This is a genomic window from Amycolatopsis sacchari (assembly GCF_900114035.1).
GTDB classification, from domain to species: Bacteria; Actinomycetota; Actinomycetes; order Mycobacteriales; family Pseudonocardiaceae; genus Amycolatopsis_E; species Amycolatopsis_E sacchari.
Genome location: NZ_FORP01000039.1, coordinates 1 through 46,227 on the forward strand (window position 1 = coordinate 1; position 46,227 = coordinate 46,227).

Here is a 46,227-nt window from a genome sequence, read left to right on the forward strand (position 1 = left end):
CCCCGGCCCCCTCCCCCCACGCCCGCCCCCACCCCTCCCCACCGCCGCACCCCCACCGGTCCCCACCTCCCCCACCCCCACCCACCCCGGCACCCCCACCACGCCCCCTCGGCCTCCTCCGGAGGGCCCGTCGGGACCCTCGCTACCCCCGCCGTGGGGGAGGGGCGGCGGCGTCCCCCACGTTTCCCCCACCTGGCCCCACTGGCGCTCACCTGCGGAAACGCCGGGATTTTCGCTCGGACGGGGGGATCGCCCGCGTTGACTGTGGTGAAAAGTGGGGTACCGTGGTGCGCAGTGGGGCGGAAGGGAGGCCCCGTGGGAGGTGGGGCCGGTGTTCCTCGGTACCCACACCCCGAAACTGGACGACAAGGGGCGGCTCACGCTGCCCGCGAAGTTCCGCGACGCGCTGGCAGGTGGGCTCATGGTCACCAAGGGGCAGGACCACTGTCTCTACGTCTTCCCGCGCGCCGAGTTCGAGCAGATGGCCCGCAAGGTCGCCGAAGCGCCGTTCACCAACGAGGCGGTTCGCGCCTACCAGCGCTACCTGTTCGCCGGAACGGACGAGCAACGCCCTGACGGGCAGGGGCGCATCGCGATCGCGCCCGAGCTGCGGCGCTACGCCGGGCTCAGCAAGGACTGTGTGGTGATCGGTGCGATCACCAGGCTGGAGATCTGGGACGCGCAGGCGTGGCAGACCTACCTGGAGGAGCACGAGGACAGCTACGCGAAAGCGCAGGAAGAGGTTCTGCCGGGCGTGTTCTGACGACGTTGCGGTGAAGGCCGGCACCCACGCCGTCGGGGGGCGGGGGTTCCGGCGAGGACGACTCGACTTCGGATGCCGTGAGGCCTCTGTCCGCTCAGCGGCCCTGGTGCACCTTCCCCGGCACCAGGTCCTCAGCGGGCGGGCGGGGACCTGACGGCATCCGTTTTCTGTACAGCGATGAGGGGGTGGTCGTGGCCGAACACGTGCCGGTGCTGCTCGAGCGTGTGCTCGACCTGTTCGCCCCCGCGCTCGCCGACCGCCCCGCCGTCGTCGTCGACGCGACCGTCGGCCTCGGCGGCCACGCCGACGCCCTGTTGTCCGCCCACCCGCGGCTGCGCCTGATCGCGCTGGACCGGGATCCCAACGCGCTGGAGCGTTCGCGCGAACGCCTGGCCCGTCACGGCGAGCGCGTCGAGTTCGCACACGCCGTGTACGACCGGCTCCCCGAGGTGCTGGCCGAGCGCGGGCTGTCGCATGTGGACGGTGTGCTGTTCGACCTCGGCGTGTCCTCGATGCAGCTGGACCGGGCCGAGCGCGGCTTCGCCTACGCGCGCGACGCACCGCTGGACATGCGCATGGACCCGACGACCGGGCCGACCGCGGCGGACGTGCTGAACACGTACCCGCCGGGCGAGCTGGTGCGCATCCTGCGTGACTACGGCGAGGAACGGTTCGCCCAGCGCATCGTCAAAGCCGTTGTGGCGGAACGGGAACGCGAGCCCTTCACCCGCAGCGAGCGGCTGGTGAAGCTCCTCTACGACGCCGTCCCCGCGGCGAGCAGGCGCACCGGCGGCCATCCGGCGAAGCGCACGTTCCAGGCGCTCCGGATCGAGGTCAACGGCGAGCTGGAAGTGCTGCGCCGCGCGGTCCCCGCCGCCCTGAAAGCGCTTTCCGTCGGCGGCCGCATCGTCGTGGAGTCCTACCAGTCGCTGGAGGACCGCATCGTCAAGCAGGCGTTCGCGGAGCTGGCGCGCTCCCGCACACCACCGGGCCTGCCGGTGGAACTGCCCGGCCACGGGCCGGAACTGAAGCTGCTGACCCGAGGGGCCGAGAAGGCCGACGAAACCGAGACCGAGCACAACCCGCGCGCCGCCTCTGTGCGGCTTCGCGCGGCGGAACGCATCAGGGAGGGCACATGACAGCGCCCACGCGGACCCGGCGCAAGCCGGCCGAGACGCCGTCGCGGACCGGGACGAAGGAGGCCACGCGCGTCGAGCGCCGGTCCTCGCGCACCGGGCAGCGGACGAGCGCCGCGGAGCGCGCGTACGCGCGCCGGGCCCAGCGCGTCGACCTGTTGCGCCGCGGCGAGACCGAGCGGAAGCAGCCGGGCCGCGGGCCGCGGCTGGGCTGGCCGCGTTCCCGGGCGTCGTTCGTGCTGATCGTGATGCTGCTGCTGGCGGCGGGTGTGGCGACCACGCTGCTGCTGTCGACGCAGGCGATCGCGGACTCCTACCGGCTCGAGCAGATCCGCGAGGAGAACGCGAACCTCGTCGAGCAGTCGGAGCTGCTGCAGCAGGGCGTGACGAAGGCCGAGTCGGCGTCGTCGCTGGCGGCGCGCGCCAAGGCGCTCGGCATGGTGCCCGCGGGCAACCCCGCGCACCTCGTGCTGAACCCGGACGGCTCGATCACCGTCGTCGGCACCCCGCAGAAGGCCGTCGGCCAGGCCCCGCCCGCCACCACGACGCCCACCCCGCCCCCGGCGAACCCGGCGGGCACCGCCCCGATCGAGGGTGACGTGGCGCAGGGCGACCAGCAGCAGCCCGCCGTGCAGGGTGGTGGTCAGTGATGCCGGACCGGGGACGGTCCCGCCGGCGCACGTACACCGCGCGGGTCCGCCAGGTCGCGGGCAGGCCCGCGGCGGCCACCGGCAAGGGCCGGTACGTCGCGGTGCGCGTGGTGCTCGTCGGCGTGCTCGTGGTCGCGGGCCTGAAACTGGTGCAGGTGCAGGGGTTCCAGGCCGAGGCGCTGTCGGCGAAGGCGGAGAACCAGCGCACGACGACGATCACGATCCCCGCGCAGCGCGGCGCCATCGAGGACCGCAACGGCGTGAAGCTGGCGTTCAGCGTGGAAACCCGTGCGCTGTCGGTGAACCTGAAGATCATGCGGAAGAACTGGGCGGAGTACGCGCAGAAGAACCCGCAGCTGGGGCAGAACTTCGAGACCCGCGCGGCGGCGGCCGCGAAGTTCATGGCCGCGAAGCTGCCCGGCAAGGTGACCGAGGCCGAGCTGCTCGCCGACTTCCACAAGCAGCAGGACTTCACGTACCTGGTCAAGGACGTCGAGCCGTCGGTCGCGGAGGAGATCACCGGGAAGTTCCCGGAGATCGGCAGCGAGACGCAGGCCGCGCGCGAGTACCCGGGCGACACGCTGGCGGCCAACGTCGTCGGGGTGGCGAACTGGCGCACCGACGACCCGGACGTGTCCAAGCACAACCTGCACGGCATCGCGGGCCTGGAGATGACGCGGGACAGCGACCTCGCGGGGAAGCCGGGGCAGTACGTCGCGGACACCGCGCAGGGCAGCAACAGCGTGATCATCCCGGGCACCGAGCGCGACGTGCAGCCCGCGACCGCGGGCAACGACCTGGTGCTGACGCTGGACTCCGACGTGCAGTACGCGTTGCAGAGCCAGCTGGCGGACTACGTCGCCAAGTCGCACGCGAAGGGCGGCAGCGCGGTCATCATGGACGCCAAGACCGGCGAGATCTACGCGCTCGCCGACAACCGCACGTTCAACCCGAACGACCCGTCGACCTACTCGGACCCGGGGCTGAACCTCGAAGCGGTCAGCACGCCGTACGAACCCGGTTCGGTGAACAAGGTCATCACCGCGACGGCGGCGATCGACACCGGCGTGACCACCCCCGAGCAGGTGCACGACGTGCCCGGCTCGCTGGTGGTGGCCGACCACACCATCCACGACGCGTGGTCGCACGGCACGGTCAAGTTCACCACGACGGGGATCTTCGCGAAGTCGTCGAACGTCGGGACGCTGCTGCTGGCGCAGCAGGTCGGACCGGACCGGTACATGCAGTACCTGCAGAAGTTCGGCATCGGGCAGAGCACGGGGCTGGGCCTGCCCGGCGAGAGCCGCGGTTCGGTGCCGCCGCGCAACACGTGGACCGGCACGACGTTCGGCAACCTGCCCATCGGCCAGGGTCTGTCGATGACGGTGGTGCAGATGGCCGGGATGTACCAGGCGATCGCCAACAACGGGCTGCGCGTGCAGCCGCGGATCGTCAAGGAGGAGGTCCGGCCGGACGGGACGGTGGTGCCGGAACCGGCGCCGCAGTCGGTGCAGGTGGTGAGCCCGCAGACCGCGACGACGGTGCGGAACATGCTGCGGGCGGTCACGCAGAGCGGGAAGAGCGGCAACAGCGGCACGGCGCCGACGGCGGCGCTGGAGGGGTACCAGATCTCCGGCAAGACCGGCACGGCGCAACAGGTCAACCCGGCGACGGGCGCGTACAGCGACTCGCTCTACAACATCACGTTCGCCGGCATGCTGCCCGCGGACAACCCGCGCTTCGTGATCGGCATCCGGCTCGACGCGCCGGACACGACGCTGCCGGCTGGGCACTCGGCGGCGCCGCTGTTCCACGACCTGGCCTCGTACCTCACGCAGCGGTACCAGATCCCGCTTTCCCCCGAGCCGACGCCGTACATGCCCTTGCAGATCAACCAGTGAGGCTCGTGCCACCGCCCGCGGCGCCGCTCCCCGGCGACGCGGGCGTGCCGCGCTGCCCGGAAAACGACGCCGGGACGCGGCCGGCTCGATGGCGTCCGGAATCGCGAGCAACGGTTGCACGCGGGCACGCCGCTGGGACGACCCGTTGTAGGCGGTCGAACCAGCCGTCAGTTCGCACACCGCGCCCAGGATCTGTTCCGGCGTGAATCCTGTTCCTCGACGAAGTGGCAGGTCTTCGACCGCCCCGGCCGCCCCTGTTTCCCTCGCCAACACCGCCGCAAGCCCCACCGGCTCACGGAACCGCCGCGCGTCGTCGGTAACCTTTCCGCCTGTGTCGGTCAACAACGAGGGGCAGGTCCCGGACAGCCCGGTCAAGGCGGCGGTCGCGCCGCCGCGGCCCGCGCGGATCGAGCCGGTTCCGCTCACCACGCTGGCCGCCCGCGCCGACGCGCGGCTGATCGCGGATTCCGCGGCCTGGCCCGGCGAAACGGCGGTCACCGGAGCCACCCTGCGCGCCCAGCACGTCCTCCCCGGCGACCTGTTCGCCGCCCTGCCCGGCGCCAGGGCCCACGGAGCGGACTTCGCCGCACAGGCGCTCGCCTCGGGCGCCGCCGCCGTCCTGACGGACGAGGAGGGGGCACAACGGCCCGCGCTGCGCGACGCCGGTGTCCCCGTGCTGGTGCACCCCGACCCGCGTGGCGTGCTCGGCTCGGTCGCCGCCTGGATCTACGGCGAACCGTCGCTGGAACTGGCCGTGCTGGGCGTCACCGGCACCTCCGGCAAGACCACGACGGCGTACCTCGTCGAGTCGGGGCTGCGGGCGGCCGGCCGCACGACGGGGCTCATCGGCACCGTCGAGACCCGGATCGCGGGGGAGCGGCTCGCGAGCGCCTTCACCACGCCGGAGGCGCCGGACCTGCAGGCGCTGTTCGCGGTGATGGTCGAGCACGGCGTCACGCACGTGCCGATGGAGGTCTCCAGCCACGCGCTCGCGCTGGGCCGCGTCAACGGCACCCGGTTCGCGGTCGGCGCGTTCACCAACCTCTCGCAGGACCACCTCGACTTCCACAAGGACATGCAGGAGTACTTCGAGGCGAAGTCGCTGCTGTTCGACGGCCGGTCGGCCACCGAGGTCGTCGTCATCGACACCGCGTGGGGCCAGGCTCTGGTCAAATCGCACACGATCACCGTGTCCACCCAGTCCGGCGTGGACGCCGCGTGGACGGCGGCCGACATCGACACGACGCCGACCGGCGAGCAGTCGTTCACCCTGCAGGGCCCCGACGGCCGCACCGCCCGCGCGACGCTGCCCCTGCCTGGCACCTTCAACGTCGCCAACGCGCTGCTGGCGGCCGCGATCCTGGACACCACCGGCGTGGGGCTGGACGAGATCGTCAAGGGGCTCGCGAGCGTCGAGGTGCCGGGCCGCATGGAGCGGGTCTACCTCGGCCAGGGCTTCACCGCCGTCGTGGACTACGCCCACAAGCCGGCCGCGGTCGCCGAGGCGCTCGACGCGCTGCGTGCCCGCACCAAGGGCCGCATCATCACCGTGCTCGGCTGCGGTGGCGACCGCGACACCGCCAAGCGCCCGCTGATGGGGGAGGCCGCCGCGCGGCGCAGCGAGGTGCTCATCGTGACCGACGACAACCCGCGCTCGGAGGACCCGGCGCTGATCCGCGCCGCGATGCTCACCGGTGCCCGCGCCGCCCGCGCGGGCTGCCGGGTGCTGGAGATCGGCGACCGGCGCGCCGCCATCACCAAGGCGGTCGAGCTCGCCGAGCCGGGCGACGTCGTGCTGATCGCGGGGAAGGGGCACGAGACCGGCCAGGAGGCCGGTGGCGTGGTGCACCCCTTCTCCGACCGTGAGGAGCTGGCGGCCGCCATCCGGCACCGGCTCGAGGGACAACCAGGAGTATCCGCTTGATCTCGCTCACCCTGGCGGAGATCGCCAGCATCGTCGGAGGGACGGTGCACGACGGAGACGGCGCCACCGTCGTCACCGGCAGCGTCGAGTTCGACTCCCGCAAGCTCACGCCCGGCGGCCTGTTCGTCGCGCTGCCCGGCGAGAAGGTCGACGGGCACGACTTCGCCGCGAAGGCCATCGAGTCCGGCGCGGCGGGCGTGCTCGCCGCACGGCCGGTCGGGGTGCCCGCGGTCGTCGTGCCGCCGTTGCCGCCCGGGCAGGCCCACGAGCGGTCGGTCGCCCTCACCGGCGACATCGACGGCTCCGGCGCGGCCGTGCTGGCGGGGCTCGCCAAACTGGCCCGGTACGTCGTGCGGGAGCTGTCCGCGAAGGGCCTCACCGTCGTCGGCGTGACGGGCTCGTCGGGCAAGACGTCCACCAAGGACCTCATCGCCCAGTTGCTCGAACCGCTGGGCCCCACGGTCGCGCCGCCCGGCTCGTTCAACAACGAGCTGGGCCACCCGTGGACGGCGCTGCGGGCCGACGAGTCCACGCGGCACCTGGTGCTGGAGATGTCCGCGCGCGGCGTGGGCCACATCGCGGACCTGGCGCGGACGGCGCCGCCCCGCATCGGCGTCGTGCTCAACGTCGGTTCCGCGCACGTCAGCGAGTTCGGTTCGCGCGAGGCGATCGCGCAGGCGAAGGGCGAGCTGGTCGAGGCGCTGCCGGAGGACGGCGTCGCGGTGCTCAACCGCGACGACCCGCTCGTGTCGGCGATGGAGAGCCGCACCAAGGCGCGTGTCGTCGGTGTCGGCGAGCACCCCGACGCCGAGGTGCGGGCCGAGAACATCGCGCTCGACGAGCAGGCCCGGCCGTCGTTCCGCCTCGTCACCGCGCAGGGCTCGGCCGAGGTGAAGCTGCAGCTGCACGGGGAACACCACGTGGGCAACGCGTTGTCCGCCGCCGCGGTCGCGCTCGAGCTGGGTTCCACTGTGGACGAAATCGCCACCCGGCTGTCCACTGTGGAGCGCCGGTCGGCGCGCCGGATGGAGGTCACCACCCGGGCCGACGGGGTGACGATCCTCAACGACTCCTACAACGCCAACCCGGAGTCCATGCGCGCCGCGCTCAAGGCGCTCGCCTCGATGAGCCGCGGAAAGCGATCTTGGGCGGTCCTCGGTGAGATGGGCGAACTGGGTGCCGATAGCGTGTCCGCGCACGACGAGATCGGCCGCCTCGCGGTCCGGCTCAACATCGGCAAGCTGGTGGTCGTCGGAGAAGGTGCGGCCCCCATGCACCAGGGCGCCAGTCACGAGGGCTCCTGGGGAGAGGAGTCCGTGCTGGTGCCCGACACCGATGCCGCGATCGCGCTGCTGCGCGAGCAGCTCGAACCCGGTGACGTCGTGCTCGTCAAGGCTTCCAACTTCGCCCAGCTCTGGCGGGTGGCGAACGCGCTGCTCGAGGATGGTGTTGCGTGATCAGCATTCTGGTCGCCGCGGGGATCGGGCTCCTGGTCTCCATTCTGCTCACCCCGTACCTGATCCGGGTGTTCTCCCGGCAGGGGTTCGGTCAGGAGATCCGTGAGGAGGGCCCGCAGGGGCACAAGTCCAAGCGCGGCACGCCCACGATGGGCGGCGTCGCGATCATCCTCGCGATGCTGGCCGGGTACTTCCTGGCCCACCTGATCAACTGGCAGCGGCCCTCGGTGTCCGGCCTGCTGGTGCTGTTCCTGGCGGTGGGGCTGGGCGTCGTCGGGTTCCTCGACGACTTCATCAAGATCCGCAAGCAGCGCAACCTCGGCCTGAACAAGACCGCGAAGCTGGTGGGCCAGCTCGTCGTCGCGGTCGCCTTCGGCATCCTGGTGCTCAACTTCGCCGACAAGTACGGGCTCACCCCGGCCTCGCGGAACCTGTCGTACGTGCGCGACCTGGCGCTGATCACGTTCCCGTCGGTGCTGTTCGTGGTGTTCGTCTACATCGTGGTCTCCGGCTGGTCCAACGCCGTGAACTTCACCGACGGCCTGGACGGGCTCGCCGGCGGCGTGTCGGCGATGGTGCTGGCGACCTACGTCGTGATCGCGTTCTGGCAGGAGCGGCTGTCGTGCGTGAACACCCCGCAGGCGGCCTGTTACGACGTGCGCGACCCGCTGGACCTGGCGGTGGTCGCCGCGGCGGCGGCCGGGGCGTGCATCGGCTTCCTGTGGTGGAACGCGGCCCCGGCGAAGATCTTCATGGGCGACACCGGCTCGCTCGCGCTGGGCGGCCTGGTGGCGGGCCTGTCGATCACGACGCGCACCGAGCTGCTCGCGATCGTCATCGGTGGCCTGTTCATGGTCGAGATGATCTCGGTGGTGCTGCAGATCGCGGTGTTCCGCACCACGCGGCGGCGGCTGTTCCGGATGGCGCCGTTCCACCACCACTTCGAACTCGCCGGGTGGGCGGAAACCACGGTGATCATCCGGTTCTGGCTGCTCGCGGCGATCTGCTGCATGTTCGGCCTCGGGCTCTTCTACAGCGAACAGCTGAGCGCGGGAGGCTGAGCGTGTTCGCCGGACGTCACGTCCTCGTCGCGGGTGCCGGGGTGACCGGGCGCTCGGCGGTGCCCGTCTTGCTGGAGCTGGGGGCGCGCGTCACCGTCACCGACGGCGACGCCGCGCGGCTGGCCGAGTTCGAGGGCACCGGCGCGGGGACCGCGCTGAGCCTGGCGGAGCCGCCCGCCGACGTGGACCTCGTGGTCACCAGCCCCGGCTGGCGGCCCACGTCGCCGCTGCTCGTGGCCGCCGCGGAGGCGGGCATCGAGGTGATCGGTGACGTCGAACTCGCCTGGCGGCTGGGGCAGACGCGGGAAAAGCCGCCCGTGTGGCTCGCGGTCACGGGCACCAACGGCAAGACCACGACCGTCGGCATGCTGGAGTCCATCCTGCGTGCGTCCGGGCACAACGCGATCGCCTGCGGCAACGTCGGTTACGCCGTGCTCGACGCCGTCCAGGGCGGGTACGAGGTGCTCGCCGTGGAGCTGTCGAGCTTCCAGCTGCACTGGTCGAACACGCTCGCCCCGCGGGCCGCCGTCGTGCTCAACCTCGCCGAGGACCACCTGGACTGGCACGGCTCGATGGAGGCCTACGCGGCCGACAAGGGCAAGCTGCTGGAGCGCGCCGAGGTCGTCGTGCACAACGCCGACGACGCGTGGTCCACGCGCCTGGCCGCCGCGAACGAGTCCGCGCGGCACGTCGGCTTCCGCCTGGACACCCCCGCGCCGGGGGAGCTGGGCCTGGTCGAGGACCTGCTGATCGACCGCGCGTACGTGCTCGACCCAGCGACGAGCGCCGAGGAGCTGTGCACGGTCTCCGACGTGCGCCCCGCCGGACCGCACAACGTCGCCAACGCGCTCGCGGCCGCCGCGCTCGCCCGCGCGTACGGCGTGAGCACCGAGGCGGTCGCGAAGGGGCTGCGGGAGTTCCAGCCCGGTGCGCACCGCGCGGTCGAGGTCGGCGAGGTCGACGGCGTCCGCTACATCAACGACTCCAAGGCCACCAACCCGCACGCCGCGGCGGGTTCGCTGCTCGCGCACCCCGGCGTCGTCTGGATCGCGGGCGGGCTGCTCAAGGGCGCGCACGTCGACGACCTCGTCGCCGCCGTCGCCGACCGGCTGCGCGGGGCGGTGCTCCTGGGTACCGATTCCGGGGTGATCGCCGCCGCTCTCGCGCGACACGCGCCGAATGTCCCCGTCCGGACCGTCCCGCCGGGTCACGATGAACCCATGAGTGCGGCGGTAGAGGCGGCCCGAGTGCTGGCACGTCCCGGTGACGTCGTGCTGCTGGCACCGGCAGCGGCATCGATGGACCTGTTCCGGGACTACGCCCACCGTGGGAACGCCTTCGCTGAGGCGGTGCGTGAACTCCCGCGGCGGCGTGGATGACGGCGCTCGAAGACAGACCCCAGGCGGAGGAGCCGCGCCGGGAACGGCCGGAGCGCCGGATCGGCACGGTCTACACGGCGCTGACGGCGTGGCTGTCGCGCCCGCTGGCCGACTTCCACCTGGTGCTCGCGCTGACCGGGTTGCTGACGTCGATCGGCATCGTGATGGTGCTGTCGGCGTCCTCGGTCGCGTCGGTCGACCCGGCCACCGGCTCGGGCGTGTACTCGCTGTTCAAGAAGCACCTGGTGTTCGTGCTGTCCGGCTCGGTCGTGTTCTACGTGGGCCTGCGGCTGCCGCTCAAGCGCATCCGCGCGCTGTCGTCGATGGCGGTGCTGGTCTGCCTCGGCATGCTCGCGCTCGTGCTGACGCCGCTGGGCTCGGCGGGCGGCGGCGCGCAGCGCTGGTTCGTGATCGGCTCGTTCTCGGTGCAGCCGGTGGAGTTCACCAAGGTCGCGCTCGCCCTGTGGGGCGCGCACGTCCTGGTCACCAAGTACGGGCTGCTGCACCAGTGGCGGCACCTGCTCGTCCCGGTGGTGCCGGTGGCGCTGCTGATGTTCGCGCTCGTGATGGCGCAGCCGAACCTGTCCGGCACGATCACGCTCGGCGTGGTGCTGGCGTCGCTGCTGTGGTTCGCCGGGGCGCCGAAACGGTTGTTCGCGGTGCTGTTCGCCGGCGGGATCGCGGGCGTGGTGGTGCTGGCGCTGACGGCGAGCTACCGCGCCGCGCGCGTGCTGTCGTTCCTCTCGCCCGCCAACGACACCAGCGGCGCGGCCTACCAGGCCACGCAGGCCAAGTACGCGCTCGCCGACGGCGGGCTGTTCGGCAAGGGGCTGGGGCAGGGCCCGTCGAAGTGGGCGTACCTGCCCAACGTGCAGAACGACTTCATCTTCGCCGTGATCGGCGAGGAGCTCGGTTTCGTCGGCTGCGTCGTGGTGATCGGGCTGTTCGTCGGGCTGACCATCGTCGGGCTGCGCATCGCCACCCGCAACCTCGACCCGTGGATCCGCATCGTGGCGGGCACGCTGACCGTGTTCACCGTGTCGCAGGCCGGGATCAACATCGGGTACGTGGTCGGGCTGCTGCCGGTCACGGGTGTCACGCTGCCGCTGATCTCGGCCGGCGGCACCTCGATCTGGGTCACGATGTTCCTCATGGGCGTGCTCGCGAACGCGGCGAGGCACGAACCCGAGTCGGTCGCCGCACTGCGTTCGCAGGGACCGGGTAAATTCGGTCGCCTCCTGCGGTTGCCCGCGCCCGACGTCTACCGCCCACCCACCCGGCGGCGAGGCAGCGGACGCGCCACGGCCTCCCGGGGGGCCCGGCCGTCCGCGCGCCGGACCCGTTCTGCCCAGCCGGCGGAGCGGCGGCGCGCGGCGCGGGACTACGGTAGACGTTCGACGCGAAGAGGAACCACGTGAGCAAAGCCGTGAGCGGGCGGGCCCCCACCGTCGTCGTGGCGGGTGGCGGCACCGCCGGACACATCGAGCCCGCGATGGCGCTCGCCGACGCGGTGAAGCGCCTGCGGCCCGACGCCACCGTCGTCGCCCTCGGCACCCCGAAGGGCCTGGAGAACGAACTCATCCCCCGGCGGGGGTACCCGCTGGAGCTGATCCCGCCGGTGCCGCTGCCGCGCAAGCCGACCGCCGACCTGCTGCGCCTGCCGCTGAAGGTCCGCGACTCGGTGAAGCAGGCGCGCGCGGTGCTGGACCGGGTCGGCGCGGACGTCGTGGTCGGTTTCGGCGGCTACGTCTCGCTGCCCGCGTACTTCGCGGCGCGCGGGCGGGTGCCGATCGTCGTGCACGAGGCCAACCAGTCGCCGGGCCTGGCGAACCGGGTGGGCGCGCGGTTCGCCGCCCGCGTCGCCGTGGCCGTGCCGGGCACGCCGCTGCCGGGCGCCGAGGTGATCGGCATCCCGCTGCGCCGGTCCATCACGTCGCTGGACCGCGCCGCGCTGCGGGCCGAGGCCCGCAAGCACTTCGACCTCGACCCGGACGCGCCGACGCTGCTGGTGTTCGGCGGTTCGCAGGGCGCGCGGTCGATCAACAACGCGGTTTCCGGTGCGGCGAAGGACCTCGCCGACGCCGGGATCGGCGTGCTGCACGCGCACGGCCCGAAGAACACGCTCGCCGTGCAGGAGTTTCCCGGCCGCCCGTCGTACGTGCCGGTGCCGTACCTGGAGCGGATGGACCTGGCATACGCGGCGGCGGACATGGTGCTGTGCCGTTCGGGCGCGATGACGGTGGCCGAGGTGTCGGCCGTCGGCCTGCCCGCGGTGTTCGTGCCGCTGCCGATCGGCAACGGCGAGCAGGCGACCAACGCCAAGCCCGCGGTGGACGCCGGTGCCGCGCTGCTGGTACCGGACGCGGAGCTGACCCCGGCGAAGGTGGCCGAGCTGGTCGTCCCGCGGCTGACCGATCCGGCCGAGCTGGCGAAGATGGGCGCGGCGGCGGTCGGCATGGGCCACCGCGAGGCCGACGAGGTGCTGGCGCGGATCGTGCTGGAGGTGGCGGAATGAGCGTTCCCCCGCAGCTGGAGCGCGCGCACCTGATCGGCATCGGCGGCGCGGGCATGAGCGGGATCGCCCGGATCCTGCTGGCGCGCGGCGCGAAGGTGTCCGGTTCGGACGCCAAGGACTCGCGGGCGTTCCTCAGCCTGCGTGCGCAGGGCGCCCGGATCGAGATCGGGCAGCGCGCGGAGAACCTCGGTGAGCCGAGCGCGGTCGTGGTGTCCACGGCCATCAAGGAGACGAACCCGGAGCTGGCGGCGGCGCGCGAGCGCGGGATCCCGGTGCTGCACCGGGCGCAGGCGCTCGCGTTGCTGATGGAGGGGCACCGGGTCGCGTGCATCGCCGGTACCCACGGGAAGACGTCGACGACGTCGATGCTGACGGTCGCGTTGCAGCACTGCCGCCTCGACCCGTCGTTCGCGATCGGCGGTGACCTCAACGAGTCCGGCGCGAACGCGCACCACGGCGAGGGCGGGATCTTCGTCGCGGAGGCGGACGAGAGCGACGGTTCGTTCCTGACGTATTCGCCTTCGGTGGCCGTGGTGACCAATGTGGAGCCCGATCACCTCGACCACCACGGCACACCCGAGGCCTACACGGCGGTGTTCACGGAGTTCGTGAAGCGCATCCAGCCGGACGGGCTGCTGATCGTGTGCGGGGACGACGCGGCGGCGAGCGCGCTGGGCGAGCAGGCGGGCATGCGCGTGCAGCGGTACGGCCGCACGGTCACCGGCGAGGACGACGCGCGCGTGCTGGACTACCGGGCGACCGACACCGGCGGCATGGTCCGGATCTCCCTGCGGGGCGAGGAAATCCTCGTGCCGGTCGCGGTGCCGGGCGAGCACATGGCGCTCAACGCGGTGGCCGCGCTGCTGGCCGGGATCGAGCTGGGCGCGCCCGTCGACGGGCTGGCCGAGGGGCTCGGCGCGTTCGGCGGGGTGCGGCGGCGGTTCGAGTTCAAGGGCCGTGCCGGGGACGTGCGGGTGTACGACGACTACGCCCACCACCCGACGGAGGTCGCGGCGCAGCTGCGGGCGGTGCGGCACGCGGCGGGCAGCGGCCGGGTGGTCGTGGTGTTCCAGCCGCACCTGTACTCGCGCACGAAGACGTTCGCGGCGGAGTTCGCGCAGGCGCTGTCGCTGGCGGACGAGGTCGTGGTGCTGGACGTGTACGGCGCGCGCGAGGAGCCGCAGCCGGGCGTGTCGGGCGCGTTGATCGCGGACCGGATCACCGGTGCGGGCGTGCACTACGAGCCGGCGTTCGACCGCGTGGTGCCGCTGGCGGCGGACCTGGTGAAGCCGGGTGACCTGCTGGTGACGATGGGCGCCGGGGACGTGACGCAGCTCGGTCCGGAGATCCTGGCGGAGCTGGACCGGCGGGCATGACGACGCGGGTGCAGCGGCGGAGGCCGTCGGCGCGGCGGACGACCGGCAGGCCGGTGCGCAGCCACCGGGGCCGCCGTCCGCTGACCGCGCGCAACCGCACCGGCACGGGCGTCAGCAGGCGCCGGGCGCTGCGGCGGCGGTGGGTCGCGCTGCTGACGGTGCTCACCGTGATCACCGTGGTGTACCTGGTGCTCTTCACGTCGTTGCTGGGCGTCCGCTCGGTGGAGGTGGAGGGCGCCAAGACGGTGCCCGCGGACCAGGTCCTCGCGGCGGCGGACGTGCCCGACCGCAAACCGATGATGTTCGTCGACACCGATGCCATCGCCGCCCGGGTGCTGAAGCTCCCGGGCGTGGCGACGGTGGACGTGTCGCGGTCCTGGCCCTCGACGGTCGAAATCGCGGTGACCGAGCGGACGCCGGTGGGCTGGTTCAGCCGGGACGGTGGCGTGCACCTGGTGGACAGCACCGGCCTGGATTACAAGACCGTGCAGAACAAGCCGGAGAAGCTGCCCGAGCTGAGCCTGCTCAACGTCGCCCCGGACGACGCGGTAACGCGCTCGGTCGTGGCGGTGCTGGCGAGCCTCCCGCAGCCGCTGAAGGACCAGGTGACGGTCGTGCGGGCGCAGACCCCGGGCGGCGTGGAGTTCACCCTGGCCAACGGCAAGGTGGTGCGCTGGGGCAGCGCGGACGACCCGGACCGGAAGATGAAGGTCCTGACGGTGCTGCTGACCAGGGAAGGCCACACCTACGACGTGGCGAGCCCGGACCTGCCGACCGTCTCTTGAGGACGCTCCCTTCCCGCCGCTCAGCAGGCGCGCCGGCGCCGGTGGACCCCGGTACCCAGGCACGAGGCGGGACCAGGGAAAAAGAAAGAATGCCTCGACTGCGGTCAGGCGACGGCATGCTCACCCAACTCCGGGGCGGGCTCCTTGACGCCACCCGGTGTGGGGAGAAAAGTGTTGGCGGTCCGGTGATTTTGCACCGCCTTGCGCGACACGCGGCGTGGCTGCTGGATTCCGGCCTGCCTGATCCCTACCGTCCTGCACCAAGCCAGAAGTTGACATAACTCTAAGTCTCAACTTGAGGTTTACGGTTGTGCCACTCCGGCGAGCGGTACGAGTACTCACGATCAGGAAGGCGGACCCGATGACGCCCCCGCACAACTACCTCGCGGTGATCAAGGTCGTCGGCATCGGCGGTGGCGGTGTCAACGCCGTGAACCGCATGATCGAGGTCGGCCTCAAGGGTGTCGAGTTCATCGCGGTGAACACCGACGCGCAGGCACTGCTGATGTCCGACGCCGATGTCAAGCTCGACATCGGCCGCGAGCTGACCCGTGGCCTCGGCGCGGGCGCCAACCCCGAGGTGGGGCACAAGGCGGCCGAGGACCACCGCGAGGAGATCGAGGAGGTGCTCAAGGGCGCCGACATGGTCTTCGTGACCGCGGGCGAGGGCGGTGGCACCGGCACCGGTGGCGCACCGGTCGTCGCCTCGATCGCGCGGAAGCTCGGGGCGCTCACGATCGGCGTGGTCACGCGCCCGTTCACCTTCGAGGGCAAGCGGCGCGGCAAGCAGGCCGAGGACGGCATCCAGGCGCTGCGCAACGAGTGCGACACCCTGATCGTCATCCCCAACGACCGGCTGCTGCAGCTCGGCGACATCGGCGTCAGCCTGATGGACGCGTTCCGCTCGGCCGACGAGGTGCTGCTCTCCGGTGTCCAGGGCATCACCGACCTCATCACCACGCCCGGTCTGATCAACCTGGACTTCGCCGACGTCAAGTCGGTCATGTCGGGCGCGGGCAGCGCGCTGATGGGCATCGGTTCCGCGCGCGGCGAGGGCCGGGCGGTGCAGGCCGCCGAGAAGGCGATCAACTCGCCGCTGCTGGAGGCCTCGATGGAGGGGGCGCACGGCGCGCTGCTGTCCATCGCGGGCGGCTCCGACCTCGGCCTGTTCGAGATCAACGAGGCCGCCTCGCTGGTCCAGGAGGCCGCGCACCCCGACGCCAACATCATCTTCGGGACGATCATCGACGACTCGCTCGGCGACGAGGTGCGGGTGACCGTCATCGCCGCCGGGTTCGACGCCGGCGCCCCGACGCACAAGAAGCTCGAACCGCCCGCCGTGGGCTCGCGCCCGTCGACCACGACGGCGTCGGCCGAGGCGGGGCAGGTGCGCACGCCGCCCACCCCGTCGAGCCCGCCGCCGCCCGCCTCGGGTGCCTTCCCGCCGCCGCGCACCTCGACGCCCTCGTCGTACCCGCCTCCGCCGCAGTCGCCGTCGCTCCCGCAGCCCGGCACCGGATCCCGCGGCGCGTACCCGGCGCCGCGCAACGGGCAGGGCAGCCTGCCGGGCCGCGCCGTGCCGGTCACCGACGACCCCACCGACGACGAGGTCGACGTTCCGCCGTTCATGCGCCGCTGACCTCCGCGCCCGTTTCTGGGAAGGTGGAGACGTGCGCATTCGACGGGTGGTGACGACCCGGGCAGGCGGGTCGTCGGCAGGCAACTACGAATCCTTCAACCTCGGCGACCACGTCGGCGACGACTCCGCCGCCGTGGCGGCCAACCGCAAGCGGCTGGCCGACGAGCTGGGGCTGGACAGGATCGCCTGGATGGAACAGGTGCACGGGCGCACCGTCACGGTTGTCGACGGCACCGAGGACGGCCCGGCCGAGGCGACCGACGGGCTCGTGACCGCCACCCCCGGCGTCGCCGTGGCGGTGCTCGTCGCCGACTGCGTGCCGGTGCTGCTGGGTGACGCCGAGGCCGGCGTCGTGGCGGCCGTGCACGCGGGCCGCGTGGGCGCGCGCGTGGGGGTGGTCCCGGCGACGCTCAAGGTGATGACGGAACTGGGCGCGCGCCCGGAGCGGATCGAGGTCCTGCTCGGCCCTGCCATCTGCGGCGAGGACTACGAGGTGCCCGCCGACATGGCGCGTGACGTCGAGAAGCACCTGCCCGGCAGCGCGACCAAGACCCGCAAGGGCACGCCGGGTCTGGACCTGCGTGCGGGGCTGTGGCACCAGCTCGCCGAGGCGGGTGTCGGCAAGATCGGCGTCGATCCGCGCTGCACGTTCGAGGACAAGACGTTGTTCAGCTACCGCCGCGACGGCACCACGGGCCGGATCGCGGCACTGACGTGGATCGAAGAATGAGCGACGACGACCGGAGGGAGGAGTCGCTCCGATTGGTACAGCGCGCTCGTGCCTCGCGGACGTTGCCGCGGACCGAGGAACGAGGGGAGTGGGAACGTCCGTGAGCGGGGAACGCAAAGAGCAGCTGGCGAAGGCACTGGAGCAGGTCGAGGCGCGCGTCCGGAAGGCGTGTGAGGCGGCGGGACGCGCCCGCGAGGAGGTGCGGCTGCTCGCCGTCACGAAGACGTTCCCCGCGTCCGACGCCGCGTTGCTGACCGACCTCGGGCTCACCGACCTCGCCGAGAACCGCGACCAGGAGGCGGGCGCGAAGGCCGCCGAGGTCGCGCGGCTGCGGCCGGAGGCGGGGATCCGCTGGCACATGGTGGGCCGGCTGCAGCGCAACAAGGCGCGTTCCGTCGTGCGCTGGGCCGACGAGGTGCAGTCCGTGGACTCCGTCCGGCTGGCCGCCGCGCTCGACAAGGCGGTGCTCGCCGAAGGCCGCCCGAAGCTGGACGTGCTCGTGCAGGCGAGCATCGACGGCGACCCGGCGCGTGGTGGCTGTCCGCTTCCGGAACTCGGCGAACTGGCGGCCTACATCGCCCGGACGGGTGGGTTGCGGCTGCGGGGCGTGATGGCCGTGGCGCCGCTGGGCGCCGACCCCGCACCGGCCTTCGAAAAGCTGGCTCTCGCTGCGGAAAAGCTCCGTCGCGACCACCCGGGAGCCACTGAGCTGTCCGCGGGCATGAGCGGCGATCTGGAGCAGGCGATCGCGCACGGTTCGACCTGTGTGCGTGTCGGAACCGCGTTGCTCGGTGGCCGCGGTTTAGCCTCGATCGCAAGCGGATCACCCGGAAGTGCGCGATGATCTCCGGGTAATCGAGTGAGGGAGCGGCTAGGGAGAGGCATGAGTGCGCTTAACAAGCTGAAGGCCTACTTCGGCATGATCCCGGCCGACGAAGACGGTTACGACTCCTACGACCGGTACGACGACAACGACGACTACCGGCAGGACTTCGCTGACGACTCCTACGACGACCGGTACGAGGAGGAGCCACCCGCGCGCTCGCGTCGACGGTACCGCTCCGACTACGAAGACGAGCCACTGGGCCGGTCTCACGGGCGTGAGCCCGCGGTGCACGGCGCACTCGCCGTGGAGCGCCAGCCGGAGCCGGTGGCCCGGCTGCGGCCCGTCCCCGAGGCGCCTCGGGCGCCCCAGCGCGACCCGCTGAGCAAGATCACCACCCTGCACCCCAGCAGCTACCTGGAGGCGCGGGCGATCGGCGAGGCGTACCGCGAGGGCACGCCCGTGATCATCAACCTGACGGAGATGGAGAACGCGGACGCGCGCCGTCTCGTGGACTTCGCGGCGGGGCTCGCGTTCGCGCTCCGCGGCTCGATGGACCGCGTCACGAACAAGGTGTTCCTGCTGTCCCCGCCGGACGTCGAAGTGAGCGCGGAGGACCGGCGCCGGATCGCCGAGGGCGGGCTCTTCCTTCGTCACTGACTGGAGTGAGCCCCGTGCGCTCTGCGTAGGCAAAACCGTAGCGAGCGCGTGACGTAGAGTGAAACTTTAGCCCATTCGAGTGATAGCGTTGGATAAATCACAGTAGGGTCACGCCCCCTGGACAACTCGGACGTCTCGGGTGCGGAGGGGCGGGGCCCGGTGTGGCAGAGTGGACGCGTGGATGTGCTCTGGACTGTCGTCTACTACGTGCTCTTCGTCTTCTGGCTGCTGCTCACGGCGCGTGTCGTCGTCGAACTCGTGCGAGCGTTCGCGCGGGAGTGGCGCCCGGCGGGCGGGGTTGCGGTGACGCTCGAGACCATCTACACAGTGACCGATCCGCCGGTCCGGCTGGTTCGGCGGCTCATCCCGATGGTGCGCATTGGCGGCGTCGGACTGGACTTATCGATTATGGTGCTGCTGTTGGTTGTGTTCATACTGATGCAACTGGCGTATCCCGGGTGATATCGGGGAAGCCCGGGGATGTCGGAGCAGGCCATGGAGTGCGTGAGGTGATCTGATGTCGTTGACCCCCGCTGACGTGCATAACGTCGCGTTCAGCAAGCCACCCATCGGCAAGCGGGGCTACAACGAGGACGAGGTGGATGCATTCCTCGACCTGGTGGAGACCGAGCTGGCGCGGCTGATCGAGGACAACAACGAGCTGCGGCAGCAGGTCGAGCAGCTCGACGCCGAGCTGGAGTCGGCTCGCAGCGACCTCGACGCGGCCCGCGCCGGGAGCGGCGTGCAGGAGACCTCGCGCCGGCTGGCGCCGGTGCCGCCGCCGTCGCCCGTGGAGCAGACCCAGGCCCACTCGATGGCCGACGCGGGCGAGCCGAACGTGCAGGCCGCCAAGGTGCTGGGGCTGGCGCAGGAGATGGCCGACCGGCTGACCGCCGAGGCCAAGACCGAGTCGGACGGCATGCTGGCCGAGGCCCGTGCGAAGTCCGAGCAGCTGCTGTCGGACGCGCGCGCGAAGTCGGACTCCATGGTCAACGAGGCGCGCACGCGTGCCGAGTCCATGCTGAACGACGCGCGGACCCGTGCGGAGACCCTGGAGCGCCAGGCGCGCGACAAGGCGACCTCGATGGAACGCGAGGCGCAGCGCAAGTACACCGAGACGATGAACACGATGAACGCCGAGAAGACCACGCTCGGCAAGAAGATCGAGGAACTGCGGACGATCGAGCGCGAGTACCGGACGAGGCTCCGCGGCTTCCTCGAATCGCAGCTGCGCGAGCTGGACGACCGCGGGTCCGCGGCTCCGGCGTCGGCGTCCTCGAGCTCCAGCGGTTCCGGATCGGGCTCCGGCGGCAGCCAGGGCTACTCGTTCGGGCCGCGCGCCGAGGCGGGCTGACGCGGACTCCCTCACGCACTGGATCGGTTCCGGCTCTCGCGGGCAGAGGGCCGGAACCGTTTCCTGGCGTGGTCCGTGTTGTAATTCACCGTGCTCTACATCGTTCTGATCCTGGTCCTGGCGGCCCTCGGGCTGCTGGTCACGGCACTGATCACGGCGAGTTCGCTGTGGGCCTGGGCGTCGATCGCGTTGTCGGTGCTGGCCGGGCTGGTCCTAGTCGCCGACTTCGTGCGGCGGCGTGCTGCCCGGCGGCGGCCGGCCCGTGCCGTGGAGCCGTCGGAGCCTGAGCCGTCGGAGTCCCCGGATCCGGACGATGAGGTCGAGGAGCCGGCCGGGGACGAGACCGAGCTGCTGCGGGTGACCGGCGAACTCGACGAAGAGCAGACCCCGGTGGTGCAGACCGGCGATCCGGCCGTGGAGCCGACGAGCCCGGAGGACGCCGAGGCGGTCGCCAAGCTGGACGTCGAGGTCCTGGTGGTGGACGAGTATCCGCGCTACCACGTCGCGGAATGCACGTGGCTCGCCGACCGCGACACGATCCCCATCTCGGTGAAGGAAGCGCGCGACCTGGGCTTCACGCCCTGCGTCCGCTGCACCCCGGACGCGAAACTCCTGTCGGCGAGCAAGTCCCGCTGAGTCCCGTGCTGGGCGCCCGCGCTGATTTCTCGGAGTGAGGTGCTGAGGCGGACTGGGCGGTGCCTGGGGCAGGGGGGTTCGAGGCGGCCGTAGCAAAGTCCCGCTGAGTCCCGTGCTGGGCGCCCGCCGCGGGCGGCTGTCCCGCTGACTTTTACAGCGCCACGCCGAGGTGTTCGGCCAAGTGTTCCCGGCCTGCGGGGGTCACGCGGACCGCGCGGTGGCCTCGGGCGCGGGGTTCGAGCCAGCCCCGGTCGGTGAGGGCCGTGGTGAGTGCCGCGCCCAGGGCGCCGGCCAGGTGGTGGCGTTGCTCCGACCAGTCGAGGCAGAAGCGCAACAACGGCCGCCGGGCGCGGGAGGCCGCGCCGAGATCCACGCCCAGTGTCCCGAAAAGCCGCTCCGCGGCGGGGCCCAGTTCGTACGGGTGGGTGGCCATCGGCGCGGACAGGCGGTCCTCCGCGCGGCGGGCCGTCGTCGGGTCGCCGTCCGTGCGGCGTAGTGCGCCGCGCTCCAGCAGTGCCGCGGTGATCGCCACGCCCAGTTTGCCCGCGAGGTGGTCGTAGCAGGTGCGGGCGAACCGCACCGCCTCGGCGCGCGTGCCGCTCTTCAGCGAACGCACCGGCTGCGGCGGCGAACTCCGCGCCAGCGTCTCCAGGATCTCGGCCACGTGCGGCCCCGCCAGCCGGTAGAACCGGTGCCGCCCCGACTGCTCCACCTCCACGAGCTCCGCCTCGCGCAACCGCGCCAGGTGGGCGCTCGTGCCCTGCGCCGACAGCCCCGCCTCCGCCGCCAGCACGGACGCCGCCAGCGCCCGCCCGTCCGCCAGTGCCATCAGCACGCGCACCCGCGCCGGATCGGCGAACAGCGCCGCCGTCCGTGCGATGTCGGCATCTCCACCCATGCCCCCAGGATGCCCCGGCGACACTTCCACCCCACCGGAAGCGTTCCGGCGGTTTCCTGGAGCCATGCTGTTGCTCACCCTGTGTGCCGGGATGTTCCTGGTGCAGCTCGACGTCACCGTGGTCAACGTCGCCCTGCCGACGATCGGCACCCAGCTGCACGCGGGCCTGCCCACGCAGCAGTGGGTGGTCGACGGGTACGCCGTCGTGCTCGCCGCCCTGCTGCTGGCCGGAGGAGCGCTGGGCGACGTGCTGGGGCACCGGCGGATCGTCGTGACCGGCTTCGCGAGTTTCGGGCTCGCCTCCGCCGGGTGCGCGCTCGCGCCGACCGGCGTGGTGCTCGTCGGGTTCCGCGTGCTCCAGGGCGTCGGCGCCGCGCTGCTCCTGCCCGGCACGCTCGCCGTCCTCACGCACGCCTACCCGGGACAACGGGAACAGGCGCGGGCGCTCGGGATCTGGGCCGGGGTCTCGGCACTCGCGCTCGCGGGTGGCCCCGTGCTCGGCGGCGCCCTGCTCACGGCCGGGGGCTGGCGGCTGCTGTTCTGGCTCAACGTGCCCCTCACCGCACTCGCGGTCGTCGCCGCGCTGCGGATCGTGCCGGACAGCGGGCGCACCGGCAGGCGCATCGACCTCGCGGGCGCGGTCAGCGCCGCGGTCTGCCTGGCGGCGCTGGTGTTCGCGGTGATCGAGCACGCGATCGCGGCCGGGGTGCTGGCGGTGCTCGCGGGCGCGGTGTTCGTCGTGGTGGAGCGGCGCGCCGCCGAGCCGATGCTGCCGCCGGAGCTGCTGCGCTCGCCCCGCTTCACCGGCGCGAACCTCGTCGCGGGCGCGATGAACTTCGTCGGGCTGGGCACGATCCTCGTGCTCACGCTGTACCTGCAGGGCGTGCTCGGCTACCCGCCGTTCGCCGCGGCCGTGCGGCTGCTGCCCGGGTTCCTGCCGCTGTCCCTGCTCGGCCCGGTCGCCGGGCGGCTCACCGCGCGGCTGGGACCGCGCGTGCCGATGCTCGCCGGGCTCGCACTCGGCGCGGTCGCGCTGCTCAACCTGCTGCGCGTCGGCCAGGGCACCGGCTACGGCACCGTGCTGCCGACGTGGCTCGGTCTCGGGCTAGGCATGGGCCTGCTGACGACCGCCGTCGTGTCCGCCGCGGTCGGCGGGGCGCCCGCGGGCCGGGCCGGGGTGGCGAGCGGGGTCAACAACACCGCGCGGCAGGCGTTCGGCGCGATCGGGGTCGCGGTTTTCGGCACCGTCGCAGGAGAACCGGCGCGGCACGCGGCGTTCGTGTCCGGGCTGCACGTCGTCGGCGTGCTGGGCGCGGCCGCGTGGGCGGTGGCCATCGCGATAACCGCGTGCACGGTGCGCTAACCTTTTCCCGTACAGGCGTCGATCCGGCCATCACCGGGGAGCCTCCGGAAGAACGGACGCGAGTCCCAGTAGAACCGGACGGGTGCGGCCCGTGACAGCCGCCGAACGAGCGGCTCGCGCGCACGCGCGGGCAAGCGGGGTGGTACCGCGGAACGCGCCGGACGGCGCGGTTTCGTCCCCGTGCGGGATCGGCAGATCCCATACGAGAGCGACGGAAAACACCGCGAGGAGCGCGCCGATGTACCCCAAGGCACAGCTGGGGGAGCAGACCCAGGGCCAGGTCGAGTCCCAGCCGTCCTTCCCGCAGCTGGAAAAGGACGTGCTGGCCTACTGGGAGTCCGACCGGACCTTCCGTGCGACCATCGACAACCGCGAAGCCGGGGTCCACGGCTCGAACGAGTACGTCTTCTACGACGGCCCGCCCTTCGCGAACGGGCTGCCGCACTACGGCCACCTGCTGACCGGGTACGTCAAGGACATCGTGCCGCGGTACCAGACCATGCGCGGCAAGCGCGTCGAGCGCCGCTTCGGCTGGGACACCCACGGCCTGCCCGCCGAGCTGGAGGCCGAGCGGCAGCTGGGCATCACCGACAAGTCGCAGATCGACGCGATGGGCATCGCCGAGTTCAACAAGGCGTGCCGCGAATCCGTGCTGCGCTACACGAACGAGTGGCAGGAGTACGTCACCCGGCAGGCCCGGTGGGTGGACTTCGAGCACGACTACAAGACGCTCGACCTGTCCTACATGGAGTCGGTCATCTGGGCGTTCAAGCAGCTGTGGGACAAGGGCCTGGTCTACGAGGGCTACCGCGTCCTGCCGTACTGCTGGCGCGACGAGACGCCGCTGTCCAACCACGAGCTGCGGATGGACGACGATGTCTACTCCAACCGCCAGGACCCGGCGGTCACGGTCGGGTTCCGCCTGTCGGGCAACGGGAACGACCTCGACGGCACGTACCTGCTGATCTGGACGACGACCCCGTGGACGCTGCCGTCGAACCAGGCGACCGCCGTGCACCCCGACGTGGACTACGTCGTCGTCGAGGCCGACGGGAAGCGGTTCCTGCTCGCCGAGGCGCGCGTCGCCGCGTACGCGCGTGAGCTGGGCGAGGAGCCGACGGTCGTGGCGCGCTACAAGGGCAGCGCGCTGCAGGGCCTGCGGTACGAGCCGCCGTTCCCGTACTTCCTGGGCAACGAGAACTCCCACCAGGTGCTGCTCGCGGACTTCGTCACCACCGACAACGGCACCGGCGTGGTGCACATGTCGCCCGCCTACGGTGAGGACGACAAGGCCGTCGCGGACGAGGCCGGCATCACGCCGGTCACCCCGGTCGATGCGAAGGGCCGCTTCGACGCCACCGTGCCCGACTACCAGGGCCAGCAGGTGTTCGAGGCGAACCCGAACATCATCCGGGACCTGAAGAACGGCACCGGTTCCGCCGCCCGGCAGGGCGCGGTCCTGCTGCGGCACGAGACCTACGAGCACTCGTACCCGCACTGCTGGCGCTGCCGCAACCCGCTGATCTACCGCGCCGTGTCGTCGTGGTTCGTCAAGGTCACCGAGTTCCGCGACCGGATGGTCGAGCTGAACCAGCAGATCACCTGGTACCCCGAGCACGTCAAGGACGGCCAGTTCGGCAAGTGGCTGGAGGGGGCGCGTGACTGGTCGGTCTCGCGCAACCGGTACTGGGGCACGCCGATCCCGGTGTGGGTCTCGGACAACCCCGAGTTCCCGCGCGTCGACGTGTACGGCTCGCTCGACGAGCTGGAGCGCGACTTCGGCGTGCGGCCGAAGGACCTGCACCGCCCGTACATCGACGAGCTGACGCGGCCCAACCCGGACGACCCGAGCGGCGTGTCCACGATGCGCCGCATCCCGGACGTGTTCGACGTGTGGTTCGACTCGGGCTCGATGCCGTACGCCCAGGTGCACTACCCGTTCGAGAACGCCGACTGGTTCGAGCACCACTACCCGAGCGACTTCATCGTCGAGTACATCGGGCAGACCCGCGGCTGGTTCTACGTGCTGCATGTGCTGGCGACGGCGTTGTTCGACCGGCCGGCGTTCAACATGTGCGTCTCGCACGGCATCGTGCTCGGCTCCGACGGGCAGAAGATGTCGAAGTCGCTGCGGAACTACCCGGACGTCAACGAGGTCTTCGACCGCGACGGTTCCGACGCGATGCGCTGGTACCTGATGGCGAGCCCGATCCTGCGTGGCGGCAACCTGATCGTCACCGACAAGGGCATCCGCGACTCGGTGCGCCAGGCCGTGCTGCCGCTGTGGAACTCGTACTACTTCCTCGCGTTGTACGCCAACGCCGAGGGCGTGGAAGGCCACTGGCGCACGGACTCCAAGCATGTGCTCGACCGCTACATCCTGGCCAAGACCAACGAACTGGTCACCGACGTCCAGTCCGGTTTGGACGTCTGCGACATCGCGGGTGCGTGCCAGCGCGTGCGTGAGTTCCTCGAAGTGCTGACGAACTGGTACGTGCGCCGCTCGCGTGACCGGTTCTGGGCCGGGGAGCAGGACGCGATCGACACGCTGCACACCGTGCTGGAGGTGACCTGCCGGACGGTCGCGCCGCTGCTGCCGCTGACCACGGAGGCGGTGTGGCGCGGGCTGACCGGCGGCCGTTCGGTGCACCTGACCGACTGGCCGCTGGTGGACGAGCTGCCCGCGGACGTGTCGCTGGTGCGGGCCATGGACCGCGTGCGCCAGGTGTGCTCGTCGGCGTTGTCGCTGCGCAAGGCGAACAAGCTGCGGGTGCGGCTGCCGCTGGCGAAGCTGCTCGTGGCGGCCGAGGACGCGGAGTCGTTGCGGGACTTCACCGACCTGATCGCCGACGAGGTGAACGTCAAGGCGGTGGAGCTGACCACCGACGTCGCCGCGCACGGCGGGTTCGAGGTCGCGGTCAACGCCCGCGCGGCCGGGCCGCGGCTGGGCAAGGACGTGCAGAAGGTGATCAAGGCCGTCAAGGCGGGGGAGTGGACGACCTCGCCGGAGGGTGCCGTCGTCGCGGCCGGGATCGAGCTGCTGGACAACGAGTACGAGCGGCGTCTCGTCGCGAAGGACCGGGGTGCGGCGTCCGAGCTGCCGGAGGGCTCGGGTCTGGTGCTGCTGGACACCGACGTCACCCCGGAGCTGGCGGCGGAAGGCCTCGCGCGGGACCTGATCCGCGTCGTGCAGCAGGCGCGCCGTGACGCCGGGCTCGACGTGGCGGACCGGATCGAGCTGACCGTGGACGCACCGGAGGACGTCGTCGCGGCCGCGAAGGAGCACGAGGAGTTCCTGGCGGGCGAAACGCTGGCGGTCTCGGTGGCTTACGGGCCGGTCGAAGGCGGCTCCGAGGGCACCGTGGGCGAAGGGGTCAAGGTCCGGGTCCTGGTGCGCAAGGCGGTAACGAACAGCGCTTCGTGATCGATTGACCGGCAAGCGGGAGAAGCTGGGGGAACCGGTCGTGTCGCGAAACGCGAAGAGGTGGGTGCTCGCCGGGGGCGCCGTGGTGGTGGTCGCGATCGTCGTGGCGGCGTTCGTGGTGCTGCGTGGCGGCTCCGGCAAGACCCCCGCCTCGGCGTCCTCGTCCTCCGGGCAGGACGCCGGGGACGTGGTGACGCGGTACCTGGCGGCGTGGTTGGCCGATCCCGACGCCGCCGCCGCGCTGACCGACGACGTGGCCACCGCGCGCACCACGTTGCTCGCCGTCCGGCAGAGCCTCGCGGCGGAGAAGCTGACCGCCACGCTCGGGCAGGTCCAGGGCGAGTCCGCGCTCGTGCACGTCCGGTGGAACCTCGGGAACTCACGGGTGTGGAACTACGACGTGACGCTGCCGCTGAAGCACGACGACTCCGGCTGGCGCGTCCACTTCACACCCGCCGCCGTGCACCCCGACCTGGGGCAGGGTGACCGGCTGGAGGTGCGCAACGGCGCGGGTGGCCCGCCGGTCAGCGACCGCGACGGCAACGCGATGGACCCGAAGGCCGCGCCGCTCGTGCTGCCGTCGGTCCAGCGGCTGCGCGGCGGCGGGGGCAAGGCGTGGTCGGTCGTGCGGGTCCGCCCGAACGCCGGGGAGCAGACGCTGTACCAGGAGGGCAAGGCCGACACCACGCCCGTGCAGGTGTCGTTGAGCGGCAAGGCGCAGGCCGCCGCGCAGGCGGCGGTGGACGCGACCGCCGGGCCGGCGATGCTGGTCGCCATCCAGCCCTCCACCGGGGACGTCCTGGCGGTGGCGCAGAACGCGCGCGTGACCGACGGCAACGCGCTGACCGGGCAGTACGCGCCGGGGTCGACGTTCAAGATCGTGACCGCCGCCGCGGCGCTCGAAGCGGGAGGCGTGGACGCGAACAGCGTCGTGGACTGCCCGGGCACGGTGAAGCTGGGCCAGCGGACGATCCCGAACGACGACGAGTTCTCGCTGCCGTCGTTGCCGCTGCATTCGGCGTTCGCGCATTCGTGCAACACGACGTTCGCGCAGCTGGCGTCGCAGCTGCCGAAGGACGCGCTGGCGAAGGCGGCGGGCCAGTTCGGCCTGAACGCGGATTTCGACATCCCGGGGCTGACGACGGAGGCGGGCAAGGTCGTCGCCTCGGGTAGTGACGCCGAGCAGGTGGAGTCCGCGATCGGGCAGGGCACCGTGCAGGCGAGCCCGTTCGGCCTGGCGCTGATGACGGCCACCGTCGCGGCGGGCAAGGCCGTGACGCCGCAGTTGGTGCGCGGGCAGCAGACGACCGTGACCACGGGGTACGACGCGCCGCCGGGTGCGGTGCTGTCGGCGCTGCGGTCGATGATGCGCGAGGTCGTCACCGGCGGCACGGCGACCGGGCTGGCCGGGAGCGGCAAGGTGTACGGCAAGACGGGGACCGCCCAGTTCGGGGACGGGACCCAGGCCAACGGCTGGTTCGCCGGTTACCGCGACGACGTGGCGTTCTCGGTGCTGTTGTTGGGCGCCAACTCGTCGAAGCCCGCCGTGGCCACCTCGGCGGCCTTCCTCGGCGGGCTCTGAACCCCGCGCCAGGCGAGGACGGCACCGGCCACCCCGACGAGCGCTCCGGCGGCCAGCGCCATCCGCAGCCCGGCCGCGGCCAGGACGGCACCGAGGACGGCGACGCCGAACGCGGCACCCGAAAGCCTGGCGAGGTTCACCACGCCCGCGGCCAGCCCGGCGCGGTCGGGCGGCACGGCGGCGACCGCGACGCCGACCACCGGTCCCGCGTTCAGCGCCAGCCCCGCGCCCAGCACCGCGAACACCAGTTCCAGCCAGGGCAGGGGGATGCCGGGCCCGGCGAGCGCGAACGCGCCGAGCCCGAGGCCGATCAGCGCCATGCCGCCGATCATCGCGGGGCGCGGGCCGAAGCGGGTCACCAGCCGGGCGGTCAGCGGCGAACCCACCACCACGAGCAGCGGCATGGGCAGCAGCTCCAGCCCGGCGAGCAGCGCACCCGCCCCGCGGTCGTGCTGCAGGTACAGCCCGGCCAGCAGCAGGAAGCCGTACATGGCGAAGGTCATGCAGAACGCGACCGACGAGGCGGCGGGCAGGGGCCCGCGCCGGAGCAGGTGCAGCGGCAGCATCGCCTGCTTCCTGCGCTCCACCAGCAGGAACGCCACGGCCGCGAGCACTCCGGCCACCCCGGCGGCGAGGTCGGTGTGCACCACCGCGAACGTCAGCACACCGAGGAACACCACCGCCAGCAGCTGACCCGGCAGGTCCAGCCCGCGCGGATGGCGGTCGGCCGACTCCGGCACCGCCAGGCTGAGCGCGAGCGCCGCCAGGCCGATCGGCAGGTTGAGCCAGAAGATGGCGGGCCAGCCCGCGTGCTCGACGAGGAACCCGCCCAGCACGGGGCCGGACGCGAGCGCGACGCCGGTGACCGTGGACCACGCGCCCATCGCGCGGTGCCGCTCGCGGTGCCCGGGGAACGTCACGGCGAGCAGCGCCAGGCTCTGCGGGATCGCGAGCGCGGCACCGGCGCCCTGCACGGCCCGCGCCGCGACGAGCAGCGGCATGGTGGGCGCGAGCGCGCACAGCACGGAGCCCGCGACGAAGACCGCCGTGCCGGTGCGGAACAGCCGTCTCCTGCCGAACCGGTCGCCGAGCGTGCCGCCGGTCAGCAGCAGCGCCGCGAACGCGACGTTGTAGGCGTCCACCACCTCCTGCAGGTGCACCAGGGAACCGTGCAGGCCCGCGCCGATCGCGGGCAGCGCGAGGTTGACCGCCGTCGTGTCGGTCTGGGCCAGGAACAGGCCCAGGCACAGGGACAGGAGCGCCCACCGCTTGTTCATGGTCCCGACGCTAGGAGCGGGACGTTTCGGCCGGCGCCGACACGTCGCGGGGTTACCGTGGTCCTCGTGCAGACGGTCGGGCTCGCCGAAGTCGCCGCCGTGCTCGCGGAGCCGAGCCGGGCGGCGATGTGCCTCGCCCTGCTCGACGGGCGGGCGTGGACCGTGGGGGAGCTGGCCACGGCGGCCGAAGTCGGGCCTTCGACCGCCAGCGAGCACGTGACACGCCTGCGGGAGAGCGGGTTCGTGACCAGCGCGAAGCAGGGGCGGCACAGCTACGTGCGGCTGGCCGGTCCGCGGGTCGCCGAGCTGATCGAGCACCTCGCGCAGCACGCGTCGCACCGCCCGGTGCGCGGGCTGAAGGAGTCCGTGCGCGTGCGGCGGCTGGCGTTCGCGCGCACCTGCTACGACCACCTGGCGGGCAGGCTCGGCGTGGCGCTGCGCGACGGCATGGTGCGGGCCGGGCTGGTGGACCTGGGGGACGGGCTGACGCTCACCGGCCGCGGCCGGGACGTGCTGGCCGAGCTGGACGTCGTGGTGCCCTCCCGCGGGCGGCGGCCGTTGCTGCGGGACTGCCTCGACTGGACCGAGCGGCGCGACCACTTCGGCGGTGCCGTGCCGGCGGCGTTGCTGGCGCGTGCCACCGCCGCGGGCTGGGTGCTGCGGGAGTCGCACCGCGCGGTGCGGGTGTGCGTGGCGGAACCGTTCGTGCGGCTGGGTGTCGAGCCGGAGGTGCTGGCGTGACCCGCTTCGAGATCCGGGTGAAGCCCGGGGCGAAGCGGGACGCCGTCGGCGGGGAACACGCGGGCGCGCTCGTCGTGTCGGTGCGGGCGCCCGCCATCGAAGGCAGGGCGAACGAGGCCGTGCGGAAGGTGCTGGCCCGCGAGCTCGGCGTCCGCAGCCGCGATGTCCTTGTGGTGCAAGGGGAACGCGGCCGCGACAAGGTCATCGAACTCGCCGCGGCACCCGCCGGGGTCGAGGACGTGCTGGCGGCACTGCGGGCGCGGTGAGCCGGCGCGGCCACGAGAACCGCAGGCCGTCACCCGGCGGCAGGTTCAGCCACGCGTCGCCAAGCCTTCGCAGGGTACTGGTGGCCCGCTGTAAATCCGTTTCGTCGTAAGGAAAAGGGTCCTCACGCAGCGTGCCCCAGGCGTCGCGCGCGGCGAGGAACGGGTTCCCCGTGCCGTGTTCGACGGCCTCGTGCACCACCCACGCCAGCAGTTCGGCGACCCCGATGTCCCGCGCGTGCCCGGCGATCAGCCGCCTGCCGCGCTCCCGCGCGTCGTACCGCTGGCGGCCGTCGAGCACGCGCACCGAGGAGAACAGCGCCCCGGCGGCCAGGCAGCCGAACACGCCGGTGCGCCAGCCCAGTTCGCGTTCGGTCACCGCGTGTGCCAGGTCGTGCGGCACCCGCGACTTCCGGTCGTACGACCGCATTTCCAGTGTCACGCCGTCGTCGCGGTGCAGCAGCGTGAGCGCACCCCGCGGCGACGGGGAGAAGACGACGAGCACCGGCTCAGCATCCCCGGCGGGTCCGCGCCGGTCCACGGGTTTTTCCGGCGGTTCTATACCCTTGGGTGCGCGGAGGGGAGGTGGCGGTGGCGGAACTGCCGGTCGTGCTGGGGCTGGGCGCGGCCGTGCTGCTCGCGGCCGTGCTCGCCGTCCGGCTGTCCACCAGGGTCGGGCTGCCGTCGCTGTTGATCTACCTCGGGTTCGGCGTGCTGCTGGGCGAGGCCGGATTCGGCATCCAGTTCTCCGACGCCTCGCTCACCCAGTCGCTCGGCCTCGCCGCGCTGGTGCTGATCCTCACCGAGGGCGGGCTGACCACCCGCTGGTCCTCGGTGCGGCCCGCGCTGTGGCAGGGCATCACACTGTCCACAGTGGCCGTCGGGCTGAGCATCGCGATCACCGGCGCCGCACTGCACTGGCTGCTGGGCCTGGACTGGCGGATGGCGCTGCTGTGGGGCGCGGTGCTCGCGTCCACCGACTCGGCCGCGGTGTTCTCGGTGCTGCGCAGCGCGGGCATCCCGCGCCGTCTCGCCGGGGCGCTGGAGCTGGAATCCGGTATCAACGACGCCCCGGTGTACATCGTCGTGGTGGTGCTGGCGGAAAGCACGCGCGTGGACTGGACGCTGCCGCTGCTCGTGGGGTACGAGCTGCTCGCGGGCCTGGCGATCGGCGCGGTGCTCGGGCTGGCCGGCGGGTGGGCGCTGCGGCGGGCCGCGCTGCCCGCCACCGGCCTGTACCCGCTGGCGACGGTCGCGGTGTGCGTCGTCGCGTACGCCTCGGGGCAGTTCGCGCACGCCTCGGGACTGCTGGCCACGTACGTCGCCGCGCTGGTGCTGGGCAACGCCCGGCTGCCGCACCGCTCGGACACCCTGTCGTTCGCGGAGGGCATGGGCTGGCTCGCGCAGATCGGGCTGTTCGTGCTGCTGGGCCTGTTCGCCTCGCCGGAGCGGCTGCTCGACGCCGTGGTGCCGGGGCTCGTGGCGGGTGCGGTCGTGCTGGTCGTCGCGCGGCCGCTGTCGGTGCTGCTGTCACAGCTGCCGTTCCGGGTGCCGTGGCGCGAACAGGTGTTCCTGGCGTGGGCCGGGTTGCGCGGGGCGGTGCCGATCGTGCTCGCGATGATCCCGCTCGCCACCGGGCTGCCCGGCGCGGAGCGGCTGGTGGACGCCGTGTTCGTGCTGGTGATCGTGCTGACGCTGGTGCAGGGCACGGCGCTCGTCCCGGTCGCGAAGGTCCTCGGGCTCACCGGCGGCGCCGAGCCGAAGGAGATCGAGGTCGACGCCGCGCCACTCGACGAGCTGGACGCGGCGTTGCTGCAGGTGCGCGTCCAGCCCGGTTCCCGGCTGCACGGCGTGTACCTCAACGAGCTGCGGCTGCCGCCGGGCGCTTCGCTGAGCCTGATCGTGCGGGACGGCACCAGTTTCACGCCGCAACGCGACAGCAGGCTGCAGGAGGGCGACCAGTTGCTGGTCGTGGCGACGGAATCCGCGCTGCAGCACGCGGAGCAGCGGCTGCGGGCCGTGGACCGGGCGGGCCCGCTGGCCCGCTGGCGCGGGGAGACGGGGCGTTGATCGGAGTGGAAACCGTCGGCTAGAGTGTCGGCGTAGGTCATGAGTGCCAGCGCGTAGCCCCGGCTTGCTGGCCGGCAACCCTCCGACCGCGGTGGGGTGCCCCGGGTGAGGACCTGGCCCGCCGCGCGGTGCGGTGGGCAAGCGCGGGCCCCTCGTGGGTCCTGGACCCGCCGAGGAGGCGTCATGACTCTCGCACTCGACCCCGTCGTCCGCACCACCGTGCCGGCCACCCTGAACACCCGCGTGCCGCTGGTGACCGGGGAAACCGTCGAGTACGCCAACCTGGACCACGCCGCGAGCGCGCCGTGCCTGGCCGCGGTCCGTGACGCGGTGGACGAGTTCCTGCCGTGGTACGCGAGTGTGCACCGCGGCGCGGGTTTCGCCTCGCAGGTGTCCACAAAGGTCTACGAGCGTGCCCGGGATGCCCTGCGGCGCTTCGTGGACGCCCGCTCCTCCGACGCGGTGATCTTCACGCGCAACACCACGGACTCGCTGAACCTGCTGGCGCGCGCCGTGCCGCGGCACACCTCCGTGGTGCTGTTCGACACCGAGCACCACGCGGCGCTGCTGCCGTGGCGCGGGCCGAACGTGCGCCGCATCGCCACCCCGCGCACGCGGCTCGCCGCGGTGTCCGCTGTGGACAGTGCGCTCGCGGAGTGCCCGGAGGGGCCGCGGCTGGTCGTGCTGACCGGGGCGTCCAACGTCACCGGAGAACTGCTCCCGGTGCGGGAAATCGCCGCCGTGGCGCGGAAGCACGGCGCACGCATCGCGCTCGACGGCGCCCAGCTCGCGCCGCACCGCCGGATTTCGCTGCGGGAGCTGGACGTCGACTACGTCGCGGTGTCCGGGCACAAGCTGTACGCGCCGTTCGGCGCCGGTGCGCTCGTCGGACGGGCGGACTGGCTGCGGGCCGCGGCCCCGTACCTCGCGGGCGGCGGCGCGACGAAGAACGTCACCGAGGGCGGCGTGGTGTGGCACAGCGGCGAGGAGCGGCACGAGGCCGGATCGCCCAACACCGTCGGCGTGTACGCGCTCGGTGTCGCGTGCGAGCAGCTCTCGGCCGACTGGTCCGCGGTGACCGCGCACGAGGAGGAGCTGCTCGGGCGCCTGCGGCGGGGGCTCGCCGCCGTGCCGGGGCTTTCGGAGCTGCGGCTGTTCGACGACGACGGTGACCGCGTGGGCACGGTGAGTTTCGTGGTCGAGGGGTACGAGCCGGGCTGGCTCGCGGCCGTGTTGTCCGCCGAGTACGGCATCGGCGTCCGCGACGGCGCGTTCTGCGCGCACATCGCGACCCGGCGGCTGACCGGCGGGCAGGCGGCGCTGCGGGTGAGCCTCGGCCTCGGCACGACCGCCGAGCACGTCGACCGCCTGGCGCTCGCGCTGCGGCAGATCACCGCCCGCGGCGCCAGGTGGACCTACGGGAAGCCGGACGGTCGCTGGGCCCCGACACCGGACCCGCGTGCGGTGCCGTCCTTCCTGCGCTGAGTACCCTCGCCCCGATGACTGGGGAACGTCGGGCCGCGTGGTTCCCACCGGCCCTGCTGGGGTTCGCGTTGCTGGCGGCGACCGCGTGGGAGCTGCGCTCGCCGCGGCCCTGGTTCGCCTACACCTCCCTCCAGGGGTTCCACCCGGTGCGGCAGCAGCAGTACCTGGTCGGGGTGCCGTACCAGCAGTTCCTGCTGACGCCGCCCACGCTGCCCAGCGCGTGGCGGTGGGGGACGCCGTGGCAGCTGGCGGTCGCGGTCGCCTTCCTCAGCGCGCTCGTCTGGTACCGGCGGCGGATCGGGTCGCCGGGCCGCGTCGTGCTGACCGGCGTGGCGGGGCTCGCGGTGATCGCGTTGTCGACCGGGCTGGCCGCCGCCACGCGGTCGGCCGACGGGCAGGTGCTCGCGGCGGCGATCGGTGCTCCGCTCGGTCTGCTCGGGTTGTGTGCCGGTGCCTGGGCGGTGGTGCGGCCGGGGAGCCGGGTCGCGCTGCGGACGTGCCTGGTGTGCCTGCCGCTCGCGGCCTACGCGCTCGGGGCCGCGCTCAGGGCCGAGCTGGTCGACCCGGTGACGGCGGCGCTGGGCCTGGCCGCGCTCGCGTGGCTGCACCGCAGTGTCGTGCTGGCCGTGGTCGTGGCCGGGTTCCTGCTGGCCGCCGTGGGGCTGACCGGCAGCCCGCTCGGCCTGCTCGTGCCGGGGGCGGTGGCGCTGGCCGGGGCGCTGGCCGTGCTGGTCAGTGCCGGGAGGACAATGGCGGCGTGAGCACCGAACACCAGTCGCAGCCGGAGGCAGAGCCGGCCCCGTCCGCCCCGCCCAAGCGCCGCGTGGTGCTGCTGGCCTGCGTGGCGGTGGCCGCGCTGGCGCTCGACATCGCCACCAAGGCCGTTGTGGTGTCCACTTTGGAGGGTCACGCGCCGGTGCGCGTGCTCGGCGGCCTGGTGTACCTGCAGCTCGTGCGCAACTCCGGGGCCGCGTTCTCGATGGCCACCGGGCTGACGTGGGTGCTGGCGATCGTCGCGATCGGGGTCGTCGTGACGCTGATCTGGTTCGCCGGGCGGCTGCGCTCGCCGGGCTGGGCGATCGGGCTCGGGCTCGTGCTGGCGGGCGCGCTGGGCAACCTGGTGGACCGGATCTTCCGCGCGCCCGGCCCGCTGCGCGGCCACGTCGTGGACTTCATCTCGGTCTTCGCGCCGAACGCCGAGGTGTGGCCGGTGTTCAACGTCGCGGACTCGTGCATCTGCGTCGGCGGGGTGCTGATCGTGCTGCTGTCGCTGCTGGGGCGCGACTACGACGGCACGAGGCGGGGCAAGAAGTGAGCACGCGGATGCTGCCCGTCCCGGACGGGCTCGACGGGATGCGCGTGGACGCGGGGCTGGCGAAGCTGCTCGGGCTCTCGCGCACGGTCGTCGCGGAGCTGGCCGAGTCCGGCGAGGTGCTGCTCGACGGCAAGGCCGTCGGCAAGTCGGAGCGGCTCGCCGCGGGCGGGCTGCTGGAGGTCACGCTGCCCGACCCGGACCGGCCCGTCGAGGTCGTCGCGGAGCCGGTCGAAGGCATGAAGATCCTGCACGACGACGAGGACATCGTGGTCGTGTCGAAGCCGGTCGGCGTGGCCGTGCACCCCAGCCCGGGCTGGACCGGGCCGACGGTCGTGGGCGGGCTCGCCGCGGCGGGCCTGCGCATCTCCACGTCCGGTGCCGCCGAGCGGCAGGGCGTGGTGCACCGGCTCGACGCGGGGACGACGGGCGTGATGGTCGTCGCGAAGAGCGAGCACGCGTACACGGTGCTCAAGCGCGCGTTCAAGGAGCGCACGGTCGAGAAGGGCTACCACGCCGTCGTGCAGGGCCACCCGGACCCGACGCGCGGCACGATCGACGCGCCGATCGACCGGCACCCCAAGCACGACTACAAGTTCGCCGTGGTCGCGGGCGGGCGGCCCAGCGTGACGCACTACGAGGTGGTCGAGGCGTTCCGGGCGGCGTCGCTGCTGGACGTGAAGCTGGAGACCGGGCGCACGCACCAGATCCGCGTGCACTTCTCGGCGCTGCGGCACCCGTGCGTCGGCGACCTGACGTACGGGGCGGACCCGGTGCTGGCGCGCAAGCTGGGCCTGACGCGGCAGTGGCTGCACGCGCGCACGCTCGGCTTCGCCCACCCCGCGGACGGCCGCTGGGTCCAGTTCGAGGCGGAGTACCCCGAAGACCTGGCCCACGCGCTGCGGGTGCTGCGCGACGAGAGCTAAGGCCGGAACTGGGCGACGAGGAGCTCGATGCGCTCGGCGTCATGGCCCGGGCGGAGCCGGTCGCCGCGGCTGAGCATCGTCAACCCGTGCAGCGCCGCCCAGATGACCTCCGTGAGGGTGTCGACGTCGCGCGCGCCCGCGATGGTGGCGACCGCTCCGCGTAGTTCCCCGAACGCCCGCACCAGCGGCGCCGGGGTGTCGTCCGCCGCGAACCGCAGTCGCGTGGCCCGGATGAACATCGCGTCGTAGAGGGCGGGGTTCTTCGCGGCGAACTCGCTGAACGCGGCGGCGACCCGGGTGAGCTCGTCGGCGCCAGTGCCGCCGCGTGCCGCGCGCAGCGCCTCGGCGAGTTCGCCGAAGCCGTCCAGCGCGACCGCCTCGACGATGTCCTCCATCGAGCCGAAGTGCTTGTACAGCACCGGTTGGCTGTACTCGATCTCGGTGGACAACCTGCGGGTGGTGACCGCGTCCCAGCCTTCGCGCTCGGCGAGGGAACGCGCCGTCTCCGTGATGAGCCGGCGGCGGGCAGTGCGCTCGCGGTGCCGGCGGTCCTCGATGGCCACACCTGATCCTAGCACTGCTAGAAGTGCTAGCGGTGCTATTGACGCTCGTACGGCGCCGGGTTAGCGTTGCTAGCGCTAGCAGTGCTAACCATACGAGGAGACCGACATGACCGAACAGCGGCTCGCCGAGCTCTACGTCGAGATGCTCAACACCCACAACCCGGACCTGGTGGACGAGTTCGTCGCCGAGGACTACGTCAACCACAACGACTTCGTCGCCGACGGGCGCGAGGCCAACCGCCGGTTCTGGACCGTGTTCTTCGCCGGCCTGCCGGACGTGCGCGTCACGATGGAGGACCTCGTCGTCTCCGGGGACCGCGTCGTGGGCCGGTTCGTCTACCGCGGCACCCACGACGGTGAGCTGATGGGCATCCCGGCGACCGGCAGGCCCGTCGAGATGCGCAGCATCGACATCTGGCGCGTGCGGGACGGGATGTTCGCCGAGCACTGGGACGAGCTGAACCTGATGCAGCTGTTCCAGCGGATCGGCGCCCTGCCCGCGCTCGGCGGTCAGGCATGATCTCGCAGCTCGCCGCGCTACTGGCGGTCCTGAGCACGGGCGTCGTCTACGGCACCGACGTCTTCTGCGCGCTCGTCCAGCGGTCCGCGCTCGCGCGGGTCGACGACGCCACGCTCGCCGCGGTCATGGGCAACCTGCACCGCTTCGCTGACCGGCGGATGCCGGTGCCGGGGATCCTGGGCGTCGTCGCCGCGGCCCTCGCGGCGGTGCTGGCCGCGGTCGACGGCCGTGTCGCCGGAGCGGTGGCCGCGGGAGTGGCGTTCCTGCTGCTGGTGGTCTGGGTTCTGCTCTACCTTCGCGTCAGCGCGCCGATCAACCGCAGGCTCACCGCGGTGGCCGACGCGCACGAAACCCCCGCGGACGCGCGGATCCTGCAGCGGAACTGGGACCGCGTCATCGTGCCCAGGGCCGTCCTGCAGGGCGTGGCCGTGCTCGCTCTCGGTATCGGTCTTCTCAGTTGGTGAGGTGCACGATGGTTCCGCCGTACCACGTCCAGTCGGCAGGCGGCTTTCCCTCCTTCGCGCACCACGAGTCGGTTTCGGCGCTGTGGTCGCACAAGTGGCGGATGGACGGCGGGACCGGAGGCCTGGGAAAAGGGCAAGGCCGCCTACCGGACCGGCCTCACCGGACCGGCTGATGAGCAGCGTCCTCGACTGGGTGGCCGCGAACGCTGCCAGGTACGGGTTCGACCCCGGCAAGATCCTCGCCAGAGGGGTCAGCACCGGCGGCTACTACGCGTTCCGCGCCGCGCACACCCACGCCGGCCGGCTGTTCGCCGTCGTGGCGCAGGGTGGCGGTGCCCACCACCTGTTCGACGCCGAGTGGATCTCCGCCCAGAACCGGATGGAATGTCCGTTCGCGCTGGTGCGCGGGAACCCTGGGCACATGGGCAATCCCGGTGCCGAGGAGATCATCTACGACTGGCTCGACGACCCGGTCGGCGGCAGGCGCTGAGCGTCAGGCCTGGATGCCGGTCAGCGCGAAGAACTCCTGACGGGTGCCACGGTCCTCCCGCAGGAGCCCGTGCAGCGCCGAGGTCACCGTGCGCGAACCGGTCGCCTGCACGCCGCGCAGCGACATGCACAGGTGCTCGGCCTCGATCACGACCCCGACCCCGCGCGGCGCCAGGTGCTCCTGCAGCCAGTCCGCCACCTGCTTGGTCAGCCGCTCCTGCACCTGCAGGTCACGGGCGAACAGTTCGACGACCCTGGCGAGCTTGGACAGGCCGAGGATCCGCTCGCCGGGGAGGTAGCCGACGTGGGCGAAGCCGTGGAAGGGCAACATGTGGTGTTCGCACAGGGACGAGAACGGGATCCGCTTGGCGAGCACGAGTTCGTCGTAGCCCTCGTCGTTGGGGAACGTGGTGAGCTGGAACTCGCGCGGGTTGAGCAGTTCCGCGTAGGCGTTCGCGACCCTCCTCGGGGTGTCGGCCAGGTGCTCGGACGCCGGGTCCTTGCCCAGTGCCACGAGCAGGTCCGCGATCGCGCGCCGCGCGGCGGGCAGGTCGACCGTCTCGCGGTCGTGCACGACGCTGAGGTGCCGCGTCGTCACAGCGGCCGTGGGCAGTTCTTCGACAGTCACCCGGGATTCCCTTTCTAACGCCAAGGTGCGCTGACTTTAGAACGCCTTCCCGGTTTTCGTCAACGACGGTGTGCTTTAGAGTCCAGGGGATGGACAAGCTCCCGGCCGCCCGCGCCGTCTCGGCCGTCGCCGCGCTCGACGAGCCGACCCGCCGGAAGCTCTACGAGCACGTCGTCCGGCAGCCGGAGCCGGTCGGCAGGGACGAGGTGGCGGAGGCGACCGGCCTGCCCCGCGCCACGGTCGCGTTCCACCTCGACCGGCTCGTGGCCGAACAGCTGCTCGAAGTCAGCTTCGAGCGCCGCACCGGGCGCAGGGGGCCCGGTGCGGGCCGGCCCGCCAAGCTCTACCGCCGCTCCCGCGACCAGGTGAGCGTGTCCCTGCCCGACCGCCAGTACGAACTCGCCGCCCTGCTGCTCGCGGACGCCGTCGCGGAGGCGGACGCCTCGGGCGCACCGCCTGGACCGGTCCTGCGGACGCGGGCGCGGGCGGCGGGCGAAGCGCTCGGCCGGGAGATCGCGGCCCGCGGTGAGGACGCCCTCCGCCGCGTGCTGGAGGAGCACGGCTACGAGCCGCGCCCGGAGCGGGGCGAGCTGGTGCTCGCCAACTGCCCCTTCCACAGCCTCGCCCAGCGCCACACCGAACTGATCTGCGGCATGAACCTCGGCTTCACGGAAGGACTTCTGGCCGGTCTGGGGGAGCCGCCCGAGCGCGCGTACCTCTGCCCGGCGCCGGACGCGTGCTGCGTCCGCCTGCGTGCTTCAGTCCAGTGACCAGGTGAGCGTGCGCTCGTCCGGCTCCGGCCGCGGGCTCCACCGCACGGCGGCGATGCGCGTCGACTCGGGGACGAGGTACACGGTGTGCCCGCCGACGGTCTCGCCGGGGCGCACGCCGATGCGGTGCGGCGGGCGCGAGGTCAGTGACACCGGCGCCTTCGGGACCGCCTTGCCTTCCGCGGTCACCAGTTCGAGGTAGTTGTCGGGCAGCGCGCCGAACGGCACGGCGCCCCGGTTGGTGACCTCGGTGTGCACGACGACCGCCCGCTCACCCGGTTCGAGCCGGTAACCCGCGGCGCCGAACAGGAAGTCCGCGGGGTCCTGCACCTCCAGCAGCCGCACGGTCAGCTGCTCGCCGTCCAGTCCCGTCGCGGCGAGCGCGTCACCGACGCGGCCCGCCTGCCGGACCGCGGCCTGCCGGTCGCCGCGGGCCCACGACGCCGTCTGCGGCGGACCCCACGTGCTCAGCACCGGATCGACCGGCGGCGGGGGAGGCGGCGGTGGCGGGGGTGCGGCGACCCGGCCGTACGGCGGCGGGGCCCACGTCCCGGCGAGCGCGGCCCGCAGCCCGTTCGGATCGCTCTCCACGCCGACCAGTAGGGGTAATCCGCTGCCGGACAGCGCGACCAGGCGGTACGCCACCTCGCGCGGGTCCATCCCGACCTTCGCCGCCAGCTCGTGCACCGCGATCTTGCCCACCTCGGCCAGCGCGGCGAGCAGGCGGGCGTCCACGGGATCGGTCACGGCCACGATCGGAAACGCTACCTCCTCCCTACCGGGCGTAGCCTGTGCCGGTGACCGAGGTGACCAAACTTGCCGACGAGTTCGTGGAAGCGCTGTTCGACGCCGAGCCGCTGTGGCCCGCCATGCTCGGCATCGAGTCCGACCGGGAGGGGATCGGCGACCTGAGCGAGGTCGCCGAGGCCCAGCAGCGCGGCCTGCTGCGGGACTTCGTCAGCCGCGCGCTGGCGCTGCAGCCGGAGACGGCCGAGGACCGCACCACCAGGGACGTGCTGGTCAGCCAGGCCCGCGGCTACCTCGACAAGATCAGCGCGCACACGGCCGAGTACACGGTCACCGACATGTTCGTCGCCCCCGCCGCCGGGCTGCTGACCCTGCTGCCGATGCTGGGCGTCGCCACCGAGGCGCAGGGTGAGCGGCACCTCGGCCGCCTCGCCGCGATCCCGGCGTACCTGGAGCAGGCGGCCGAGCGGCACCGCAGCGGTGTCGCCGCCGGGCGCGTGCCGGTGGCCCACCTCGTGCGGGCGGCGATCGCGCACCTCGACCGCTACCTCGCCGACCCGGCGAACGACCCGCTGCAGCGCCAGCCCGCACCGAGTGAGGACTTCGCGAAGCGCCGCGCCGAGCTGCTGGAGAACGTCGTGCGCCCGGGGTTCGCGCGGTACCGGGACGTGCTGGCCGACGAGATCGTCCAGCACGGGCGGCCCGCCGACAAGGGCGGCCTGTGCTGGCTGCCCGACGGCGAGCGCATGTACGCGGCGCTCGCCCGCGCCCACACCACCACCGAGCGTTCGCCCGACGACCTGCACGAGACCGGCCTGCGGATCATGGAGGAGCTCGCCGAGGAGTACGCCGAACTCGGTTCGCGCGTGTTCGGCACGACGGAGCTGCCGGAGATCTTCGAGCGGCTGCGCACCGACCCGGCGCTGCGCTGGAAGGACGAGGAGGAGCTGCTGACCTCCGCCCGCGAGGCGATCTCCCGTGCGGAAGAGGCGTCCCCGCGGTGGTTCGGCCGCATCCCGCCGCACCCGTGGGTCGTGCAGGCCGTGCCCGCGGCCGAGGCGCCCGGCGCGCCCACCGCGTTCTACCTGCAGCCCGCCGTCGACGGTTCGCGGCCCGGCACCTACTTCGCCAACACCTACGAGGTCACCGAGCGGTTCCGGCACACCTCGGAGGTCATCGCCTTCCACGAGGCCATCCCCGGGCACCACTTCCAGCTCTCCACCGCGCTGACGCTGACCGACCTGCCGCTGCTGCGCCGGATCGGCGACTTCAACGCCTACGCCGAGGGCTGGGGCCTCTACACCGAGCGGCTCGCCGACGAGATGGGGCTGTACTCCAGCGACCTCACGCGGCTGGGCATGCTCACGATGGATTCGATGCGCGCCGGCCGCCTCGTCGTGGACACGGGCCTGCACGCGAAGGGCTGGAGCCGCGAGCAGGGCGTGGCGTTCCTGCGCGAGCACACCCCGATGCCGCAGGTGGAGATCGACAACGAGGTGGACCGCTACCTGGCCTACCCCGGCCAGGCGCTGTCCTACATGGTGGGGCGCCTGGAGATCCTGCGCATCCGCGAGCAGGCGAAGCGGGCGCTGGGCGACCGGTTCGACATCCGCGCGTTCCACGACGTCGTGCTCGGCGGGGGCGCGTTGCCGATGTCCGTGCTGGACGCCGTCGTCGGCGCGTGGATCGAGGAGCAGGCGGCGTGAGCGAGGTCGAACGGCTCGCCGACGAGTTCGTCCAGACGTGGTTCGCCGAGGACCCCACCGCGCCCTCGATACTGGGCCTGCCAGGGGATCACGGGCGGCTGCCGGACTACAGCGCCGACAGTGACCAGCGGTTCCGGGCGCGCTACGCCGACATCGCGGCTGCGGCCGAGTCCGCGCAGGGCGATCCCGTGACGCGGGGTCTCGTCGTGCAGCAGGCGCGTGCGGCCGTGGACCGCATCGACGCCGCCGAGGTCGAGTTCTCCGTCAGCGACGGGTTGTCGGCGCCGGGGCTGCGGTTGCTGAACCTGCTGCCCGTGCTCACGGTGACGACGGACGAGCTGGCCGAGGGGTACGTGTCCCGGCTCGCCGCCATTCCGTCCTATTTGGACGCCGTGATCGAGCGGCAGCGGGACGCGGCGCTGCCCGGTTTCCTGGTGCGGGCGGGCGCGGAGGCGCTCGGCCGGTACCTCGACGCACCCGACGACGACCCGCTGCGCCTCTCCGGACACTCCTTTGTGGACAGCCAGGAGAAGCTGCTGGCCGACGTCGTCCGCCCGGCGTTCGCGCGCTACCGGGAGTTCCTGCTCGACGAGCTGGCGCCGCGGGCGCTGTCCGAGGACAAGGCGGGCCTGTGCTGGCAGCCGGACGGTGAGCAGCGGTACGCGCGGCTCGTCCGCTTCCACACCACCACGGACCACACCCCGCAGGAACTGCACGAGACCGGGTTGCGGCTCATCGACGCCCTCGCCGAGGAGTACCGGGAGCTGGGCTCGCGCGTGTTCGGCACCACCGAGCTGCCGGAGATCTTCGAGCGGCTGCGCACCGACCCGGAGTTGCGCTGGGGCAGCGGCGACGAGCTGCTGGAGGCGGCGCGCTCGGCGATCCGGCAGGCGGAAGCCGTGGCGCCGCAGTGGTTCCGCACCGTGCCGGAGCAGGAGTGCGAGGTGCGCCCGGTGCCGCCGGCGGAGGCCGACGGCGGCACCATCGCGTACTACATCGGGCCCGACTTCGCCCGCACGCGCCAGGGCGTCTACTACGCGAACACCTCGCACGCCGAGGAGCGGTTCCGCCACACCAGCGAGGCCATCGCGTTCCACGAAGCCGTGCCGGGGCACCACTTCCAGATCAGCGGTGCGATGAACCTGACCGGGGCGCCGCTGCTCGCCAAGATCGCCGAGATCAACTCCTACCTCGAGGGCTGGGGCCTCTACGCCGAGCGGCTCGCCGACGAGATGGGGCTGTACTCCAGCGACGTCTCGCGCTTCGGGATGCTCACCCAGGACTCGATGCGCGCCGGGCGGCTCGTCGTCGACACCGGGATGCACGCGCTGGGGTGGAGCAGGCAGCAGGCGGTGGACTACCTGCGTGAGCACACGCCGATGGCGCCGCTGGAGATCGAGCTGGAGATCGACCGCTACGCCGGGGTGCCCGGGCAGGCGCTGTCCTACATGGTCGGCAGGCTGGAGATCCAGCGCGTGCGGGCGGAAGCCGAGGCGGCGCTGGGGGAGCGGTTCGACATCCGCGACTTCCACGACGCGGTGCTCGGTTCCGGCATCCTCCCGCTGGCCGTGCTCGACACCGTGGTCCGGAACTGGGTCGCCTCCGTGCGGTAGGGTGGCCAGCAGCTAAGCGGGCGCTCAGTTCGGAAGGCGGCACAGATGCGGATCGGGACGCAGATCTCCTACGCCGGTGGCTTCGCGGAAAGCGTGGCCGACGTCGTCGAGCTGGAGAAGGCCGGGCTCGACCTGGTGTCGGTGCCGGAGGCGTACTCCTTCGACGCGGTGAGCCAGCTCGGCTACCTCGCCGCCCGCACCGAACGCGTCGAGCTGGCGTCGGGGATCCTGCAGATCTACACCCGCACGCCGACGCTGACCGCGATGACGGCCGCGGGGCTGGACTTCGTGTCGGGTGGCCGGTTCTCGCTCGGCATCGGCGCGTCCGGGCCGCAGGTGATCGAGGGTTTCCACGGCGTGCGGTACGACGCGCCGCTGGGGCGGACCCGCGAGATCGTGGACATCTGCCGCCAGGTGTGGCGGCGCGAGCGCGTCGTGCACGAGGGCAAGTACTACAAGATCCCGCTGCCCGCCGACGAGGGCACGGGGCTGGGCAAGCCGCTCAAGCTGATCAACCAGCCCGTGCGCGAGCGCATCCCGATCATCCTCGCCTCGCTGGGGCCGAAGAACGTGGCGATGACCGCGGAGATCGCCGAGGGCTGGGAGCCGATCTTCTTCCACCCGGAGAAGGCGGCCGACGTGTGGGGCGCCTCGCTGGCGGAGGGCAAGGCCAAGCGCGACCCGGCGCTGGGTGAGCTGGACGTGCAGGTCGGCGTGCCGGTCGCGATCGGTGACGACGTCAAGCACATGCTCGACTGGGTGCGGCCCGTGGTGGCGCTCTACGTCGGCGGGATGGGCGCGCGCGGCAAGAACTTCTACAACGAGCTGGCGTGCCGCTACGGGTACGAAGCCGAGGCGAAGAAGATCCAGGACCTCTACCTGGACGGCAAGAAGGACGAGGCCGCCGCGGCGATCCCGGCGGAGCTGCTGGAGGCGATCTCCCTCATCGGGCCCGCCGGGTACGTCAAGGAGCGCCTGGCCGCGTACGCCGAAGCCGGGGTGACCACGCTCCAGGCGCAGCTGCTGGAGCCGGGCCTTGAGCGGCGCGTGCAGGTGGTCGGCCAGCTGCGGGAGATGCTGAGCTGATCAGGCCCGGTCGAGGTACAGGAACTCCGTCATCCCCGTCAGGGCCAGGAAGAACCGCTGGGCGGCCGGTGCCACCGTGCGCCGTTCGTCGCGCACGACGCGGGGGTTGGTGAGTTTCACGACCCCGCCGCCGATCTCGAGTTCGCAGGTCCCCGCGGCGAGGACGTTGCGCACCCAGTCCGTGTCCGGGCCGTAGGTCAGCGGGATGGCGTAGCCCGTCGGCGTGGGGAAGACGCCGACCGGGGTGCGGTACTCGCGGCCGGACCGCCGGCCGCGGTGCACGACCCTGGCCAGCGGGCCGCCCCGGCCGGCGAGCGGGCCGAGCAGGCGGTTGGTCACGACGCGGTTGAAGCGGGCGAGGCCCTTCGGAAGCACCATCTGCCCAGTTTGCCCTTCGCGCCGGCGTGGAAGCCGGGCAGCGTGCCCGAACTACCCGATGTCGAAGGTTTCCGGCGCGTCCTCGCCGAACACGCCGGGAAGCGGATCGAAGACGTGGTGGTGCACGACGCCCAGGTGCTGCGGGGCGTGAGCGCGCAGCGGCTGCGCAAGTCGCTGACGGGGCAGCGGTTCGAGCCGCCGCGGCGGCTGGGGAAGTGGCTGATCGCGCCCGTCGGCGGGCGGGCGGAGACCCTGGTGCTGCACTTCGGCATGACCGGTTCGCTGTCGACCGGTCCGCCGCACCGGCACGACAGGGTGGTCTTCCGCATGGCCGGTGGCGAGCTCCGGTACCGGGACATGCGCAAGCTCCAGGGCCTGCGGCTGCTCGGCGAGTCCGGGCTCGAGGAGCTGCTGGCCGGTACCGGGCCGGACGCACTGGAGGTGCCGAAAGGACGGTTCCGCGAGCTGCTGCCCGCGCGGCGGCAGCTCAAGGCCGCGTTGACCGACCAGGCCGTGCTCAGCGGGCTGGGCAACCTGCTCGCTGACGAGATCCTGTGGCGCGCGAAGCTGAACCCGCGGACGCCGGCGGGGGAGTTGTCCCCGGCCGAAGTGGACCGGCTGCACGCGCGGATGCGGTCCACCCTGCGGACGGCGGTGCGGGCCGGGCGGGTGCCGCCGAGGGCGTCCTGGCTGACCGGGCACCGCGACGAGCCCTCCGGCGCGTGCCCCCGCTGCGGGACGGCGCTGCGCCACGGGCGGACCGGTGGGCGCGGGACGGTGTGGTGCCCGCGGTGCCAGCCGGGTTGACGTTTCGCGGAAATGCGGTAGGCCGGTGTCATGGCACAGGAACAGGGCAGGAAGCACCACATCGACCCGGATCCGCCGCTGACGCCGGAGTTCCCCCGGCTGCAGCACCCGGATCTGGAACCCGGCCAGACCGAGGACGTCCCGGCGAAACCGCCCAACAGCGGGGAGGTCCGGCAGCAGCCGGAGTCCGAGGACGTGCCCGCCGGGAACCCGACCCCCGAACCGCCGGACTAAGAGATCAGTTCAGAATGAGCTTGCGTAGGCAGATGATTGAGCAGGCCACGCTGAGGATGGCCTGGTGGACATCGGCTCGGCGTTCAGTGCGG

The 46,227-nt window shown here is 72.4% G+C and carries 45 protein-coding genes and 1 riboswitch; of the genes, 38 read left to right on the forward strand and 7 right to left on the reverse strand.

The genetic code is table 11. The features are described 5' to 3' along the window. The first annotated feature begins 331 nt into the window (after positions 1 to 331). From mraZ to BMZ92_RS34625, 19 genes are all read left to right on the forward strand, one after another. Positions 332 to 763, forward strand: a complete 432-nt coding sequence (gene mraZ / locus BMZ92_RS34535) for a division/cell wall cluster transcriptional repressor MraZ (protein WP_091516624.1) — start codon at positions 332 to 334, stop codon at positions 761 to 763. Between the two features lie 185 nt (positions 764 to 948). Beyond that, complete coding sequence (rsmH, locus tag BMZ92_RS34540) at positions 949 to 1,902, forward strand: 16S rRNA (cytosine(1402)-N(4))-methyltransferase RsmH (protein ID WP_091516532.1); 954 nt, start codon at positions 949 to 951, stop codon at positions 1,900 to 1,902. After that, positions 1,899 to 2,549 (forward strand): cell division protein FtsL, encoded by a 651-nt coding sequence (gene ftsL, locus BMZ92_RS34545; protein WP_091516535.1) that lies wholly within the window; start codon positions 1,899 to 1,901, stop codon positions 2,547 to 2,549. Before rsmH ends, ftsL begins: the two co-directional genes overlap by 4 nt. Beyond that, on the forward strand, positions 2,549 to 4,450 hold the full coding sequence (locus tag BMZ92_RS34550; RefSeq protein ID WP_091516537.1) for a peptidoglycan D,D-transpeptidase FtsI family protein: 1,902 nt from the start codon (positions 2,549 to 2,551) through the stop codon (positions 4,448 to 4,450). Before ftsL ends, BMZ92_RS34550 begins: the two co-directional genes overlap by 1 nt. 331 nt (positions 4,451 to 4,781) lie before the next feature. Next, a complete protein-coding gene (locus BMZ92_RS34555; RefSeq protein ID WP_091516540.1) occupies positions 4,782 to 6,374 on the forward strand; it encodes a UDP-N-acetylmuramoyl-L-alanyl-D-glutamate--2,6-diaminopimelate ligase in 1,593 nt (530 codons plus the stop codon). After that, positions 6,371 to 7,831, forward strand: a complete 1,461-nt coding sequence (locus BMZ92_RS34560) for a UDP-N-acetylmuramoyl-tripeptide--D-alanyl-D-alanine ligase (protein ID WP_091516543.1) — start codon at positions 6,371 to 6,373, stop codon at positions 7,829 to 7,831. Before BMZ92_RS34555 ends, BMZ92_RS34560 begins: the two co-directional genes overlap by 4 nt. Continuing rightward, complete coding sequence (gene mraY, locus BMZ92_RS34565) at positions 7,828 to 8,892, forward strand: phospho-N-acetylmuramoyl-pentapeptide-transferase (RefSeq protein ID WP_091516546.1); 1,065 nt, start codon at positions 7,828 to 7,830, stop codon at positions 8,890 to 8,892. Before BMZ92_RS34560 ends, mraY begins: the two co-directional genes overlap by 4 nt. A gap of 2 nt (positions 8,893 to 8,894) precedes the next feature. After that, positions 8,895 to 10,271 (forward strand): UDP-N-acetylmuramoyl-L-alanine--D-glutamate ligase, encoded by a 1,377-nt coding sequence (gene murD, locus BMZ92_RS34570; protein WP_245783429.1) that lies wholly within the window; start codon positions 8,895 to 8,897, stop codon positions 10,269 to 10,271. Continuing rightward, positions 10,268 to 11,689 carry a putative lipid II flippase FtsW gene (gene ftsW / locus BMZ92_RS34575; protein ID WP_091516548.1) on the forward strand — a complete coding sequence of 474 codons (1,422 nt, stop codon included), beginning with the start codon at positions 10,268 to 10,270 and terminating at the stop codon, positions 11,687 to 11,689. Before murD ends, ftsW begins: the two co-directional genes overlap by 4 nt. Beyond that, entirely contained in the window at positions 11,686 to 12,786 is a 1,101-nt protein-coding gene (murG, locus tag BMZ92_RS34580; RefSeq protein WP_091516551.1) for an undecaprenyldiphospho-muramoylpentapeptide beta-N-acetylglucosaminyltransferase, read from the forward strand. The genes ftsW and murG overlap by 4 nt, the downstream gene beginning before the upstream one ends. Continuing rightward, positions 12,783 to 14,162, forward strand: a complete 1,380-nt coding sequence (gene murC, locus BMZ92_RS34585; protein ID WP_091516552.1) for a UDP-N-acetylmuramate--L-alanine ligase — start codon at positions 12,783 to 12,785, stop codon at positions 14,160 to 14,162. Before murG ends, murC begins: the two co-directional genes overlap by 4 nt. Continuing rightward, positions 14,159 to 14,947 carry a cell division protein FtsQ/DivIB gene (locus tag BMZ92_RS34590; RefSeq protein WP_091516555.1) on the forward strand — a complete coding sequence of 263 codons (789 nt, stop codon included), beginning with the start codon at positions 14,159 to 14,161 and terminating at the stop codon, positions 14,945 to 14,947. Before murC ends, BMZ92_RS34590 begins: the two co-directional genes overlap by 4 nt. Before the next feature lie 361 nt (positions 14,948 to 15,308). Continuing rightward, positions 15,309 to 16,586 (forward strand): cell division protein FtsZ, encoded by a 1,278-nt coding sequence (gene ftsZ / locus BMZ92_RS34595; RefSeq protein WP_091516558.1) that lies wholly within the window; start codon positions 15,309 to 15,311, stop codon positions 16,584 to 16,586. A 31-nt stretch (positions 16,587 to 16,617) separates the two neighbouring features. Then, positions 16,618 to 17,316 carry a peptidoglycan editing factor PgeF gene (gene pgeF / locus BMZ92_RS34600; protein WP_091516561.1) on the forward strand — a complete coding sequence of 233 codons (699 nt, stop codon included), beginning with the start codon at positions 16,618 to 16,620 and terminating at the stop codon, positions 17,314 to 17,316. Between the two features lie 100 nt (positions 17,317 to 17,416). After that, a complete protein-coding gene (locus tag BMZ92_RS34605) occupies positions 17,417 to 18,160 on the forward strand; it encodes a YggS family pyridoxal phosphate-dependent enzyme (RefSeq protein ID WP_091516628.1) in 744 nt (247 codons plus the stop codon). A 39-nt stretch (positions 18,161 to 18,199) separates the two neighbouring features. Beyond that, positions 18,200 to 18,799 (forward strand): cell division protein SepF, encoded by a 600-nt coding sequence (locus BMZ92_RS34610; protein ID WP_091516564.1) that lies wholly within the window; start codon positions 18,200 to 18,202, stop codon positions 18,797 to 18,799. Between the two features lie 177 nt (positions 18,800 to 18,976). Continuing rightward, on the forward strand, positions 18,977 to 19,261 hold the full coding sequence (locus tag BMZ92_RS34615) for a YggT family protein (protein ID WP_177229006.1): 285 nt from the start codon (positions 18,977 to 18,979) through the stop codon (positions 19,259 to 19,261). Between the two features lie 55 nt (positions 19,262 to 19,316). Next, positions 19,317 to 20,153, forward strand: coding sequence for a DivIVA-like cell division protein Wag31 (gene wag31, locus BMZ92_RS34620; protein WP_091516567.1), 837 nt, complete (start codon positions 19,317 to 19,319; stop codon positions 20,151 to 20,153). Positions 20,154 to 20,243: 90 nt separating this feature from the next. After that, complete coding sequence (locus BMZ92_RS34625) at positions 20,244 to 20,789, forward strand: hypothetical protein (protein WP_091516569.1); 546 nt, start codon at positions 20,244 to 20,246, stop codon at positions 20,787 to 20,789. Between the two features lie 151 nt (positions 20,790 to 20,940). Here the strand turns inward: BMZ92_RS34625 and BMZ92_RS34630 are convergent, their stop codons facing one another. After that, positions 20,941 to 21,687 carry an ArsR/SmtB family transcription factor gene (locus tag BMZ92_RS34630; RefSeq protein WP_091516570.1) on the reverse strand — a complete coding sequence of 249 codons (747 nt, stop codon included), beginning with the start codon at positions 21,685 to 21,687 and terminating at the stop codon, positions 20,941 to 20,943. Positions 21,688 to 21,751: 64 nt separating this feature from the next. Between BMZ92_RS34630 and BMZ92_RS34635 the strand changes: the two genes are divergently transcribed. From BMZ92_RS34635 to BMZ92_RS34645, 3 genes are all read left to right on the forward strand, one after another. Beyond that, the gene (locus BMZ92_RS34635; protein ID WP_091516573.1) at positions 21,752 to 23,050 is read left to right on the forward strand and encodes an MFS transporter; all 1,299 of its coding nucleotides are present in this window, start codon (positions 21,752 to 21,754) and stop codon (positions 23,048 to 23,050) included. A 238-nt stretch (positions 23,051 to 23,288) separates the two neighbouring features. Then, on the forward strand, positions 23,289 to 26,474 hold the full coding sequence (gene ileS, locus BMZ92_RS34640) for an isoleucine--tRNA ligase (RefSeq protein WP_091516576.1): 3,186 nt from the start codon (positions 23,289 to 23,291) through the stop codon (positions 26,472 to 26,474). Positions 26,475 to 26,514: 40 nt separating this feature from the next. After that, the gene (locus BMZ92_RS34645) at positions 26,515 to 28,056 is read left to right on the forward strand and encodes a penicillin-binding transpeptidase domain-containing protein (RefSeq protein ID WP_245783430.1); all 1,542 of its coding nucleotides are present in this window, start codon (positions 26,515 to 26,517) and stop codon (positions 28,054 to 28,056) included. On the opposite strand, the gene BMZ92_RS34650 is transcribed toward BMZ92_RS34645, so the two are convergent. After that, complete coding sequence (locus tag BMZ92_RS34650) at positions 27,960 to 29,333, reverse strand: MFS transporter (RefSeq protein ID WP_091516579.1); 1,374 nt, start codon at positions 29,331 to 29,333, stop codon at positions 27,960 to 27,962. The two genes, BMZ92_RS34645 and BMZ92_RS34650, sit on opposite strands and share 97 nt — an antisense overlap. A gap of 66 nt (positions 29,334 to 29,399) precedes the next feature. Between BMZ92_RS34650 and BMZ92_RS34655 the strand changes: the two genes are divergently transcribed. Beyond that, a complete protein-coding gene (locus tag BMZ92_RS34655) occupies positions 29,400 to 30,074 on the forward strand; it encodes an ArsR/SmtB family transcription factor (protein WP_091516636.1) in 675 nt (224 codons plus the stop codon). Continuing rightward, the gene (locus BMZ92_RS34660) at positions 30,071 to 30,340 is read left to right on the forward strand and encodes a DUF167 domain-containing protein (protein ID WP_091516582.1); all 270 of its coding nucleotides are present in this window, start codon (positions 30,071 to 30,073) and stop codon (positions 30,338 to 30,340) included. Before BMZ92_RS34655 ends, BMZ92_RS34660 begins: the two co-directional genes overlap by 4 nt. Here BMZ92_RS34660 and BMZ92_RS34665 read toward each other — a convergent pair. After that, positions 30,276 to 30,878 carry a hypothetical protein gene (locus tag BMZ92_RS34665; RefSeq protein ID WP_091516585.1) on the reverse strand — a complete coding sequence of 201 codons (603 nt, stop codon included), beginning with the start codon at positions 30,876 to 30,878 and terminating at the stop codon, positions 30,276 to 30,278. The two genes, BMZ92_RS34660 and BMZ92_RS34665, sit on opposite strands and share 65 nt — an antisense overlap. Positions 30,879 to 30,928: 50 nt before the next feature. Here BMZ92_RS34665 and BMZ92_RS34670 point away from each other — a divergent pair, with 50 nt between their 5' ends. The 5 genes from BMZ92_RS34670 (at position 30,929) to BMZ92_RS34690 (ending at position 36,130) form a co-directional block, all read left to right on the forward strand. Continuing rightward, complete coding sequence (locus BMZ92_RS34670; protein WP_091516638.1) at positions 30,929 to 32,407, forward strand: potassium/proton antiporter; 1,479 nt, start codon at positions 30,929 to 30,931, stop codon at positions 32,405 to 32,407. A 35-nt stretch (positions 32,408 to 32,442) separates the two neighbouring features. Next, positions 32,443 to 32,557: riboswitch (SAM riboswitch) on the forward strand. Between the two features lie 33 nt (positions 32,558 to 32,590). Further along, on the forward strand, positions 32,591 to 33,892 hold the full coding sequence (locus tag BMZ92_RS34675) for an aminotransferase class V-fold PLP-dependent enzyme (RefSeq protein WP_091516587.1): 1,302 nt from the start codon (positions 32,591 to 32,593) through the stop codon (positions 33,890 to 33,892). Positions 33,893 to 33,906: 14 nt separating this feature from the next. Next, positions 33,907 to 34,653 carry a hypothetical protein gene (locus tag BMZ92_RS34680; protein ID WP_091516590.1) on the forward strand — a complete coding sequence of 249 codons (747 nt, stop codon included), beginning with the start codon at positions 33,907 to 33,909 and terminating at the stop codon, positions 34,651 to 34,653. After that, entirely contained in the window at positions 34,650 to 35,207 is a 558-nt protein-coding gene (gene lspA / locus BMZ92_RS34685) for a signal peptidase II (protein WP_091516592.1), read from the forward strand. The genes BMZ92_RS34680 and lspA overlap by 4 nt, the downstream gene beginning before the upstream one ends. Further along, complete coding sequence (locus BMZ92_RS34690; RefSeq protein WP_091516595.1) at positions 35,204 to 36,130, forward strand: RluA family pseudouridine synthase; 927 nt, start codon at positions 35,204 to 35,206, stop codon at positions 36,128 to 36,130. Before lspA ends, BMZ92_RS34690 begins: the two co-directional genes overlap by 4 nt. On the opposite strand, the gene BMZ92_RS34695 is transcribed toward BMZ92_RS34690, so the two are convergent. Next, positions 36,127 to 36,693 carry a TetR/AcrR family transcriptional regulator gene (locus BMZ92_RS34695; RefSeq protein ID WP_091516597.1) on the reverse strand — a complete coding sequence of 189 codons (567 nt, stop codon included), beginning with the start codon at positions 36,691 to 36,693 and terminating at the stop codon, positions 36,127 to 36,129. The two genes, BMZ92_RS34690 and BMZ92_RS34695, sit on opposite strands and share 4 nt — an antisense overlap. A gap of 106 nt (positions 36,694 to 36,799) precedes the next feature. Between BMZ92_RS34695 and BMZ92_RS34700 the strand changes: the two genes are divergently transcribed. From BMZ92_RS34700 to BMZ92_RS34710, 3 genes are all read left to right on the forward strand, one after another. Beyond that, on the forward strand, positions 36,800 to 37,213 hold the full coding sequence (locus BMZ92_RS34700; RefSeq protein WP_091516599.1) for an ester cyclase: 414 nt from the start codon (positions 36,800 to 36,802) through the stop codon (positions 37,211 to 37,213). Further along, complete coding sequence (locus tag BMZ92_RS34705; RefSeq protein WP_091516602.1) at positions 37,210 to 37,677, forward strand: DUF1772 domain-containing protein; 468 nt, start codon at positions 37,210 to 37,212, stop codon at positions 37,675 to 37,677. Before BMZ92_RS34700 ends, BMZ92_RS34705 begins: the two co-directional genes overlap by 4 nt. Positions 37,678 to 37,849: 172 nt before the next feature. Further along, the gene (locus BMZ92_RS34710) at positions 37,850 to 38,167 is read left to right on the forward strand and encodes a hypothetical protein (protein WP_091516604.1); all 318 of its coding nucleotides are present in this window, start codon (positions 37,850 to 37,852) and stop codon (positions 38,165 to 38,167) included. 3 nt (positions 38,168 to 38,170) lie between these two features. Here BMZ92_RS34710 and folE read toward each other — a convergent pair whose 3' ends face one another. Next, a complete protein-coding gene (folE, locus tag BMZ92_RS34715; RefSeq protein ID WP_091516607.1) occupies positions 38,171 to 38,794 on the reverse strand; it encodes a GTP cyclohydrolase I FolE in 624 nt (207 codons plus the stop codon). An 89-nt stretch (positions 38,795 to 38,883) separates the two neighbouring features. Here folE and BMZ92_RS34720 point away from each other — a divergent pair, with 89 nt between their 5' ends. Beyond that, positions 38,884 to 39,564: a helix-turn-helix transcriptional regulator gene (locus BMZ92_RS34720; protein ID WP_091516610.1), complete on the forward strand. Its 681-nt coding sequence runs from the start codon at positions 38,884 to 38,886 to the stop codon at positions 39,562 to 39,564. On the opposite strand, the gene BMZ92_RS34725 is transcribed toward BMZ92_RS34720, so the two are convergent. Next, entirely contained in the window at positions 39,553 to 40,317 is a 765-nt protein-coding gene (locus BMZ92_RS34725) for an AsnC family protein (protein WP_091516613.1), read from the reverse strand. The genes BMZ92_RS34720 and BMZ92_RS34725 overlap by 12 nt on opposite strands. A gap of 44 nt (positions 40,318 to 40,361) precedes the next feature. Here BMZ92_RS34725 and BMZ92_RS34730 point away from each other — a divergent pair, with 44 nt between their 5' ends. The 3 genes from BMZ92_RS34730 to BMZ92_RS34740 are packed head-to-tail and all read left to right on the forward strand — an operon-like array spanning position 40,362 to position 44,716. Beyond that, positions 40,362 to 42,017: a DUF885 domain-containing protein gene (locus BMZ92_RS34730; protein WP_245783431.1), complete on the forward strand. Its 1,656-nt coding sequence runs from the start codon at positions 40,362 to 40,364 to the stop codon at positions 42,015 to 42,017. Further along, on the forward strand, positions 42,014 to 43,630 hold the full coding sequence (locus tag BMZ92_RS34735) for a DUF885 domain-containing protein (protein ID WP_091516615.1): 1,617 nt from the start codon (positions 42,014 to 42,016) through the stop codon (positions 43,628 to 43,630). The genes BMZ92_RS34730 and BMZ92_RS34735 overlap by 4 nt, the downstream gene beginning before the upstream one ends. 45 nt (positions 43,631 to 43,675) lie before the next feature. Next, a complete protein-coding gene (locus tag BMZ92_RS34740; RefSeq protein ID WP_091516617.1) occupies positions 43,676 to 44,716 on the forward strand; it encodes an LLM class F420-dependent oxidoreductase in 1,041 nt (346 codons plus the stop codon). On the opposite strand, the gene BMZ92_RS34745 is transcribed toward BMZ92_RS34740, so the two are convergent. Then, complete coding sequence (locus tag BMZ92_RS34745; RefSeq protein WP_091516618.1) at positions 44,717 to 45,094, reverse strand: nitroreductase family deazaflavin-dependent oxidoreductase; 378 nt, start codon at positions 45,092 to 45,094, stop codon at positions 44,717 to 44,719. Between the two features lie 42 nt (positions 45,095 to 45,136). Between BMZ92_RS34745 and BMZ92_RS34750 the strand changes: the two genes are divergently transcribed. Continuing rightward, positions 45,137 to 45,901: an Fpg/Nei family DNA glycosylase gene (locus BMZ92_RS34750; protein ID WP_091516643.1), complete on the forward strand. Its 765-nt coding sequence runs from the start codon at positions 45,137 to 45,139 to the stop codon at positions 45,899 to 45,901. 30 nt (positions 45,902 to 45,931) lie between these two features. After that, a complete protein-coding gene (locus tag BMZ92_RS34755; RefSeq protein WP_091516621.1) occupies positions 45,932 to 46,135 on the forward strand; it encodes a hypothetical protein in 204 nt (67 codons plus the stop codon). The last annotated feature ends 92 nt before the right edge of the window (positions 46,136 to 46,227 follow it).

Coding starts and splice junctions, on each gene's coding strand:
- BMZ92_RS34635 (WP_091516573.1), top strand. CDS start 21,752: ATGCTGTTGCTCACCCTGTGTGCCGGGATGTTCCTGGTGCAGCTCGAC.
- ftsL (WP_091516535.1), top strand. CDS start 1,899: ATGACAGCGCCCACGCGGACCCGGCGCAAGCCGGCCGAGACGCCGTCG.
- BMZ92_RS34675 (WP_091516587.1), top strand. CDS start 32,591: ATGACTCTCGCACTCGACCCCGTCGTCCGCACCACCGTGCCGGCCACC.
- BMZ92_RS34590 (WP_091516555.1), top strand. CDS start 14,159: ATGACGACGCGGGTGCAGCGGCGGAGGCCGTCGGCGCGGCGGACGACC.
- BMZ92_RS34610 (WP_091516564.1), top strand. CDS start 18,200: ATGAGTGCGCTTAACAAGCTGAAGGCCTACTTCGGCATGATCCCGGCC.
- BMZ92_RS34630 (WP_091516570.1), bottom strand. CDS start 21,687: ATGGGTGGAGATGCCGACATCGCACGGACGGCGGCGCTGTTCGCCGAT.
- BMZ92_RS34745 (WP_091516618.1), bottom strand. CDS start 45,094: ATGGTGCTTCCGAAGGGCCTCGCCCGCTTCAACCGCGTCGTGACCAAC.
- murC (WP_091516552.1), top strand. CDS start 12,783: ATGAGCGTTCCCCCGCAGCTGGAGCGCGCGCACCTGATCGGCATCGGC.
- BMZ92_RS34650 (WP_091516579.1), bottom strand. CDS start 29,333: ATGAACAAGCGGTGGGCGCTCCTGTCCCTGTGCCTGGGCCTGTTCCTG.
- ftsZ (WP_091516558.1), top strand. CDS start 15,309: ATGACGCCCCCGCACAACTACCTCGCGGTGATCAAGGTCGTCGGCATC.
- BMZ92_RS34680 (WP_091516590.1), top strand. CDS start 33,907: ATGACTGGGGAACGTCGGGCCGCGTGGTTCCCACCGGCCCTGCTGGGG.
- ftsW (WP_091516548.1), top strand. CDS start 10,268: ATGACGGCGCTCGAAGACAGACCCCAGGCGGAGGAGCCGCGCCGGGAA.
- BMZ92_RS34705 (WP_091516602.1), top strand. CDS start 37,210: ATGATCTCGCAGCTCGCCGCGCTACTGGCGGTCCTGAGCACGGGCGTC.
- BMZ92_RS34720 (WP_091516610.1), top strand. CDS start 38,884: ATGGACAAGCTCCCGGCCGCCCGCGCCGTCTCGGCCGTCGCCGCGCTC.
- BMZ92_RS34710 (WP_091516604.1), top strand. CDS start 37,850: ATGAGCAGCGTCCTCGACTGGGTGGCCGCGAACGCTGCCAGGTACGGG.
- ileS (WP_091516576.1), top strand. CDS start 23,289: ATGTACCCCAAGGCACAGCTGGGGGAGCAGACCCAGGGCCAGGTCGAG.
- BMZ92_RS34755 (WP_091516621.1), top strand. CDS start 45,932: ATGGCACAGGAACAGGGCAGGAAGCACCACATCGACCCGGATCCGCCG.
- wag31 (WP_091516567.1), top strand. CDS start 19,317: ATGTCGTTGACCCCCGCTGACGTGCATAACGTCGCGTTCAGCAAGCCA.
- BMZ92_RS34740 (WP_091516617.1), top strand. CDS start 43,676: ATGCGGATCGGGACGCAGATCTCCTACGCCGGTGGCTTCGCGGAAAGC.
- BMZ92_RS34550 (WP_091516537.1), top strand. CDS start 2,549: ATGCCGGACCGGGGACGGTCCCGCCGGCGCACGTACACCGCGCGGGTC.
- BMZ92_RS34700 (WP_091516599.1), top strand. CDS start 36,800: ATGACCGAACAGCGGCTCGCCGAGCTCTACGTCGAGATGCTCAACACC.